This is a genomic window from Polaribacter uvawellassae, assembly GCF_039748955.1.
Lineage (GTDB): Bacteria > Bacteroidota > Bacteroidia > Flavobacteriales > Flavobacteriaceae > Polaribacter > Polaribacter uvawellassae.
Map to the genome: position 1 here is coordinate 1 of NZ_JBDIZN010000008.1, position 57671 is coordinate 57671.

Here is a 57671-nt window from a genome sequence, read left to right on the forward strand (position 1 = left end):
AATGCAATTAATTTATACAACCAAATAAGATTACACGTATCTTTAGACTATAAAACACCAAATATGGTATATAAATTATCAGCGTAAATTCAATTTTAACCTGTAGCCATATTTCAGGACTAGACATACCCAAACCCAATGGCTGAAGACAAAGAATTTAGAGTTGTAATACCAAAAGAACATTATCAGATTCTGAATTTTAAACAGGACGAACTACCAGGAATTGCAGTTGTGAATAAAAGTTTAGCGGAATTTGAGCCGAAAGAAGTTTTTGTTTGGCATTGTTCGGTAATGCTTCAATGTGAAAAGCTAATCGAAAACGGAATGCCATCACGAGAAGAAGTTGAAATATTAGACAAATTTGGCGACTTTCTTGATGACAAAATAAAAGGAGCTGATAAAGAAAAGCCAAACGGACTTTTTCTCGCAAGAATTACGTGGAATGAAACACGTGAATTGATTTGGAGAATTTTTGACCCAGAAATTACGAATGACTTTCTGACTGACCTAATTGAACGTGAAGACCATCCTCGGAATTTTGATTATCGAATTGACGAAGACGAAGATTGGAAATTGACCGAATGGCATCTGAAAAAAAGAGAATAAAGTACAGCAGGTAACAACGTATATAAAAAATTGCTATTTTGGGCTAAATTAAAAGGTCGTTGCACGTTTGCTACGTCTGATTTTCCTTCGGAAAATCCTCGCACGCAAACACGCAACTTTCCATATACGAACACGTTGGCAATAATTAAAAAGCGAAATGAAAAACGAATTCAAAACTGAAATTGTTGAAACTAAACAACCAATTAAAATATATAGTATAATATTTGGAATACTTTATTTATTAGCTAATTTTTATCTTTTTTTATATGACAAAGAAAATCAGAATATTTATTTAAAATATTTAAGTTTAATAATATTAATATTTGGAGCATATTTTATATTCGGAGAATCTTTTAAAAAACCGAAAGTAGTCGGAATATTTAAAATAAGTGAAAAATATATTTCAATCAATTTAGACGGAATTGAAAATAAAATTGAAATAAATGAAATAGAAAGTATTTTTCTAAAATATATGGGTTATGGAAGTTTGACAACTCACTCAATTTATGGAAATAAAAACTACCTGAAAATTTTAAAAAAGAATGGAGAAAATTATAATTTTGAAATACTTTTTAGAGACAAAAAAATGAAAAATGAATTTAAAAATGTTTTGAATAAAATTGAAATAAATGAAAAATTTAATTTCACGAAAATAAATAATTCGAAAACTGAATTTTAAAAAACTATTGCCAACACCGTGTATAAAAAATTGCTATATTTACCATAAACTAAAACTTGTTGCTTATTTGCAAACTTCTGAATTTCCGCTGGAAATTCCTCGTTCACAAAATCGCAACTTTCCATAACACAACAACGTTGTAAAAAACTGGTTAAAAGACCAAACTAAAAGCTAAAACATTCTTTAAAAGCATTTTACTTTTAAATCTAGAAACTAACAATAAGACGAAAATTCTATGAAAAATTGAAATTATCAAATTAAGTAAAAACTTTTTTTTTTGTAGAATTTTAAGTGAAATATAAATTTGAAAAGTTGAGAAATTCAAAATATTTAAAATTAGTTAAACGCTAAAAACTCAAAAAAAGAAATTAAAATATTTGCGAAATTTTTGGTAAGAAACAAAATTTTAGAAAACTAAAAAAACTGAAATGGTAAAATAAAACTCTAAATGAAGAATTATTTTTCTAACGAAAATTTTAATAAAAAATAAAAATTCCAGAAAATTAAGATAACAAGAAATGAAAAATTTTAACTAACATTTTAAGCTTTGAATATTAAACTAAAATTTTAGAAAACGCTATTCTTACTTTAAACTTTTATAAAACTCCGAAAATAAAATTATTGAATTTCATCAAAATATAAAACTAGATATAAAAAGACATAATTAAACACGCATTTTACAACAACGTGTATAAAAAATTGCTACTTTTAACTAAAACTAAAACTTGTTGCTCTTTTGCTAACTTCTGAATTTCCGTCGGAAATTCCTCGTTCACAAAATCGCAACTTTCCATAACACAACAACGTTGGCAGTAATTACAAGGAAATGAAAAAAAAACATAAATTCATTATAATTTTAATAGGAATTATTTTTAACGGATGTTATACATACAAATCTTATGTCCCTTTCAATTTAAAAGATGTAAATCTTGAGCTTCCTATTTCTATAACAAAAATTTTAATTGAAGATAGACGGACAGATATATCAAAAGAAGATGATATTAAACTTCCATTTCTTTCAGGCTTAAGAAGAAAGAAATGGAAACACTTTCCTCGAATATCAGATAAGCATGAAACCCTTATAAAAGAGACGGTAAATCAAAACTTTTATTCGTCATCAAAAATTAATGGAGATATAACCGTTTTAATAAATTATGCTTCTAAAGAATTTGAGCAAACAGGAGTTAGTGAAATTGAAAGAGTTTATTTAGATACAGAAATATTCTTAAAGACTAAAGAATTTGAATATCACTCTTTTGCAATAGATACCTTTCATTATACTTCTATAGACGCATCAAACAAACATTTTGAAAAATTTTATCAAACTTCTTTACAAAACAATTTAGTTAGAAATATCGCTCAATTAAAAAGTCAGTTCTATAAAAGTGATAACATTGAATCAGAATGTGATGATAAGACGTATAAAAAATCTCTTATCTTTAAAAGCGGTATTAAAATTATAGTTTCAGGAAAAAACGATATTGACTCAATTTTAATAGACGATTTAAATTCAGAAATCACACAAATTTGGAATTTCAAAATATCAACCAATCAAAAAGGAAGATTAATTTATATTGAATCACTAGATGAGTTAAAAGCTGAAAAGAAAGAAGAATTAAGAAAAATAATGAATTATCTATCTAGCATTCAAATATTTGAAAAGAATCAGACGGAAACATTTTATTGTAGAACCTTAATAATTAAAAGAAACGCACAATAACAAAGTGAATATTATTGTTTTACAGAATTTTGAATTAATAAATAAAAAACTACTGCCAACACCTTGTATAAAAAATTGCTATATTTAGCTTAATTTAAAACTTGTTGCTTTTTTGCTAACTTCTGAATTTCCGCTGGAAATTCCTCGTTCACAAAATCGCAACTTTCCATACAAAACAACGTTGTGGCTAATGCAAGAAAACCACGAAAATGAATTAAAAATATGACAATAAAAGAAGCCATTTTAAAAAGTCTTGATGACATAAACGGACTGACAAACTATATGGAAGTTCACGACCATATTATAGAAAATGGTTACTACGATTTTGGAAAAGCAAAAACACCACCAGCAACGATTTCAGCATTATTAGGAGATTTTATAAGAAATGGAGATACTCGTGTAAAAAGAATTAAGCAAGAAAATGGTTCTTATGCTTATTATTTGACAAAAAACGAGCAAGATATCGGAATTGAAATATTATCAGGCTCAACAGAAACGACTTCTGTAAAACTTCCAAAAGTAAAAGCTAAATCATATAACGAAAGAGATTTACATCGACTTTTGAGCAGTTATTTAAAGAATACTAAAATATATTCAAAAACAATATTTCACGAACATTCAAAAAACGGAAAAGACAACAACCAAATTTGGACACATCCAGATATGGTCGGAGTTAAATTTTTGAATTTACAGACCAAAGTGAGTCAAAATTTTTTAAAGTCAATTAATAGAGTTGATACATTTAAATTAAGCTCTTATGAATTAAAAAAGGAAATTAACTCGGACACGGAATTGAAAAAAGCCTATTTCCAAGCAGTTTCAAATTCAAGTTGGGCGAATTATGGATATTTAGTAGCATTTGAGTTTAGTGATAGCTTATCGGACGAAATGGAAAGACTAAATCAATCTTTCGGAATTGGAATAATTGAACTAAATGCCAATCCATATCAAAGTAAAATATTGTTTCCTGCAATTTACAAAGACCTTGATTTTAAGACAATCGACAAATTATGTAAAATCAATAAGGAATTTGAACAATTCATTGAGCAAACAGACAGATTAATGACAGCTCAAGAACGTTATTACAAATCGACTGAAAAAGAACTTGACGAATTTTGTGATGGCTATTTTGAGAACGATTCTGAAATTGAAAAATATTGTAAAGACAAAAACATTCCGAATGGAGAATAAAGCACTAGCCACAACACCGTATATAATTTATTGCTAGTTCTAGCCTACTTACGAAAATCCTCGCGGATTTTCTATTCGGTTTTTATTTGCTAAATTACGTGCTAAACCACGCAACAAACCATATACAAACACGTTGTAAAACATACACAAAAACACCTGAACTTCAAATAAAAATTTTGAAATATTTTGACGATAGTAACTTTTAAGTTACCTTTGTCAGAATGGAAAAAGTTAGGCAAGTAATACAATACAAAAATTATTTCGAGGAGTTTTTACTTGCTCAACCAAAAAAGGTTCAAGACAAAATATTTAAGGTCATTGAAATAATCGAAACTTATCAGCACGTGCCGAAAACATATTTGGCACCAATGAAAACTCATAAAGGATTATTTGAGGCTCGAATAAAATTAGGCTCGAACATTTGGCGAGTTTTTTGCTTCTTCGATAAAGGAAAGTTAGTTATACTTTTAAACGGATTTACTAAAAAAACGCAGAAAACACCGAAAAAAGAAATTGATAAAGCTGTTCGATTAATGAAAGAGTATTACGAAGAAAAAAATAAAGGAAAATAATTTTTTTTTAAACTAACCGTACACAAACCCGTTGGCAATAATTACTAAAAAATAGGAAATGGAAACTAAAAGTTGGAAAGATATAAAAGACACAGTTTACGGAAAAAAAGGAACTGAACGCAGAGACGAACTAGATAGAGATTTTGAATCGTTTAAAATCGGTTTGCTCTTACGAAATGCACGTGAGGAAAAAAATCTGACTCAAGAACAACTTGGAGAACTGATTGACAAAAAACGAACGTACATTTCTCGTGTGGAAAATAATGGCAGTAATCTGACTTTAAAAACATTATTTGACATCGTTGAAAAGGGACTTGGAGGAAAAGTAAATATTTCAATCGAAGTCTGACATAAAGTACGATTTTACAACACCGTGTATAATTCATTGCTAGTTAAAGCCTACTTACGAAAGTCCTCGCGGACTTTCTATCTGTGATTTATTTGCTAACTTTAGTACTTAAACACGCAACGAAATCATACACAAACACGTTACCTGCAAGTTAAACCGACATTCTGCAAATGAAAATCATCTTTCAAGTCATATTATTTCTATTCTCATTTAGCTTCTGCTTTGCTCAAGAAATGACAAAGCGTGAATTAAAAAATATGATAAAAGAATCGAAATTGGAATATCGGAAAAATGGATATTCTTACTTTTCTAAAATACTGACAAATAATAAAGACAGCCTGTTTTTTAAAGCTGACCGAATTGAAATTTACTCAAGTAGTGCTATAACATCTGAAAAAGAAATCTGCCGAACGGTTGAATTAAAATTCTTGAAAAACAAAAAAGTGAATTTTATTGATTGCCAAACTTGTACTGAACCATCTTCGTGTTACGTGAAAACTGATAAAAATGTTTACAAATACTATATTCAAGAAATTGAAAACGAATTATTTATTCTTTTCAAAAACAAATACTGCGAAATGAATTTTAAAATAATTTCCGCAAAAGAAAATGAACTGAATAACAGAAAATATCGTGAAATAAAATTAGAGCGAATTGAATAAAAACCAGCAGGTAACAATGTATAACCGCAATTACGGCGGATTCGACTGCGTCCGAATCCACTCGGAATTGCTAACGCCAGTACTTAACCGAAAATTATTAACTTTAAATCCGTAACTGACGGTTATACGAGACCGTTGCCAGTAATGCGGACGAAATTATCAAAAGTTTCCATATAATTCAACTTTTTTGTTATCTTTGCTAAAGTATAACGACAAATAAACTGAATGAAACCAAAATTTGAGGTGGTTTTTCTTGAACAAGCTATTGACTTTATGTCCAAATTGGATGCTAAAGCAAAAAAGAAAATCTATTACAATTTGGATAAAGCGAAACTAGAAAATGACCCTAAACTGTTTAAAAAACTAACAGACGACATTTGGGAATTTAGAACACTTTATCAAGGAATTCAATACAGACTCTTTGCCTTTTGGGACAAAACAGATAAAATCGAAACGCTTGTGCTATCGACACACGGAATGGTAAAAAAGGTTAGCAAAGTTCCAAAATCAGAAATTGAGAAAGCATTGAAAATTAGAGCTGAATATTTTGACGAATAAACTTGAAATTATGGCAACGAAAAATAAAAAAATGAAAATGATGACACTTGACCAAATGAAGGACAAGGACATTGGAAAAGTTGGAACACCAGAACGTGACAAATACGAATTTGACTTGCGAATGGAAGTGCTTGGAGATATGATAAAGTCTGTCCGAAAAGAACGGAATTTAACTCAAGAGCAACTCGGAGAATTAATCGGAGTTCAAAAATCACAAATCTCGAAATTGGAAAGAAACACTAAAAACGTAACTATCGAAACGATTTTAAAAGTGTTCAGAGCATTGAAAGCAAACGTTCGATTTAGTGTCGAAATGAATGAATCGGAATTTAAAGTAGCATAAGCACTACTGGCAACAACGTGTATAATTAATGGCTAGTTCTCGCCTACTTACGAAAATCCTAGCGGATTTTCTATTCGGTTTTTATTTGCTAAATTAGATGCGTGGAACACGCCACTAATCATACACAAAACCGTTGGCAACAAGCTAAACCAAAATTGTAACAAAATTCAAAATCCATAGTCTTTAGATGAAACACTAACCAATGAAAAATACATTTTTAATATTACTCATTACTCTCACACTTTTTGGGTGTGACAAAAAAACTGATAATTCCAATAAGAATATCATTACTTCAGATATTACCAATTTTTGGGAAGCATATGATAAAATAACTTCTACTCAAGATTCAATTTTACAATACAAATATCTTGACAGTTTATACTTTAGAAAAGGAACTAAAGGTTTAGAAGGAATAAGGCAAGCAAGAAATTATTCACCAAAAGATTATATAACATCAATTAACAATTATCCAAAATTTTGGGCTTCTATTAGAGATAACACCTTGCAAGCAGAAAAATTGGGTGCTGAATTGGAAAATGGAATAGAGAAATTAAAAACACTCTATCCTGAATTAAAACCAGCGAAAATATATTTTTCAATTGGTTCATTCAGAACACCAGGAACTACAATCGATAGTTTAGTCCTTATTGGTTCTGAACTGGCAATGGCGGATAGTAAAACAGTCACAACAGAATTCCCAGAAAATTTATCGCACTTAAAATCTTATTTTGAAACCAACCCAAACAAACATCTTGTGTTTTTAAATTTACACGAGTATGTTCATACCCAACAAAATCCGAGAGCATTTAATATTCTTTCTTTAGCTCTTTACGAAGGTGTAGCTGAATTTGTAGCAACAAAAGCACTTGAAGTCCAATCACCTAATCCTCAAATTAAGTTTGGAAAAGAAAATGCTCAAAGAATTAGAGAAGTATTTGAAAAAGAAATGTTCTATCCTAATAACCGATATAAATGGTTAGATGGTAATGACCCAAACGAATTTGGAATGAGAGATTTAGGCTATTCTGTAGGTTATCAAATTTGTGAAAATTATTATAATCAATCTGAAAACAAAACTAAAGCCATTAAAAAAATGGTTGAATTGGATTACACCAACGAAACCGAAATTGAAGAATTTATTAAAAAAGCGAATTATTTTTCTTCATCATTAGACAAACTTTACCAAACATTTGAGAGTAAACGCCCAGTCGTCATTAGAATTAAGCAGTTTGAAAATAAAAGCCAAAATGTAAGTCCGAAAACTAAAGAAATAACAATTGAATTTTCAGAGCCTTTAAACGGACAAAATACGAGTGTAGATTTTGGAGAACTAGGAAAAGACGCATTCCCAAAAGGCACATTAAATGGAAGGAATTGGGGAGAAGATAATACCTCTTGGACAATACCAGTAGAATTAGAACCAAATAAAAAATATCAAATTCTAATCGGAAACAATTTTAGGACAGAAGAAAGTATTCCGTTGAAACCATATTTGATAGAATTCAAAACATCAGAATAAAAAAGCCAGTTGCCAACACCGTATAAAATTAATGGCTAGTTCTCGCCTACTTACGAAAATACTCGCGGATTTGCTATTCGGTTTGTATTTGCTAAATTAAGTGCTTAAACACGCCACTAATCTTATACAAAACCGTTGATAGGCAATATGCCTTCGGCACGTACTTTTCCGCTTCAAAAAAGAAGCTCCACCAAGTACTATATTCCCTATCAACGCAAATGCCTACGTCATTAGTTTCAACCTTGTTATACGGCATACTGCCTACAACTACGGTTAAAACGAATGTCTAAAGGCTTACGTGCCTTTTGAGCAAGCTCAACGTCACTCGCCTTAACCATTTGCGTTGTAACCAATTAAAAAATGAGTCCACCAATAATAATAATTATCGTAATTTCAATAATAATTGGAATTTTAAGTTGGTTAAATAAAAATGAAAGGAAGGCTGGAGAATTAAAATCTGAATTAGAATTATCCCCTATTGATTTTAAACACAAATTTGAGAATTTGAAAATTAGTGGCGGAACTTTACAATTTTGGGGAAATTGGTTTGGAAGACCAATGGATAATTATCATCAAATTAAAAACGTAGAATATGACAGTGTGGCTAAAAAACTGATTTTAATTCTTGATGAAGGAGAAAAAATCAAAATATGGAAACCATCTGAATTGAAACTTGGAAAAACAGAATTGCGTATTGAAAAAGCTGATAAAATATTGTTTGAATGGCATTCTTATGGAGAAAACAAAATTGACAAAAATTTACGATTTGAATCCTACACTAATAATGGAATAAAAATTGAATTTGAAACAGATTTTAGAGATAAAAAACAGAAAGCTAATTGTAACTTGAAAGAACCTGCTTTTAGAATAATTGGAATGTAAAAACTGGTTACAACAACGTGTATAATTAATTCCTACATTTATAACATAAAACAAAACTATAGTTACGCTTTCAATCGGTTGATTTTCTATCGAAAATCTTCACTCACGAAACCGAAACTAATCATACACGAACACGTTACATGCAAGCTGAACAAACCAAAATGCTAACTATAGTCTGTGGCATAGACTGAATACTAAAGTTAGCTTTGTGCAGACTTTAGTTAGCAATGGAATCTAAACACGAAATACTAAATTTATTCGGAGAAAACGTTAGAAAATTCAGACGCTTACTCAATCTTTCACAAGAAGAATTGGCACATAAAGCTGATTTGCACCGAACCTATATAGGAATGATTGAACGAGCGGAAAAAAATATAACTCTCGTTAACATTGAGAAAATTGCTAATGCTTTAGAAGTCAAAATAGAAGACTTATTAAAGATTAGTGATGGCACAGAATAAAAAGTACAAACTTTCAGAAGAATTTTTCATTGCAGAAAAAACGAGTGACGTTTTCATGGAAGTTGAGTTTGAATATGAAACTCAAAAGTGGGTTGGATTACTTCCAAAATTTCTCAAATTTCAAGGATTAGACCTTACAGAAGAGGATTTTTTCAATTCTATTGAAAAATCATACAATATCCTAAATCCCTCGAATAGACAAAAGTGGATAACCGAGAGTGATTCTAAATGGAGTGAAAACAAGAAACAGACACAAACATATAAAGTTTTAAGAGCATTATATTCAGGTAATTGGGAATGTCGTGTTTGTGGCCCTGTGCCAGCAGAGAACCCACAGCCTGCTGCTCGTTTAGGTGCATTAAAAAAGTTAGGATATATTATTGGCTCTAAAAGAAGACACTGCCAAAGCTGTGGTAAAAAAACAATGCATGATATTTTGGTTATGCTTCCTAAAATTCAAACAAAATTTGAAGATGGCAATGAATTAAGAGCACCAATGTCCGAGAAACTAAAAGAAAGAATAAAAAAGGTTCTCGGTAAAAAAGAAGTTTGTTTTAATGTCAAAAGGTCTTCTGTTGAACTTATAGTTGACCACAAATTTCCTTCTCAAAGATGGATAACAAAAGAATCTGCCAATCCAGATAATATGCCAGAAGCTGAAATACGCAAGAAATTCCAGTTATTGAGTAATCAAACTAATATGTGGAAATCAAGATATTGTGATACCTGTGTTAAAACAGGAAAACGAGGAGATTTTATGGGAACAAAATGGTATTACCAAGGAGATGAAAATTGGAATGGAAAAACTGAAAATGATGAAAATGGTTGTGTTGGTTGTCCTTGGTACGATTTAGAACTTTGGAAAGAAAAATTAAATGAAAAACTATAATAAATCTGCATACTAAAGTTATCTTTTTTTTATAGCTTTGTATCAATAGAAAGAAATAATATGAATAATAATTTAACATTTGGTAGTGTATGTTCAGGAATTGAAGCTTCTCAATTAGCTTTTAATTCCTTTGGGTTTCAGCAAGTATGGAGTTCAGAAATTGCCGAATTTCCTTCAAAGGTTCTTGAGCACCATTTTCCTGACATTCCAAATGTTGGAGATATGATTAATATTCCGAATTCAATTTTAAATCGAGAATATGAAGCACCTGACCTTTTTTGTGGAGGTACGCCATGTCAGGCATTTTCATTAGCAGGATGGAAAAATGGACTTGCAGATGAAAGAGGACAACTAACCATGACTTTTATTGAAATTGCCAATGCAATTGATAAAATAAGATTAGAAGATGGGAAGAATAAAAGCATTGTTCTTTGGGAAAATGTAGAAGGAGTATTAAATGACAAAACAAATGCTTTTGGAAATTTCATTGCAGGTTTAGCAGGATTTGACGAAGAAATCAAAGTTAGTAAATGGACTAAATCAGGTTATTTAGAGGGCAAAGAAAGAAATGTTGCTTGGAGAGTAATTGATGCTAAATATTTTGGACTTCCACACCAAAGAAAAAGATTATATGTTCTCGCAGGTGGCAAAGATTTTAAACCTGACCAAGTACTTTTTGAATTCAACGACAAAGATATTGTAAAAGAATTAAAATTAAAAGCTAAAAACAGTTCTTTAAATGCACCTAATTTATTCTCAACAGAAATTAAAGAAAAGGAATCTGAATTAGTTTTTTACAAACAAGGAGTGAAATTTGAAGTGTTCAGAGAATATACAGATTGTTTATATGCAGCTTACGGAACTAAATGGAACGGAAATGCAGCTGCGTACAATGGCTCGTTATATGTATCAGAAAACGATAGAATTAGACGACTCACACCTTTGGAATGTGAACGACTAATGGGTTTTCCCGATAACTACACAAAAGTTAATGGAAATAGTCATACTAATAGATTTCAGGCAGTTGGTAATTCTTGGGCTGTTCCAGTTGTTAAATGGATTGGTAGTCAGATAAATTCAGTTGTGGATAAAAAAACTGAAAATGGATTTACTGAATGGCAAAAATATATTCAGCCAAAAGAAAACAAACTAAACGCAAAATTATATTTGCTTAATGGAACAAATAAAATTAGTCAAACTAAATTTTTAAACTCTTCAAACATTCCAAATAATCCAATTTTCGGAGATTTAAGAGACATTGTAGAACCAAACCATGCAATTGAGAAATTCTTTTTGAGTGCTAAAGCTTGTGCAGGAATTTTGAGACGAAAAAATGAACGCAATATGAATATGAATTCGGAATTGGAAGTTTTAATGACAAGAATAAGCAAAGGAGAGAAAACACAAACTAAAAAGAAAAGCCAGCATGTAACATTGTGTATAAGTAATAGCGGTTTAGGTGCTAAAAATGAAGATGTTGGTTTTAATCAAAGTTCCGTACTAACCTGAAAAGTTCGTACATAAAAATCCGCTACTACTCATACACGAAACCGTTAGGCAACATTAAAAATTATTTTTTCAATTCAAATTTTTTACTTACCTTTGACGTTAGTAACGTGAAAAGATATGATATTATCATTTGGTTCAAAAGAAACCGAAAAGATTTGGAATGGAATCAGAGTTAAGAAAATGCCGATTGAAATTCAGAATGTTGGACGTCGGAAATTGAGAATGCTGAATAACTCTCAGGACATTTCCGATTTGCGAATTCCACCATCAAATCGACTTGAAAAACTAACTGGAAAGTTAAGCGAATTTTATAGTATTCGGATTAATAAACAATGGAGAATTATCTTCATTTGGGAAAAGGGAAACGCAAGCGAGGTGGAAATAATAGATTATCATTAAAAAACAATAAAATGGAAAAGTTAGCAAATGTACATCCAGGAGAAATTTTAAATTTCGAATTTCTTGAGCCTCTTGAAATTACTGCATATAGACTTTCAAAAGATTTAAAAATTCCGCAAACCAGAATTTCGGAAATTATAAAAGGAAAACGTAGAATTACAGCAGACACAGCTTTGCGATTAAGCAAATATTTTGGAAATTCTGCCAAATTCTGGCTTGGAATCCAAGATGATTATGATATTGAGGAAGAAAAAGAAATGAAAGAATCGGAACTGAATGAAATAAAGCATTTCGAAAATAAAAACGTTGCCTAACATACGTATATAACAAATAGAATTTGTAATATTTTCATCATTTCAAGCTAGAAATTTCTGGCAGTAAAAAAGAAACACAGTATTTATTTTTAAAAATAATAATATTCATAATCGCTAATTAATTTTAGCGATATTTTTTTTGTTTATAGCCGTTTTATAAAATGCTTTTATTTTCTTTGTGTCTCATTTATGAAAATTCAACGAATTACATATTTATCATTAGGAAGCAACCAAGGCGACAAGCTAAAAAACCTACAAGAAGCAATTTATTTAATAGCTGAAAAAATTGGTCCTGTTTTAAAAATATCTTCAGTATATAAAACTCCAGCCGTTGGTTTTAATGGAAATGATTTTCTAAATATTTGTTTAAAAATATCAACTTATTTACCGCCAGAAACATTACTACAAAACAGTTTAGAAATAGAAAAAAAACTAGGAAGAATTAGGACTAATTCTGACGGTTATTCTGACAGAACTATAGATGTTGACATCCTTTTATTTGATGATGAAATAATTTTTTCTCAAGAATTAATTGTTCCACATCCAAGAATGTTAGATCGTAAGTTTGTGTTGGTTCCTTTAATAGATATTGCATCTGAAGTAATTCATCCTGTAACTAAAATTTATCTTAGAAAATGTTTAGATGGCTGTTCAGATAACACCGAAATAAACAAAATACCTGAAACGTTAATTCGTCCAATTCCGTTAACAGAAAAATACAATTATATTGCAATTGAAGGAAATATTGGCGCAGGAAAAACAAGTCTAGCAAAAATGATGTCTGATGAGTTTAATGCCAAAATTGTATTAGAACGTTTTGCTGATAATCCGTTTTTACCAAAATTCTATGAAGATAATGAACGCTATGCTTTTCCTCTAGAAATGAGTTTTTTAGCAGATCGCTATCAACAATTAAGTGATGATTTAGCTCAATTTGATTTATTTAAAAGCTTAATAGTTTCTGATTACTATATTTTTAAATCCTTAATTTTTGCGCAAGTTACGTTACAAAAAGAAGAATATTTACTCTATAGAAGGATGTTTGATTTGATGTATAAAGAAATTACAAAACCAGATTTATATGTATATTTATACCAAAATACAGAGAGATTAATTAAGAACATTAAAAAAAGAGGGAGAGAATATGAGCAAAATATTTCGCCCAATTATCTAAATAAAATACACAGCGGTTATAGTAATTTTATAAAGTCACAACATGATCTAAACATCTTAACTATAGATGTTTCAGAGTTAGATTTTGTCAACAATGCTGACAATTATCAATTAATCATTAAAAAAATCAATAATTATTAAATTTTTTGTAGTTTTGTTGACTAAATTATTTCCCCGATTTTCAAAATAAATGAATCGATATACATGAGGAAAATTATCTTTTTGCTGTTTACCCTAAGTACAGCATCTTTATTTAGTCAAAATAATCTTGAAGGAAAAAACCTAGAAAACAGAGTTAAAAGCATACAATTTAACAACAGTAATAGTTGGGCTGTTGGTGGAGGTGTAAGTAATTTTATTATGCATGGAGATTTACGTTCAATTGGAACTGGAAACCTAGGTAATTTTTGGAATTTTGGAGCTTATGCTTATGTAGATAAAATGTTCAACCCATTATTAGGATTGGAGTTTAAAGTGAATTATGCAAAGATTTCTGGAGGAGCACAATACTTCTCAAATGTATATGATATTCTTTATCTAAATCAAACACAGATATCTAACAATTTATTTTTTAAAGGAACTGCTTACGGAGCCGAATTAAACTTAATGTTAAGTTTTTCTAACTTATATATAACCAATACTAGAAAGTGGAATGCTATTGGTTATTTTGGAATTGGATATCATCAATATAATTCAGCACTTTATGAGAAACTACCAAATGGGGCAAATAATTTATTAGTAGATTTTGGTAAAAACCCTGCAAGAAATAGTGTTAATCAAGCAAGCTCAGTTTATTTATCTACACAATTAGGAATAAGATATAGAGTAAATAAAAGAGTAGATATTGAGTTTAGACCATCTTGGTATTTTAATTACGAAGATCACTTAGACGCTACAATTTCTAACAAACAAGATTGGGAAACTTTTTTTGTTAATCACCTAGGTGTTGTTATTAAATTAGGAAAAAAGAAAATATTTACCATTTGGGGTGATGAATCAAAAAACAAAGAAGAAAAATTCGAAATTATTGATACTGATGATGATGGTGTAATTGATCAGCTTGACAAAGACCCAAATACTCCTGTTGGTGTAATGGTTTATGGTAATGGTACTCCGGTTGATAGTGATGCTGATGGTGTTCCAGATTATTTAGATAAATGTGTATTTGTAAAAGGAAGAATAGATAACGATGGCTGTCCTTTTATTGGAGATAAAGATAGAGACGGAATTCCAGATAGAGAAGACAAGTGTCCGGAAGTAAAAGGATTAGAAATCCATCAAGGTTGTCCTGATGCAAATGCTTTAAGAGTTACAGAATTAGTAACTGTTATGAGTTATTCTAAAAATATCTATTTTAATACTGATAGTAATTCTATTAGAAGCGGATTCTACTATACCATGCTAGATGATGTTGCAGAAATTATGTTAAAAAACAAAGATGTAACATTCAGTGTCTTTGGCTATACAGATAATGTAGGTACAGAAGAATACAACCTTAAGCTTTCTGAAAGAAGAGCAAACGAGGCAAGAAAATATTTAATTGAAAGAGGCGTTGAACCAGATAGAATTACAGCAAAAGGTTTTGGAGAAGTAAACCCTGCTTACAGTAATGAAACTACTCAAGGTAGACAGCTAAACAGAAGAGTTGAAATTAAGTCTGTAGGTTATTACGAAAGTAAAACTAAGCTTAAAATGGAAGATATTAGAGAAGACTAAACCTTCTAACTCTAACACCAAATTATAAAAAGAGTGCAATTAGCTTTACTAATTGCACTCTTTTTATTTAAAATAATAACCCTTCTAATCATCCAGAAGTTATAATTATTGTTAACCCTTATTAGATTTAATTATTGGTGTTATTGCAATTATAAGTATATTGATTTCAATATATTGTAGTTTTATTAAAATAAATCTCTCATTTAAAGCCCAAAACTTAAAATAAAAAAACCAGAACATCTATAAATATTCTGGTCTAATTTAATTTTATAATAATATTGTCAATCTTTTTAGAACAACATAGTAGTTTAATTATTAATCTACAAAAGTACCCTTAGTAGTTAAAGAGAATTCAAGATCAAAGTTAAATAACTTATCAGAAACTGCATTGCTATAGTAAGAAATAACAACTTGTTTTTTTTGTAACAGTTTAGAAGAAATTGCTGAAAGAATTTCTTTATTATTTACCTTAAACTCTAAATTATTACTTAATATACTTAAAAAATCAAAGCTGATATCATTCTCAGATATTTTAATTTCATCAACAAAAACCTCAATATTAGAAATAGTTGCTGAAGGATTTAATCTAAAATTTTTTATTTTAAAACTCAAAGCTTCTACATCTATATCTTTAAGATATTCTATATTATCATCAAATACTTTAGAAGATTTTAAATTGACTATTGCGTTAGAATTAACAGAAATAGTATTTCCTTCTGTATTGTTAATCTGTATAGATAAGTCTTTTTTTAATTGATCTTTTGAGTAAAAAACAATTTGACCAGCTGCTTCTTTATCACAAGAAACACAAAGCAGAAAAGCTAATGTGAGGAGGCTAAATATTTTAAATATTCTCATTTTAGGGGGATTTATGATTTAGAGAACAATAAAGTTAATTAAAAAAAATTACAAAAACTATTTTATTTTAATCAAATATTACTTTTTTAACTCTAGTTTTTCAGCAAAATAATCACAAAAATCTCTCATGGTTGCACTCATTTTTTGATCATCTGTTGCGCGCTCAAAAGTATTTGCCATAGAAACTAATGTTTGATGAAAGAACTGTTTCATCTCATCTATAGGCATATCTTTTGTCCATAAATCCATTCTAAGTGTATCTTTTTGTAAATGATCCCAAACAGAAATCATAATAGCTTTAGACTCAGAATTATCTATTCCGCCATCTTCTGCAGTCCAAGAAATATTTTCTGGAATCTTATTTTCATCTAATCCTACTCTAAATTTTATTTCTGATGTGTGTTTTATTGCCATTATTTTTTAGGTTTATATTTAGAATTCTTATATACTTCTTCTGAAGGTGTTTTTAATAATTGCGACAAAGATACATCATTATATTGCATGTATGATTTTACAACTTGCCAACCAATCCAGCTACCAATTTTACCTGGAGAAAGATTGTCTTCTGATCTATAAAATTTAGAAAATGGAGCCAATTCTAAAAATCGTTGATTCAATTTTGTTTCAGTGCTAAACAATAATTTGTTTTCAATAAAGTATTTCCAAACTTGCTCTTCATTTTCAATTGCCCAATTGTATTTTTCTGCAGAATATCCTATTTTCTGAAAATCATTTACTGTTGGTAAATAGTTATCTAAAAGATATAATTGCTTCCCTTCAGTTATCATTTTACTAATAAATGTTCTATCGTTTACAGAATTTTGTTTTGGAATAATTTCTTTAGCAACATCTATTACAATATGGTTTTTTTCAAAATTTTGTTTGATATAACTTGGATAATCTGAATAGAATTCATGATTTCCTCCTAAATAAACATCTAAAGAAATCAATAAATAATCTCCTGAATACAAGATCTTATTTTGATAATCAATATTGCTTAAAAGCGTAACTACTTTTGGTGCTTTAAAATCTGGGTTGTAATATTTAATATGTTTAAATAATTGCGTTAAATCACTTTTAAGAAAATCAATATCATTATAAATTTTTTGTGTTTCTAAAAACAATTCTTGTTCGTCTTTATTTTTAATTTTAGCAACCCAAATAGAATCTGGTTCATTCTTAGAAAAGAAAAACGGGTACTTAGCTTTTGTTTGCTTTAACGTACTTTCTGTTGATGTATAAAAATCTACATCAAACCGATCTATCGAAAAATCTACCTCAACAGCACTTACATCAATTTGATTTTCTTGTTTGTTATCACAAGAAAACAAGATTGTGAAAAGTGTAAAAATGAAAATATATTTCCGCATTATCTTTGTATATTAGAGTTCTAATTTAAGAACGACAAAAGTACTAAAATAGTTTATAAATGAACGCAGAAAAAGTATCTGAACATATTGTTAATTGGTTAAAAAATTATGCAATTAATGCAAAAGTAAACGGATTTGTAATTGGAATTTCTGGCGGAATAGATTCTGCAGTAACTTCTGTACTTTGTGCAAAAACTGGCTTAAAAACAGTTTGTGTAGAAATGCCAATACACCAAGCAGAAAGTCAAGTTACTAGAGCTTTAGAACACATAAATTATCTTAAAAATAATTTTAGTAATGTTTCTTCTGTAAAAGTTGATTTAACAAGTACTTTTGAAGATTTTAAAAAGCAAGTTCCAAGTTCAGAAAGTTCTGATGTGTTAAATTTAGCTTTGGCAAATACACGAGCACGGTTAAGAATGACAACTTTATACTATTTAGCTGGTTTAGATGGATTGTTAGTTGTTGGAACTGGAAATAAAGTAGAAGATTTTGGTGTTGGATTTTACACAAAATATGGTGATGGTGGCGTAGATTTAAGTCCGATTGCTGATTTATTAAAATCTGAAGTGTATGAATTGGCAAAATACTTTAATGTTGCAGAATCTATCCAAAATGCACATCCAACTGATGGTTTATTTGGCGATAGTAGAACAGACGAAGACCAAATTGGCGCTTCTTATGATGAGTTAGAATGGGCAATGAAAATGTTAGAAAACGGAAAAACTGCTTCTGATTTTAACGGAAGAGAATTAGAAGTCTTTAAAATTTATACAAGATTAAATACTATCAATCAGCATAAAATGCTTCCAATACCGATTTGTAAAATTAGTGATAACTTATTAAAGTAGATTTGCAGCAATCATAGATCTTTTAATTCTACGATATGCCTTTTTCTTAGAACCATTTACAACAGAAAATGGTAAGAGTATAAAAAGTCTAATAATGTTTAAGATTTGTAGCATTTTTTTCATGTCTTTTTCTTTTTTAGCGGACACTAATATACAAAAAAAATCAAAAACACTACTAAGTAGAAATACGTACCATTAAAAATAAAATTAAATTACTCTATTTAATTTTTCAAACAATCGCTTTTTTAGTCCAGTATAATTAGTGATTAACTCTAAGTCTACGTTTACAGAATCGTTGTTTTTAGCTTCTTTCATTATCTCGTTAATCTTACGTTCTATCAATATTCTTCGTAGATTTAAAATAGCATCTGTTACTAGTTTTGGTAAAATTTTTATGGTTTCGGTTACAAAGATATTTTTACGCTCCCATTCGCTCAATGTATATTTTTCTTCATCCATCAAAATACTTGTTACTTCATCTGCAATTTCTTTATTTTCATGATGAATTAAACTACTAATTTCAATTTTTTCGTTCTGACTTATTTGATTTATCAATTCATAATACACCAATTGAAAAACAGCATTGGTAAACTCAATTTCGTCTTCCTGAAGATTTAAATACAGTTCTTTAAAAACCGGAGAACTATATTTTTCTATCTCTTTAACCAATTTACCGTGTTCATTTTCAGTTTCAACAATATTTGTAAAACTTACTTCTTCGTTTCCAAACAATAGTAAAATTCTAATAATTTCTTTCTCTAATAAATCTAACTGATTTACTTTCTGACCAGAAACCATTCCTCCTTTTACTGCTGTCATTCCAGCTTCTTGCTCTGCAAAATATTCTGGTGGTGGCTGATTTGGATCTACATTTCTTTGTTTACTTTTAGATGTAGCTTCTTTATTTAAAAGCTGTGCCAATTCACTAAACAATACACGTTCAGAAATTTCCATAATTCTAGAACACTCTTGCACATACACTTCTCGCTGAATTCCGTCTGGAATTTTAGAGATACTTGTTACAATATCTCTAATTAATCCAGCTTTTTTAACAGGATCATTCTTGGCTTCTTTCATTAATAAAGAAACCTTAAAGTTGATAAAATCTTGAGCAGAATTTTCTAAATACTCTTTTAATTCAGCATCAGAATGCGATTTTGCAAAACTATCTGGATCTTCTCCTTCAGGAAAAGTCACCACTTTCACATTCATTCCTTGCTCTAAAATCAAATCAATTCCACGAATTGATGCTCTTAAACCAGCAGCATCACCATCAAAAAGTACGGTAATGTTTTGCGTTAATCTTCTTACCAAACGTATTTGATCAGATGTTAATGCTGTTCCAGAAGAAGCAACTACATTTTCTATTCCAGATTGATGAAATGAGATTACATCTGTATATCCTTCAACCAAATAACAATTATCTTGTTTTGCAATTTCCTTTTTTGCTTGATAAACTCCATATAAAATTTTACTCTTGTGGTAAATATCACTTTCTGGTGAATTTAAATATTTTGCTGCTTTTTTATCCGCAGTTAAAATTCTTCCACCAAAACCTAAAACTCTTCCAGACATTGAGTGTATCGGAAACAAAACACGTCCTTTAAAACGGTCAAATTGTTTGTTCTCTTTTACAATAGTTAAACCGGTTGATGCCAAATATTTGATGTCGTAACCTTTTTTTAAAGCCGATTTTGTAAAATTATCCCATTCGTCTTTACAATAACCTAAATCAAATTTTTCTATAATATCATCTCTAAAACCACGTTCTTTAAAATACGAAAGTCCAATTGCTTTTCCTTGTTGTGTATTGAGCATTAAATCATGAAAATATTCTGCTGCAAATTTAGATACCAAAAACATACTTTCACGTTCGTTTAATTGTTGTTTTTGCTCATCTGATTGCTCAGTTTCTTCAATTTCTATATTATATTTATTAGCTAAGTATTTAATGGCTTCTGGATACGAATAATGTTCGTGTTCCATTAAAAAGGAAACAGAAGTTCCTCCTTTTCCTGTACTAAAACATTTCCAGATTTGTTTAACAGGCGACACCATAAAAGAAGGCGATTTTTCGTCTGTAAACGGACTTAATCCTTTAAAGTTACTTCCTGCTTTTTTTAATTGTACAAACTCACCTATGACTTCTTCTACTCTTGCAGTTTCAAAAACACGATCTATGGTTTGTTTGGATATCATAAAACAAAAATATAAAAAAAGACCTCACAAAGTTATCTTTTATGAGGTCTTAATTAATTTTAAATATTCTTAAGAAGCAACACTTAATTTCTTTAATGCTGTCTTTGTTAATTTATTTTCGGCATATTCTTTTGTTACTTTAAATTCTTTATCATCAGAACTTGGTAAGTCGAACATGGCATCTGTAAAAATTGCTTCACATAAAGATCGTAAACCTCTTGCGCCCAATTTGTATTCTACAGCTTTATCTACAATATACATTAATGCTTCTTCGTCTATTTCGAATGTAATATCATCCATAGAGAATAGCTTTGTATATTGTTTGATAATTGAATTTTTAGGTTCTGTTAAAATTGCTCTTAACGTTTTTGCATCTAACGGATTCATATAACTCAACACTGGCAAACGACCAATAATTTCTGGAATCAATCCAAAAGCTTTTAAATCTGAAGGAATAATATATTGCAATAAATTCTCTTCATCAATTCTATCTTCTGCAACAGAAGCAGAATATCCAACAGCCTGCATATTTAAACGCTTGCTAATCATTCTATCGATTCCTGAAAATGCGCCACCAGCAATAAATAAAATATCTTTGGTGTTAACTTCAATAAATTTTTGATCTGGATGTTTTCTTCCTCCTTTTGGAGCAACATTTACAACCGAACCTTCTAATAATTTTAATAATGCTTGCTGAACGCCTTCTCCAGAAACATCTCTGGTAATTGAAGGATTGTCTCCTTTACGAGCAATTTTATCAATTTCGTCAATAAAAACAATTCCTCTTTCTGCCTTTGTAACGTCGTAATCTGCAACTTGTAATAAGCGACTTAAAATACTTTCTACATCTTCTCCAACATAACCAGCTTGTGTTAAAACAGTAGCATCTACAATAGAAAAAGGCACGTTTAACATTTTAGCTATCGTTTTTGCTACCAATGTTTTTCCTGTTCCTGTTTCCCCGACTAAAATGATATTACTCTTCTCAATTTCTACTTCGTCTTCTTCATTAGATTTTGACTGTAATAGTCTTTTATAATGATTATAAACAGCAACCGACATAGATCTTTTAGTTTCTGTTTGCCCAATTATATATTGATCTAAAAAATCTTTAATTTCTTTTGGCTTTTTCAGCATTAAATCTTTAGACAATCCGCTTGTTTGCTTATCAGTAATTTCTTCATCTAAAATACCGGTTGCTTGCTCAATACATTTATCACAAATGTGTGCATCGATACCAGCAATTAACAAATTAGTTTCTGCTTTTTTACGTCCACAAAACGAACATTCTAAATTTTCTTCTTTCGACATATTCTTTGCTTTAGGCTTTAGGCTTTAGGCAGTTGCTTTAAAAAGCTTACCGCATTTTGCTTAAAGCAATTTATTTTCTTGTTAAAATTTCATCAATCATCCCATATTCTTTAGCTTCTGATGCAATCATCCAATAATCTCTATCAGAATCGGCATTTACTTTTTCTATGGTTTGCCCAGAATGATCAGCAATAATTTCATACAATTCATCCTTTAATTTTAAAATTTCTCTTGTTGTAATTTCAATGTCTGATGCTTGTCCTTGTGCGCCACCTAAAGGTTGGTGAATCATAATTCTAGAATGTGGCAAGGCAGAACGTTTTCCTTTTTCTCCGGCACACATTAAAACTGCTCCCATAGAAGCTGCCATTCCTGTACAAATTGTTGCTACATCTGGTTTTATAAATTGCATGGTATCATAAATTCCCAATCCAGCATAAACTCCACCTCCAGGAGAATTGATGTAAATAGAAATATCTTTTGATGCATCTACACTTTCTAAGAATAATAATTGTGCTTGAATTACATTAGCAACTTGGTCGTTAATTCCTGTTCCTAAAAAGATAATTCTATCCATCATTAAACGAGAAAAAACATCCATTTGAGTAATGTTCATTTGACGTTCTTCCATAATATATGGCGTTAAACTACTTGTAATTTTGCCAATATGTGTACTACTAATTCCGTGATGCTTTGTTGCGTATTTTTCGAACTCTTTTCCGTAATCCATTTCCTGATTATATTTTTAATGTTTGAACTGTAAATATAAGAACTATTTTGGTACTATATTGTTACAGTTGATGGCTAAAAAAACTCCTTTAATTAGTAAAGGAGTTTTTGATATTCTTGATTTTTTTATTTAAAAATGAGATTTCTCGACTCCGCTCGAAATGACATTCTTTTTATAAACTGTTACTTGTAAACCTCTTTGATAAAGTTTTCGTAAGTAACTTCTTTTGTTTTAAATGTGATGTTTTCTTTATAGAAAGTCAATAATTTATGTGAAATTAATTGCTCTTGTAAACGTTTTGCTTCGTCTTGGTTTCCTAAGATTCTTGCAGCAATATCGTCCAATTCTTTTTCTTCTGGATTCATATTACCAAATTGTGCCATTTGCGTTCTGATAAATCCTTTTGCATAATCAACCAATTCAGCATAATCTAATTTGATGTCGTTATCTTTCATAATCTTACCTTCGATTAATTGATAACGCAATCCTTTTTCTGATTTTGCATATTCTTCAGCAGCTTCTTCAGCAGTCATTTCTCTTTCTCCTGCTGTAGCCAACCATTTTTGTAAAAATTCTGCTGGTAAATCGAACTTTGTATTTTCTACTAAATATTCTGTTACTGCATTTAATAATTGTTGATCACCTTGCGCTAAGAATTGCTTTTCTGCGTCTTCTTTAATTCTGTTTCTTAACTCTGTTACAGACTTTACGCTTCCATCAGAAAATAATTTATCAAACAATTCTTGATCTAAATCTGCTAATTCTGTTACAGTAATTTCTTCAATAGTAAAAGAAACTTTAATATCTAAGCCGTGAATTTCATCGTGAGATAAACCTAATGCACCTTCTAATTTATGATCATCAGAAAACAATCCTTTTGTTTTCAACTCTAAAACATCACCAACTTTAGCACCGACAAACTTTTTTAAGTTTGTTTTTCCTTTAATATCAGCTAAAGAAATCGTAGTTTTTTTATTGATTTCTTTTTCTTCGTTTACAAAAGTTCCGGTTACGTTTGCATTTTCTGTTACTGCATCAACAGCGTTCATTTTTCCGTAACGAGATTGTAAATTTTCTACTTCTTTATCAATTAAAGCATCGTCTGCAACAATATTATATTGCGTTATTTTCTTTTTTGCTGATAAATCTACTGTAAATTCTGGAGCTAATCCTAATTCGAATTCAAAAGTAAAAGTTTCTGTATCCCAAGAAAAATCATCTTGAACTCTTGGTAGTGGATTTCCTAATATATCTAGTTTCTCTTCTGTTAAGAATTTATTTAAAGATTCTTGTAGTAATTTGTTAACTTCATCTATCATGATAGATTTTCCGTATTGTTTTTTTACCATTCCCATTGGCACATGCCCTTTTCTAAATCCAGGAATGTCTGCTTTTTTACGGTAATCTTGTAATACTTCTGTTACTTTAGTTTGATAGTCTTCTGCAACAATATCAACTTTAACAACTGCATTTAATGCATCTACGTTTTCTTTGGTAATATTCATAATATAAAATTATAATCTTAAAAAATTGGCTGCAAAATTAGTGATTTTTAGCAACTCTGCAAAGGTTTAAACACTTCAATTTCAGTTATATTCTTTATTCTCTTTTTTCCTCTTTTATCAATTTAAATAATGCTGATCTAAATATAGAAAGTAAAATACTAAACAATAATGCAGAGAAAAAACTCGACACTAAAAATCCGCCAACCAAATTAGCAGCTAGCAGAATAATGATTGCATTTATTACAAATAGAAACAAACCAAGTGTTACTATGGTTGCTGGCAATGTAAAAAAGATTAAAAGCGGACGAACAAACATGTTTAAAACTGCTATTGCAAATGCAACCCAAATTGCAGTCACATAATTTGCAACTTCAACTCCAGGTAAAATTGCCGCTAAAACAAAAACAGCAACTGCTGTTAATAGCACTTTAATAAGAAAATTCATTTTTAACTGTTTTAATTTAAATGAGTTGTACGAAAAGTAAGCCAAAGTTATTTTACTGATAAAACGGCAGATAACCTTGTGCTAAGTTATTAAAATGAAACATTTTGTCAGTTTTTTAACGATAAGGTTGTACTTTGCACTAAACTAATATTATGAAAAAAATAGTTAAGATTACACTTATTTGCTTTTTAGCTTTGTCTATGACAGGTTGCGCAACACTTCTTGGCGGACCAGTTACTGAATATCAAAAAACAAAACCTGCGCCAGGAGAACCTCAAAGAGAAGTTAGAGTTATTGCTTTAATTGCAGACATTATTTTATTTTTACCAGGTACAATTGTTGATTTTGCTACTGGAGCAATTTACAGACCAAAGCAATAATATTTTTGCTTTTATAGTTTCAGAAAACTTTCAACAGCATTTAAAAAATCTGTAGGGTTTTCGGCATGTAGCCAATGTCCTGCATTTTTTATGGTTACAATTTTATGATTCGGAAAATGCGCGTTAATTATTGGCTCTTCTCTAGAAGAAATATAACCAGAATTTTCTCCTTTTAAAAACAAAGTTTCTCCATCAAAAAGGGTAAAAGAAGGTAAAGCTGCACCTATTTCATCATTATTTTCTGTTAAAGATTTGAGATTAAAACGGAAATCTAATTTTCCTTTTTCTTTCCAATAAATATTTTGTGCTAAAAATTGACGAACTCCAACTTCTGAGATTTTTTCTGCAAGTTTTTCATCCACCAAAGCTCTTGAAGTTTGCTTTGTAAAATCAATAGAATTTAAAGCATCTAAAATATCTTGATGATGTGGCTTGTACATTCTTGGCGAAATGTCTGCAACCATTAATTTATCTACCAATTCTGGATATTCAACTGCAAAAAGCATTACAGTTTTTCCGCCCATAGAATGTCCTAAAAGATGTGCTTTTTCTAATTGATGATGCTCTATATAATGGTATAAATCTTCTACCATTAATTCGTAATCAAATGCATCTGCATGAAAACTACGACCGTGATTTCTTTGATCTATTAAATGAACCTGAAAAGTATCTGACAATTTATTTCCTATTGATTTCCAATTATCGCCATTGCCAAAATAACCGTGTAAAATTAATATGGGTTTTCCTTCTCCAAGAATTCTAGAATGTAATATTTGTTTTTTTGACATTTCTTTTGTTATTTGTCAGGTCGAGCAGAGTCGAGACCTAAATCAACCTCTCGACTCTGCTCGACCAAAAAATTATCCTTTCTACTTTAGCCATTAGACTTTAATCTCTGTAAATACATATTTACCACATTTTCTAATCCTAAATACAACGATTCAGAAATTAGCGCATGACCAATAGAAACTTCAGCTAAATTTGGAATGTTTTCTTTAAAAAACTGAATGTTTTCTAAACTTAAATCGTGTCCAGCATTAATTCCTAAACCTAAATTGTGCGCCAAAATTGCTGCTTCTGTATATGGTTTTATGGCATTTTTATTTCCTAAATCAAACTGAGTTGCAAATTCTTCTGTGTACAATTCTATTCGGTCTGCACCTGTTTTTGCAGCTGCTTCAATCAGTTTTAAATCTGTATCAATAAAAATTGAAGTTCTAATTCCGGCATTTTTAAACTCAGAAATTACTTCTTGCAAAAAAGATTGATTTGTAATGGTATCCCAACCTGCATTTGAAGTCAACGTATCAACACTATCAGGAACTAACGTTACTTGTGTTGGTTTAATTGCCAAAACCATTTCCATAAATTTCGGAATCGGATTTCCTTCAATATTGAATTCTGTTTTAACAATTTCTTTTAAATCATACGCGTCTTGATAACGAATATGACGCTCATCTGGTCTTGGATGAATGGTAATTCCTTCTGCACCAAAAGACTCAATATCCGAAGCAACTTTTAACAAATTTGGAACATCGCCGCCACGAGAATTACGTAACGTTGCTATTTTATTTACATTTACACTTAACTTTGCCATAATATAAAACTAAAGCACAAAAGTACAGTTTTCATCAAAAATTATTAGCCTTTTTATCTTATATTCGTAACGAATGAATATTACAGAATACATATTAAATGATTTTACGCCTTTAACAACGCAAAGCACTGTTAAAGAGGCGCTAAAACTTTGCGAAACCTATCCGATTACGCATATTCCTGTTGTAGAAAATACACATTATGTTGGTTGTATTTCTCAAGCTGATGTTTTAACGATAGATAATAAGGAAGAGATTTTGAAAGAATCTGTAGATATATTTGAACACTTTCAAACAAACAACAACGAATCTTTACTAGAAGTATTAAAGATTTTTGCGGATAATGAAACTAACATTCTTCCGGTAATTACAAATCAAGAATATCTTGGCTACCTTGATCTTAATGATGTTTTAGATGAATTTTCTCAAACACCTTTTTTAAATACTGAAGGTGTTGTTTTGGTGATTGAAAAAAGCACAAAAGATTATACGATGAGCGAAGTATCTCAAATAATTGAGTCAAACAACGGAATTGTTTTAGGAGCTTACGAATCGAAAAGATCTAGCGATAAAGTAGAAGTTACGCTTAAAATTTCATCACAAGAAATTAATGAAATTATTCAAACTTTTAGACGTTATGATTATACTATTATTAGCGAACATAAAGATGATTTTTACTTGGAAGAATTAAAAAATAGATCAGATTATCTACAAAAATTCTTAAATACCTAATCAATGAAAAAAGTAGCAATCTACGGTCAATCATACAACACAAACTCAATTAATGAAGTATTGTTATTGATTGACGTTTTGCAAGAAAAAAAAATCGTTATTTTCTTTGAAAAAGAATTTTATACTCTTTTTCAGAAAGAAAATTTATTGCCAAAAAAATATCCAACATTTTCTCATTTTAATGATTTAAATAATTCGTTTGATTTATTTTTTACAATCGGTGGAGACGGAACTATATTAAGATCTATAACATATATCAGAAATTTAAACATCCCTGTATTGGGTATTAATACAGGAAGACTTGGTTTTTTGGCAATCATCCAAAAAGAAGAGATTAAGCAAGTTGTAGAATTGTTATTACAAAAAGAATATAAAATTCAAGAAAGAACTCTTTTAAGCGTAAAAACAACACCGAAAATAGAAGAACTTTCTGAAATTAATTTTGCTCTAAACGAAGTTACAGTTGCTAGAAAAAACACCACTTCTATGATTGGAGTAAAAACATTTTTAGATGATGAATATCTAACAAACTATTGGGCAGATGGGCTAATTATTTCTACTCCAACTGGCTCTACAGGATATTCATTAAGTTGCAACGGCCCAGTTGTTTTACCAGATTCTAAAAGTTTAGTAATTACACCAATCGCACCGCATAACCTAAATGCTAGACCTTTAGTTATTTCAGAAAACACAAAAATTAAACTAGAAGTAAGTGGTAGAGAAGACACATTTTTAATGTCTTTAGATTCTAGAATTGCAACAATAAATGAGAATACTCAAATTTTTATCGAAAAAGCTAGTTTCACTATTAAAACAATTGCACTTACCAATCAATCTTTTTTAAATACTTTAAGAAGTAAATTATTGTGGGGAGAAGATACTAGAAACAACCTTAAACATTAATAACACACTACAATATTTCCCTAAAATAATAGTTATTCAAAAAAGACAAGTTATTAACTTTATAAAGCAAATTGAATTAACTATATTTGCACGCTATTTTTTAAGATGAAGAAACAATTTTTAGCAATAGTATTTATTTGTGTTACAAGTATATCATGGAGCCAAATAAATGAAATTGGGGTGTTTATTGGGGGTAGTAATTATGTTGGAGATGTAGGAAGATCAACTTATATTTATCCAAACAACTTTGCTGCAAGCCTTATTTATAAACACAATTTAAACCCAAGAGTTGCTTTAAGAGGTACTTTAAGTTATTTACCAATAAATGGTGACGATTCAGAATCATCAAATTTAGTAAGAGTAAATAGAAACTTTAAGTTTAATAATTCAATAAAAGAAGTAGCTATTGGAGTTGAATATAATTTTTTTGAATATGATATGACTTCAGAAGATAAGATATACACACCGTATATTTTATTAGAAGTTGCAGCATTTGGTTATGATAGTGTTGAGTCTGAAATTATTCCAGGACAATACAATTTAAAAACAAAAATCTCATATGCAATACCGTTTGGATTAGGATTTAAAGGAAAATTAGGAGATAATGTTGGATTTTCATTAGAAACAAGAATAAGATATACGTTTACAGATGATTTAGATTATACAACAAGTAACATACCTTCATTAAATTTCGGAGGAAACTCTAACGATTGGTATATGTTTACTGGAATTTCTTTAGTATATGCTTTTGGAAGACCAGCTTGTTATGTAGATTTAAGATAATATATGGATAAAAAACTACACATTAATTTACAAAAAGTACCACAACATGTTGCCATTATTATGGATGGCAATGGGCGTTGGGCTAAAGGTAAAGGTATGGAACGTGTTTTTGGACATAGAAATGCCTTAACAGCAGTAAGAGAATCTATAGAAGCTGCAGCTGAAATTAATGTAAAAGTTATTACACTTTATGCATTTTCTACAGAAAATTGGAAGCGACCAAAAATGGAAGTAAATGCTTTAATGAACTTACTAGTTACTTCATTAAAAAAAGAACTATCCAGTTTTCAAGAAAACGGAGTTAAAGTAATTTCAATTGGAAGTGTTAATAGTTTACCTACTAAAGCCCAAAAAGCGTTATCCGAAGTTATTGAAGCAACAAAAAACAATTCTAAAATAACTTTAACTATGGCCTTAAGTTATGGTTCAAGAGAAGAAATTGTTAATACTATCAAAAACATATCTAAAAAAGTTGTTAATAACGAACTTCAAATAGAAGAAATTGACGAAAAAGTTATTAATAATCATTTATATACATTTAATTTGCCCGATGTTGATTTAATGATTCGCACTAGTGGCGAACAACGCATCAGTAACTTTTTATTGTGGCAAATGGCTTATGCCGAGTTATATTTTACAAATATACTTTGGCCAGATTTTAGAAAAAGCGATTTTTTTGACGCAATAATTGAATATCAAAATAGAGAACGACGCTTTGGTAAAACAAGCGAACAAATTGAAACACCAAATGAGTAAGTATACTATTGTAGTACTATTATTATTAAGTTTTTTAACTGTAAATGTTAACGGACAAACCAATAATACATCATCTAAGGACACAATTCCTACAAATATACCTTATGTAAAAGGACAAGAATATATTTTAGGAGGAATTACAGTTACTGGTTTAAAAAAGTTTAGCGAAGAAACAGTAAAAATATTTACTGGTTTAAGAAATGGACAAATGATTAAACTCCCAGGAGATAAATTAACGAGCGCCATTAAAAAATTATACGACAGTAAGCAATTTAGCGATGTTGATGTATACCTAGCAAAAATTGATGGTAATACCGTGTATTTACAATTTAATGTAACAGAATTACCACAGTTAAATCAAGTTACTTTTTCGGGGATTAAAAAATCAAAAAGAAAAGAATTAACAAAAGAAACTGACCTTAAAACTGGTGCAATGGTAACAGACAATTTAATTGTTACCTCTACCAATTACTTTAAAAAGAAATTTACAGATAAAGGGTTTTTAAAAACCAAAGTTTCTATAAACACATCAAAAGACACTTCTGATATTAATGTTGTTAATATGGATGTTCATATAGATAGAGGAACTCGTATTAAAATAAAAAACATTTCTTTTACTGGAAATAAAGAGTTTTCTGACAGAAAACTTAGAAAAGCAATGAGCAATACCAAAGAAAAAATGTTTGGTAGATTTTGGAAATCTTCAAAATATATAGAAGATAATTACAGAGAAGACTTAGAGAGTATCTTAGAAAAATACAGCCGAAAAGGATATAGAGATGCACGTATTTTAGGCGATAAACTTGTTTGGAATGACGACAATACAATTAGCTTAGAAATTGAAGTTGAAGAAGGTAGACAATACTACTTTAGTGATATTAACTATGTTGGTAACAAAAATTTTACTGTAGATCAATTATCAAGAATACTTGGTATTGATAAAGGTGACATTTATAATGGAACTGTTTTAAAAGAACGAGTAAGTGGCGATAACACACCTAATTCTCAAGATTTACAAACATTATATCATAATAACGGTTTTTTGTTTGCTTCTGTAAACGCTGTTGAAACAAAAGTTGTAAACGATTCTATTACTGTAGAAATTAGAATTCGTGAAGACGAAAAAGCAACGATTAAAAAAGTAACAGTTATTGGTAACGAAAAAACAAATGACCACGTTATTTATAGAGAATTAAGAGTTAAGCCAGGAGATTTATTTAACCGTGCTCAAATTATTAGATCTATTAGAGAAATTGGTCAATTAGGATTTTTTGACACAAATGTAACTCCAGAAGTAAAACCAGATTGGCAAAATAAGACTGCTGATATTGATTTTACAGTTACAGAAAAAGGCGGTAGCCAAATTGAATTACAAGGTGGTTATGGTGGTGGTGCATTTATTGGAACGTTAGGTTTATCGTTTAATAATTTTGCAATCAGAAACATGTTTAAAAAAGAAGCTTACAAGCCTTTACCAACTGGTGATGGTCAAAAACTATCTTTACGTTTACAAGCAAGTAGAACATATAGTACGTATAGTTTTTCATTTACAGAGCCTTGGTTAGGTGGTAAAAAACCACAATCTTTTTCATTCTCAATTTATAACTCAAATCAATATCAATACGATTATAGAACTGGAGTTGTAGATAAAGATCAAAATTTAAGTATTGTTGGGGTTACTTTAGGTTTAGGAAAAAGATTACAATGGCCAGACGATTATTTTCAACTTTCACAATCTATCAGTTATCAAAACTTTAGCCTAAACAATTATGGTTTTAGAGTTGGAACAGATATTTTAAGCAACGCTAATTTAAATAATTTATCATACAACATTCAGCTAATTAGAAATTCTGCAGGACCATCATTAATTTTCCCAACTTATGGGTCAGAATTTAGTATTGGTGCAAAATTAACATTTCCTTATTCATTAGTTAACGGAAAAGATTATTCCAACATTAGTTTAGCTGAAAAGTATAAATGGATGGAATATTACAAGTTAAGTTTTAAAGGTAAATGGTACACAGCATTTACAGATAAGCTTGTTTTAATGATGAATGCTGAAGGTGGATTCTTAGGAAACTACAGCAGTAAAGTTGGTGCAACACCATTCGAAAGGTTTTTTGTTGGTGGTGATGGATTAGCGGCTTATCAATTAGATGGTAGAGAAACTATTGGATTAAGAGGATACGAAAACAGCCAGTTATCTTCAATTCAAGGAGGAACAATATATAATAAATTTCAATTAGAGCTACGTTATTCTATAACAGACAAACCTTCTGCTTCTATTTATACTTTAGGGTTTTTAGAAGCTGGAAATTCTTATGACAATTTTAATAGTTATAATCCGTTTGAATTAAAAAGGTCTGCCGGTCTTGGGATACGTATTTTTATGCCAGCATTTGGGTTGTTAGGAATTGATTTTGCTCATGGTTATGATGCATTACCAATATACAACAACTCGCCAAATGCTCCAATATCTGGTTGGCAAACACATTTTATTATTGGAAGACAGTTCTAAAAATTAGATACTAATTGGCAATGTATTCTATTTTTGGCATGGTTTTTTCAAAACAAAAACTATTAAAGATGAAAAAAATATTCGTATTAATCGTTCTTTTGTTTACAATACAAAATAGCATTGCACAAAAAGGTCAAAATTTAGCTTATATAGATATGGAATATATCTTAGAGAATGTTCCAGAATATGTAAAAGCACAGAATAATTTGAATGTTAAAGTAGAAGAATGGAAAGGTAAACTGTCAAAATTAGAGAGACATATTGAAGTTTTAAAAACAGATTTAGCAAACGAAAAAGCGATCTTAACAAAAGATTTAATTGAAGAAAGAGAAGAAGACATTACAATAAAGAAAGAAGAACTAGCAAGATTAGAATCTTTATATTTTGGACCGCAAGGAGATTTATTCTTATTAAGAAAGCAATTGGTTAAGCCAATTCAAGATTTGGTATATAATTCTGTTCAAAGTATTGCAAAAAGAAAAAAATATGACTTTGTTTTAGATAAATCTAGCGAATTAGTCATGTTATATTCAAATAAAAAATACGATATTAGCGAACTCGTTTTAGCAAGCATTGTTAAAGATCGAAAAATTAAAACGACAAAAGACAATATTACTGCTAAGAAAACAGCAGTACAAGAAAAATTAGAAGCGATAAAACAAGCTAGGCTTAAGAAAATTGAAGAGCAAAAAAAAGCAATTCAAGCTAAAAGAGACGCTAAAATAAAAGAAAGAGACGCTAAGAGAAAATTACTTTTAGATAAAAAGAATGCCGCAAAAAAGAAGAAAGAAAAGAATAAATAACAACGAATAAATAAATTAAAATTAAAACAAGGAGAAATGAAACAATTTAAAAAGTTATTATTAATAGCTGTATTTATGTTAGGTGTAGTAGGAGTTGCCAATGCACAGAAAATCGGTCATATAGACACTGCAAAGTTAGTGCAAAACATGCCTGACACTAAAAAAGCAAACTCTGAGCTAGAGAAGATTCAAAAAACATATAAAGATGATATTGAAGCTAATATAAAAGCTTATCAAACTAAAGCACAAAGATATGCTGCTGAAGAGAATGCTCAAACTCCAGAAACAAACGCTAGAAGAAAAGCAGAATTACAAAGTGATGCTGCAAAAATTCAACAAGCAGAACAAATAGCTACTCAAGAATTAAGAAAAAAAGAAATTGAGTTGAAAAACCCAATTTACGAAAAAGCTCAAAAAGCAATTGCAGATGTTGCTGCTGCAAAAGGATTGGTTTATGTATTTAATTCTGCTCCAGGTGGAGGTTTAATTATCTTTGAAAAAGGGACAGATATTTATGATGCTGTAAAAGCTAAATTAGGATTCTAAAGAAATATACTTAATTATAAATCAAAAAAACCTACTTTACTAAGTAGGTTTTTTTATTTTTGTTAGGATATGAATACAGCTTCTGCACAACCTATTGGCGTTTTTGATTCTGGTATTGGTGGTACATCAATTTGGAAAGAAATACAACAACTTTTACCAAATGAAAACACCATCTATTTAGCAGACAGTAAAAATGCGCCTTATGGTCAAAAATCTGAAGAAAAAATACTAGAATTATCTATAAAAAACACAGAACTCTTACTCAAAAAAAACTGCAAGTTAATTGTTGTTGCTTGTAACACAGCTACAACAAATGCTATTGAATATTTAAGAACTAATTATACTATTCCATTTATAGGAATTGAACCTGCAATTAAACCTGCATCCATAAATACCAAAACAAAAAACATTGGCATTTTAGCAACAAAAGGAACTTTAAATAGTAGCTTATTCGCAACAACATCAAACAAAATAAGTCAAGAAGTTTCTATAATAGAACAAGTTGGTGAAGGTTTGGTAGAACTGATTGAAAATGGACAATTAGTTTCTAAAGAAATGACTCTGTTATTAACCAATCATTTACAAAAATTACTAAAACATAATATAGATTATCTGGTTTTAGGTTGTACTCATTATCCGTATTTAATACCTCAAATACAAGAAATAATTGGAACTGATATAACGATAATCGATTCTGGTCAAGCAGTTGCAAAACAGACTAAAAGAGTTTTAGAAGAATATAATTTATTAAATATTCAGAACTTAAAAACCAATCACATATTTTACACTAACACAACCACAAAAGTGTTGGAATTAGTTTTAGGAAACAATCAAAATTATAGTGTTGAAAAATTAGACTTCTAGCTTAGAATGAACCATTAATATTAGGACAAGCTGCTGCTCTTTGTCTTTTTTGGAAAACATTTATTCCTAAAGTAATTTGATGATAACCAGTATCAGAAAATACAATATCGCCTAGTTGTTTTGTAAAAGTATAAGAAATCATCATTTGATTGTAGTTTACACCAACAATTGGAGAAAGATAATTTAAGTTTTCTATTGCTCCATTATCAAAACTTCTTCTGTAAGATAATGCTGCCCAAAGTTGAGCTTTATTAAAGTTTTTGTACGCTTTAATATTAAAATCTGCAATTGCTTCACCTGTTCCTTCTCGTAATTGCAACATAAAAGAAGGCTCTAAGTTTACAACATCTCTATACTCAAAATAATACCCTGCACTAAAAATATAATTTCTTAAGTCTAACGGTTCTAAGCTATTATTTAAATTGTTTTTAGCAGAAAGCAATAAATTTTTTACAGTAAAATAAGATGAAAAACCAGCTTTATGATATGAAACACTAAAATCGGCATTAAAATAACTTGTGCTTTCTATAAGTTGCTGAACAGTTCTGTCTCCAAAAAAAGTTCTTTGATCAGATTGGTTTTGAACCGCTGTTGCAGACAAACCAAACGATAATTGCTCAAATACACTTCCGTTACCAATATTTAAGTGATACGCATAACTAGCTTGAATTCCTTTTTGAGAATGATATCCATTTTTATCATTAAAAACAACAAATCCTAAAGCTGCTTTTTCTCCGAATCTATTGTGAAAACTTAAGGTTTGTAATTCTGGAGCATTATCTACACCTTGCCATTGTTTTCTTCCGGTTAACCTAATTTTTCCAGTATTTCCAATTCCTGCTGCCGATGGATGAATTAAAAAAACATTATCAGACAAATAATCAGAATATATAGGCAATGTTTCTTGACCTAGAAGAGATAAAGAACTAAAAAAGGAAAAAAGAAAAATTAGTACTCTTTGCAAAGTGTTGTATTTTATTATTTTTTAAGCTTTCAAATATAACATATTCAGTTAACGATTCCATTTTTTAACTAAAAAAATACTCCCAAAACCAATTCTATTTAAAAATGTTGACTTTAATTTCTATTATTCTTTATCTTTATCCTTTAATCAACCACAAAACTGTTTATCACATGAAAATTAAAGCTGCTTTTTTCGCCCTAATATTTACACTTCTTTTTGTTGGATGTAAATCTAACGAACCAAAACTACCAAATCAATTAAATACTATTTCTACATCAAACAATATTAAAATTGATGAAGCGCAATTACTAAATAACATAAAAATATTAGCAAGCGATTCTTTAGAAGGAAGAGGTTTTACTAAACCAGGTAATTATAAAGCACAACAATTAATTGCGAACGAATTTAAAAGATTGCAATTAGAAACCGTTTTAGAAAGTGGATATATTCAAGAATTTACAACTACTTATAAAGGCGCAAGAAGACAACGTATGTTTCCTGTAAAAGGCAAAGAAAGAAACGATGCAAATGTGCCTGACACCACAGTTGTCGGTGGAAATGTTATTAGCATGATAAAAGGAAAATCTGACAAAGTAATTGTAATTACTGGACATCATGATCATTTAGGAATCAGAAACGGAAAAATATATAACGGCGCAGATGATGATGCTTCTGGAACTGCAGCAGTAATTACAATTGCAGATTATTTTAAAGATAAAACTCCAAATCATACCTTAGTTTTTGCAACAGTTGATGCTGAAGAAGCAGGAATGCATGGTTCTGCTTATTTGGTGAAAAACTTTCCTTTAGGAAAAGAGAATATCGTCTTAAATATTAATATGGATATGATTTCTCGAAACGATAAAAACGAATTATATGCCTGTGGTATATTTCATTATCCGCATTTAAAAGAGCCTTTAACAAAGGTAAAATCTTCAATTACTTTATTATCTGGACATGATGATCCAGATGATAAAACAAAACAAAACTGGACAAATTCTTCAGATCATAGATCTTTTCACAAAGAGAAAATTCCGTTTATTTATTTTGGTGTAGAAGATCATAAAGATTATCATAAAGACACAGATACTTTTGAAAATATAAATCAAGCGTTTTATGTAGAAGCCGTGAAATTAATTATTCAATCCATAGAAAATTACGACACATTTTTGAAATAAACAAAAAAAGAAAAAGCCTTCACTAATTTAATGAAGGTTTTTTTTGTAGCGAGTATTAGACTCACTTCGTCTACGCTCAGTATAAATTTCTCGTCCAATCTGCTTTAAACGATAAAAAGTCAAAACAATTAAGTTTTGACTTTTTTTTACTAGTAGCGGGAATTGGACTCGAACCAATGACCTTCGGGTTATGAGCCCGACGAGCTACCTACTGCTCTATCCCGCGATTTGGACTGCAAAGATACAACCATTTTCTATTTCTTTCAAAAAAAAATCAACTTTTATTTTAAATAATCTTAATCTACTCAACTACAATATCCTATCTTTTAAAGGTCGATAAATTAAAAAACAAACTATCTTTGCAACATGACACATAAAGCAGGTTTTGTAAATATTATTGGAAATCCTAATGTTGGTAAATCAACATTAATGAATGCCTTGGTTGGTGAGAAATTATCTATTATAACCTCTAAAGCACAAACCACAAGACACCGTATTTTAGGAATTGTAAATGATGAAAATTATCAAATAATTTTTTCTGATACTCCAGGGATAATTCAACCTGCATATCAATTACAAGAATCTATGATGGATTTTGTAAAGTCTGCTTTTGATGATGCAGATGTGCTAGTGTATATGGTAGAAATGGGCGAAAAAGAGTTAAAAAACGAAGCCTTTTTTAATAGAATTATCAATAGTAAAATTCCTGTTATTTTATTATTAAATAAGATTGATACTTCTAATCAAGATGAAGTTGAAGAAAAACTTTTGTATTGGACAGAAAAAGTATCAAATGCATCAGTATTTATTATTTCTGCATTAGAGAAGTTTAATATTGATGTTGTTCTAAATAAAATTATTGAGCTTTTACCTGAAAGCCCAGCTTTTTATCCAAAAGATCAATTAACAGACAAACCTGAACGCTTTTTTGTAAATGAAAAGATTAGAGAAAAAATTCTGATGCATTACAAAAAGGAAATTCCATATTCGGTAGAAGTAGAAACAGAAGAGTTTGTTGAGGAAGAAAAAATTATTAGAATTAGATCTGTAATAATGGTTGAACGTGATACTCAAAAAGGAATTATCATTGGTCATAAAGGAGCTGCAATAAAACGTGTTGGTACAGAAGCTAGAAAAGATTTAGAATTGTTTTTTGAGAAAAAAGTTTTTATGGAGTTATATGTAAAGGTCAATAAAAACTGGAGAAACGACAAAAATCAATTAAAGCGTTTTGGCTATAAAGAATAACTTTAGCTTTCTAAAATAACAGTCATTAAATTGTGCAAATCATCCATTTGTTTATGACCAGTACTTTTACCTATTCTTCCTAAAAAATATAAAACTAACCAAAGTAACGGTAAAAAAATTACCATCATAAGTGGCATTATAAACGCTTCTTCTAAACTCCATTTTACATATAGCATTACTGTAAAAAGTAAAAATGCAATTCCAACTACAAAATGGATAAACATAAACAAGGTCCAAACTTGTGCTTTTGGTCCAAAAAGTCCTTTAAGCATACTTTTGTTTTCTGCTATTTCAACAATTTCTAGATTTAATTGAGGCGACCAAAAATGTTCTTCTTCTTTAGGAACATCAATAATAATATGTCCGTCAGAAAAACGACTAGGATGTTTGCATTCTTTTTCTTTTAAAATAGTTGTAAATTTTTGAATTATCTTTTCGGGATTTTCTTCTAAGTCGATTGTAAATCTTGGCCTTAAAAAAACTTCGCTGCTTGTTTTTTCTTTCATAAATTTAGTCAGCTTTATACGTTAACTTCATCGTAATAGAAGCTGTTTTTAATTTTGAAGTTGTGTTAAAAGTTCCGCCCCAAGAATAATCTTCTTTAGAGTTTTGACCTGTAATTTGAAAGATTCCCATTTTTGCAGAGATTAGGTTTCCTAGTTTTCCACCAGAATTTGTAGCAATATTATCGGCTCTTAATTTAGCATCTGATGTTGCTTTAGAAATCATTTCTAATTTTAAATCTGCTAATTTCGTATAATAATATCTTGGTGGTTGCGAGTAAAACTCGATTCCTTTGTTTAATAATTCTGTAATTTCTCTTGAAATTTTCTCCACTCTTTCTACATCGTTAGAATCTACTTGTAACGATTGCGTTAAAATATAACCCAAAAACTGTTCTCCAATATATTTTCCTTCTTTATTGTAATTTGCTTTTGTGTTTTTTCTGCTTGTTACAGCTTTAAAAACCAATTCGTTTGCTTTAATTCCTTTAGACATCAAATAATCAGAAATTATTTTCTTTGATTTTTCTAAATTGTTATACGCCAATTTAAGGTTTGTACTTTCGTTAGAAAAAGAACCTTCCCAAACAATTAAATCTGATTTAAAATCAGCTTTTCCAAGTCCGGTAACAGAAATAATTCCGTCTGTATTATTTCTATTTACAATAGAATTTCCTAATAAAAATGCCGCAATAACAATAGCAATTGAAAAAATGATGGCTGTAAAATTGTTTTTCATAATAGTAAAATTTATAACTCTCTAAAATTAAACAAATATCATTCCCTAATTAGTATCTTTGCAAAAATATTTTTTTTAGATGAATAATAGTATTGTTGCCATTGTAGGAAGACCAAATGTAGGGAAATCGACTTTATTTAATCGATTGGTTCAACGTAGAGAAGCAATTGTAGATTCTGTTAGTGGTGTAACTAGAGATAGACATTACGGAAAATCTGACTGGAACGGAAAAGAATTTTCTGTAATTGATACCGGTGGATATGTTGTTGGTTCTGATGATATTTTTGAAGATGAAATCCGTAAGCAAGTTCAATTAGCTTTAGACGAAGCAGATATTATTATTTTTGTGGTGGATGTTGAGCAAGGAATTACGCCGATGGATTCTGAAGTTGCAAAATTGTTGAGAAAAGTAAAAAAACCAATTTTTACTGCAGTTAATAAAGTTGATAACGCAATGCGTGATGCAGATGCTGTTGAATTTTACAATTTAGGATTAGGAGATTATCATACCATTTCATCGATAAACGGAAGTGGAACTGGAGAATTATTAGACGCATTAGTCGAAAAAATGCCAGAACCAGAAGAAGTTGATTTAGAAAAAGAAGAATTGCCAAGATTTGCTGTTGTTGGACGACCAAATGCAGGAAAATCATCATTTATAAATGCTTTAATTGGAGAAGAAAGAAATATTGTAACCGATATTGCTGGAACTACAAGAGATTCTATCGACACAAAATACAATCGTTTTGGTTTTGATTTTAATTTGGTTGATACAGCCGGAATTAGAAAAAAATCGAAAGTAAAAGAAGATTTAGAATTTTACTCTGTAATGAGAGCCGTTAGAACTATTGAATATTCTGACGTTATTATTTTAATGATTGATGCAACTCGTGGTTTTGAAGGTCAAGATCAAAATATTTTTTGGTTGGCAGAAAAAAACAAAAAAGGTATTGTAATCCTAGTAAATAAATGGGATTTAGTAGATAAAGAAACCAATACTGTAAGAGATTACGAAGCTGCAATTAGAAAAGAAATTGCTCCGTTTACAGATGTGCCAATTATCTTTGTTTCTGTACTTACCAAGCAACGTATTTTTAAAGCAATAGAATCTGCTGTACAAGTATTTCAGAATAGAAAAAACAGAATTCCTACTAGCAAACTAAATGAAACAATGCTAGAAGTAATTAAAAACTACGGACCACCAGCAATAAAAGGGAAGTTTGTAAAAATTAAATACTGTATGCAATTGCCAACTCCAACGCCGCAATTTGCCTTTTTTGCGAATCTACCTCAGTATGTAAAAGATCCGTATAGAAGGTTTCTAGAAAATAAAATGAGAGAAATTTACGATTTTTCTGGAGTTCCAATTATCATTTACTTTAGGCAAAAGTAAACTTCAATAATTTTTTTTAGTAATTATTTTTTTAGATTTTAAGTTTAAACTTAAAATAAAGGCATGTTTTTTGAGACACAATCACTTTTGTTTCGTCTTTAAGATAACATGAAATTAACAATTCATAATAAATAAACGTTAAAAAGAGTCTAGATTTATGAATCTAGACTACAGTAACTTGTTTATTAATTTGTATTGATGTTATATTTGATTTAATAACTATTACTAAATTCAAAAAATTACTATGAAAAAAATACTCTCACTAATTGTAATGCTTTGTATTACAAGCATCATGTATTCTCAATCTGTTACTTATCAAATTACAGGGACAATTAAAGCCGAAAAAGGCAAATCTCCATTAGAATCTGCAACCATCCATTTAGAAAAAATTAAAGATAGCTCTGTTGTTTCTTATACAATTTCTAATGATAAAGGATTCTTTTCTTTAGAAGGAAAATCTTTTCAAAAAGAACTTAAATTATACGTTTCATTTATTGGATTAAAAACTTATTCAAAGAAAATAATCCTCAACAATAAGTCTTTAAACTTAGGTGATATTATTATGAAACCTCAAGATAATTTGTTAGATGAAGTTGTTGTTAAATCAAGATCTCCAATTACAATTAAAAAAGACACATTAGAGTTTAATGTAAAATCTTTTAAAACAAAAAAGGATGCTTCTGTAGAAGATTTATTAAAAAAACTGCCTGGCGTAGAAGTTGACGAAGAAGGTAAAATTACCGTAAACGGAAAACCTGTAAATAAAATTCTTGTAAACGGAAAACCTTTCTTTGGAAATGATCCAACAATAGCGACAAGAAATTTAACCAAAGAAATTATTGAAAAAGTTCAAATTACAGATACAAAAACGAAGTCTGAAGCTTTTACTGATCAAAAAGGAGATCAAAATAATAAAACGATAAACCTTACTATTAAAGAAGAAAATAATAAAGGTTGGTTTGGTAGATTAGCTGCCGGTAAAGGCACAAATGACCATTACGAATACGCCGCAATTGTAAATCGATTTGATAACGATAGGCGTTTTAGTGTTCTTTTAGGAGGAAATAATATCAATTCTCCAGGATTTAGTTTTGGTGAAATACAAAAAATGTTTGGAAATAGTGGAGGCATGAGCGTTTCTGTAACTTCTGGAGGAGGTTTTAACTTTAGTGTTGGCGGAAGATCTTTTGGTGGTGGAGAAGGAATTGTAAAATCTAAAAACTCTGGTTTTACTTTTGCTGATCAATTGACTAAAAAAATTGAAGTGAATGCAGATTATTTTCATTCTGGAAGTAATTCAAGTAACATCACAAAAAGTAATAGAGAAAATATTTTATCAAACGGGAGTTATTTTTCTAATTCTAATGCTACAAGTAATAATGATTATGCATCACATAGTTTTAATACCGAAGTAGACATTAAAGTGGATTCTACTTTTATGATAAATATAAAGCCTTCTTTTACGTTAAATAAAAATGAAGGAATTAATACAAATTACGAAGAAACGCTTGATGACAATAAACAGCTAACAAATAAATCTACGAGTAGTAATTCAACTAAATCTAGAGTTAATCAATTCAAAAATAAAATTAGTTTTTCAAAAAAGTTTGGAAAGAAAGGAGCTTTTATTGGTTTAACAATTGACAATCAAATTGACAAAACTGATGGAGAAGATTTTAATAATTCAGAAATTGAAATTATAAACTCTTCTACTCAAAAGAGAAATCAGTTTAGTGATAACAACTCAGAATATTCGAGCATTGATACTAGATTAACATATAGAAAACCATTAATTGCTAAAAAACTATTTTTAGATTTTGCTTATCTATACTCAACAGACAAACGCGAAAATGTAAGAAGTACTTTTGATTTTGATAATAACACACAAGATTACACAAGCTTTAACACATTATTAAGTACAGATTTTACATATAAAACCACCAAAAGTTCGCCTTCTCTACAGTTATCTTTCCGAGAAAAAAAATGGACACTAAATCTTAAAGGAGGTTATGTAAGTCGAAATATAGAAAGTGAAGACAAGTTACGCACAAATTCAAATTTAAGTAGAGATTTTAATGCTATAGAAGCACAATCTTGGTTTAGTTATCGATTTGATTCTAAAGCTCAATTGTATACAAATTATTCTATTACAAATAGTATTCCTTCAGCAACACAAATTCAGCCTTTTGTAAATGAAAACAATCCATTAAATATCATAACTGGTAATCCGAATTTAAAGCCAACCAACAATCATAGATACTCAATAAGTTTAAACAAGTTTAATTTTCAAGCAGGAACAGGTTTTTATATGAATGCAGGTCTAACTAAAGCAGAAAATAAAATAGTTACAAAAAGCATTATTGACCCAGTTACTTTGGTAAGAAATACGACATATGAAAATGTAAATGGAGATTACAGAATTAATTTAGGTGCAAATTATAATAAGAAGATTAAACTTGATTCAATAAATAACACCTTAACTATAAGAGTTGGCGGTTATTTTGCTGAAACCAAAAATGTCTATTTTTTTAATGGAGTAAAAAGCAATTCAAAAACAAAAATTATATCTCCTAATTTAGGAGTTACATTAGACTTAAGAAACATCATACAAATTGCTCCAAGATATAGCGCTTCATTTACCAAAACTTCTTTCGATTCAAACAGTCTTAGAAACCAAGATTATGTTAGTCATAATTTAAGTATTACCACAAAAACACTATCAAATAAAAAACTAGAATGGCAAAATAATGTTAGATATAATTACAACCCAAATGTTGCTGATGGATTTAACAAAAGTGCTTGGTTTTGGAATTCTTCACTAGCGTATTCTGTTCTAAAAGATAAAGGAACAATTACTTTAAAAGTGTATGATTTATTAAATCAAAATACCAATGCTAGAAGAATTGCAACTTCAAACTATATTGAAGATAGACAAAGCACCGTTTTACAACAATATTTTATGTTGAGTTTTAGTTGGAAGTTTAATAGCTTAGGCAAAAAAGGTGAAGCTGGTAAGGATCCGTTTTTTATGTTTTAACTTCTAAATGCAAGGTTTTTATAATTACTCGACTACAAGTTAACATTTCGTACTTTTGTTAATCCAAAGTAAGTATCATTTATGAAAATTAAGCGTACAAATAATAATGAATCTATAGAGTTGCCTTTACAGATTTCTGTGAGTTTTGAAAAGGTGTTTTTGATGTATAAAAAATATTCAAAAGACGAATATAAAGAGCATCCAAATCATTTAGCGGCAAAAAACATGGTTGCTGAAATTGCAAAAACTCCAGCTTTAATTGATGGTTTTTCTGATTTTACTTTATTTGATACTCATAAAAAAAATATTGATTTATTACTAAATCCGCTTTTTCCAGAACCACTTTTATTGAACGAAATTAAATCGGCAACAATACCATTCACTTTTACTTCTTTTAAGTTTACAACTCGTTTTGACAACATTATAAAAAATGCAGGAACTGATTTTGAAGTTAAGATTCGAAATTTTGAAGACGATTTATTATACATTTATGCATGTACCATGATTTTAGGATCAGTTTATGGATATCATGTAGATTTAAAAAGACCATTTATTTTTGACATTCCAGATTTAAAATCTGGATGTTTAAAACATTACAGAGCTGCTTTTAATAATGATTTTGGTGAAGTAATTGCTACTGAAAATGCACCAAAAATTACTGAAGAAGACTACATAATTTTAATAAATAATTTTGACAATATTGATATTTGGAAAGAGAAATTTCCTCTAAATAGTTATATCTACAAAGGTTTTGGAATTATGAATCTGTTTGATGTTACAACAGATGAAGTGATCTCTAACATTAGAACAAATTTATTAAAAAGTGGACATAATTTAATTTCAGAATTACAAAAAGACCTTCGTAAATTTTATACTATTCCAGATTTAAAATTAGGCTATTCAATATTTGACAATGTAAATGTTAAAATTTGTGAAACGACTATTAACAGATCTAATAGTATTATTTTAAATAGTTCTGAAGAAGTTATTTGCGATTCGTATTTCTGTGATGGAATTATGCAAACGGTTTTTAAAAATCAAGAATCGCTTAGTATTTCTGATGTAGAAAAATATGGCAGACAAACTAATAAGAATCCATTTTATCAAAATTTAAAAAAACAAGGCATTCAAAGTATTACTTTAATACCAATTAAAGCAACAGAAAACAATGATTTGGCTTTGTTAGAAATTGCTTCGCCAAGACCTTTTGAATTAAATTCTGTAAACTTAAACAAGTTAAAAGACATTATTCCTGTTTTTGAAGTTGCTGTAAAAAGAGCTTCAGATGAATATCAAAATACAGTTGAAGCATTAATTCAAGAACATTATACAACTATTCATCCAACAGTAAAATGGAGGTTTAAAGCTGCAGCTGATAAGTATATTTTACAAACTACAAGACAAGAAAAAAATATTAAACTTGACGAAATTATCTTTAAAGATGTTTATCCGTTATTTGGTCAAAGTGATATAAAAGGTTCGTCAATTGCTAGAAATATTGCCATTAAAGAAGATTTAACATTACAGTTATCTTTGGCTATAAATGTTTTAAATGAAGCATACAAAGTAGAAAGATTACCTATTTACGAAGAACTTATTTTTAGAGTAAAAGAGTACTTACAAAACATCAACAAAGGTTTAAAAGCTGGAGATGAAATTGCAATTATCGATTTTTTAAAGCGAGATATTTATCCTGTTTTCAACCATATTAAAAAATTAAATATCACATTAAACGATCATGTTTCTGTGTATATGAACAGGTTGGATAAAGATTTACATGTAGTTTATGAAAAACGTAAAGATTACGAAGGCAGTGTTACACTTTTAAACAACAAACTTGCTGCTTTTTTAGATCAAAAACAAGAAGAAGCACAACTGATGTTTCCTCATTATTTTGAGCGTTACAAAACTGATGGAGTAGAATACAACATGTACATTGGTGGTTCTTTGACAGATAAAAAACCGTTTGATAATTTGTATTTATACAACTTGCGTTTATGGCAATTACAAACCATGTTTGAGCTAGAAAATATTGCTTTTAAAGCTCGTGAAGAAATGAATCACGATTTAAGAGTTGCTTCTTTAATTTTAGTACATAGCAATCCGCTATCTATTAAATTTAGAATGGATGAAAAACAATTTGATGTAGATGGCGCTTACAATATTAGATATGAAATTATTAAGAAAAGAATTGATAAAGCGCATATAAAAAATACTACGGAACGCATCACAGTTCCTGGAAAAATAGCCATCGTTTATTCTCAAGAAAGCGATGCTAAAGAGTATTTAAAATACATCCACTTTTTACAATCTAAAAAGTATTTAGGTAAATTAGAGAAATTAGAAATTGAGGATTTACAAGGTGTTTCTGGCTTAAAAGCATTACGAGCAGAAGTAATTTACAATCCTAATAAAGAAGTTATTTCTTTAAATGACTTAATAGAGGAATTAAGAAGTTAATTCTAAAACAAAACTCCTGTTTCTTTAATTTTAAAAGCAATTCCGAAACACAAAACAGAAACAATTATACCAACCATAAAAACCATATAAGTTACTCTTAACAACTTATATTTTCTATCAAGTACTTTTCCTAAAAAGTATAAATCTTTGGTCATAGAATTGTATAAATAATCTTTGTCTTTCATCAATTCTCCCATTGCCCACTCAAAATCTTTTAAGCTCATTTTATGAAAGTTTCCAAAGAACAATAAGTTTACCTTTTTGTCTTCAACATCTTTTTTAGAAAACTTACCTTCAGTAACATTTGGCCTAGTTGCTAAAACAGATAAAATGATAGAAGTAATTGTAAAAATTACAAAAACAATGGTCGGAGCAATTAAATATTGATTTGATGGATTGTCTAACTTTGGTAACAAACTAGAAAGTGCTAATGAAATAATAATAGCATTTACAGAAAGTAAAATATTTGCTTTTGTATCTGCGATATCGCTAAGCGTAATATGGTTTCTTAACGTAACTCTAAACATGGTTTCGATTCCGCGTTCTGGAGTTTTAGCTTTTTGTTTTTTAATTTTTAATGCTTCTTTTTTAATGGAATTCTTTTGATCTACTTGTACTACTTTTCTTTGATTTTTAAAAAGTTGTGCTAAATTTTTATCTTTTCCTTCTTGCCAATTTTGTTGCGCATAATTGGTCAAGTAATAATGTTTACTTGTTAAAAAAGTAATATTTTCTTGAATCCATTCGGAGTCAGAAAAGCTTTTATTACAAACTTTATTTAACTCCTCTTTTAGTAAATCGCTAATATCAGAAAAACTCTTTTTACCTAAATGCACACAATCAGCATCTTTAATAATTTTTTCTAAAATATCATCTGCTTCAGCATCAATTTTAGTTGCTCTAATTAATCGATTTACATCATTAATTATGCTATCATCAATATTATATTCTTGCAAAAAATTAGTTGCAATTCTAACACTTGATTCTTCATGATTTTCGGTTCCTTTTATATAACCAACATCGTGAAACCAAGCGGCTAACAACAAAAGATTTGCATCAACTTCTGAAATGTTTTCTGCTACAAGTAATTCTTTAGTTGCATTTACGACTCTTTGAGTGTGATTTAAATTATGGTAAAAATAATCACTACTTAACTCTTTCGTTAATAATGAAAAAACATATTTTTCGGCATTCAGCAATAAAGTCTCCATAAAAGAATTATTTTTACTAATGTAAAAAAAATTAGATGAACAGTCCAAAGTATTATAGCTTAATTATTTGTTTACTTCTACTAAGTAATTGTGCAACATACCTTCCACAATATAAAAAATCAAATCCAACTTCAACTAATTTTTCTAAAGAAGACGTAGTACATTCTTTTTACTTACTTGGCGATGGAGGAAATTCTCCAATTGGTTCAGAAACAACTACTTTAAAAAGGTTAAAAACTGAGTTACAAACTGCATCAAAAAACAGTACGTTATTGTTCTTGGGAGATAATATTTATCCGGCAGGAATGCCAAAAAAAGAACATAAACAAAGAGTTTTTGCTGAGCATCAATTAAACATACAAACCAATGTTGCTAACGATTTCAGAGGAAATACAATTTTTATTCCAGGGAATCACGATTGGTATTCTAACGGATTAAAAGGATTAGAAAGACAAGAAAAATATATAGAAAAAAAATTAGGAAAAGATTCATTTTTACCTAAAAATGGTTGTCCGATTGACAAAGTAAATATCTCTGATGACATCGTTTTAATTACCATTGATAGCGAATGGTTTTTAACTAATTGGGATAATCATCCAACAATAAATGACAATTGCGAAATAAAAACAAGAACAAGATTTTTTGATGAATTTGAAAGTTTAATTAAAAAAGCACGAGGAAAAACTACAATTGTTGCCATGCATCATCCAATGTTTACAAATGGTCCACATGGCGGTCAATTCTCATTAAAACAACAACTATTTCCGATTGGTGGTTCTATTCCTATACCAATCTTTGGTACACTTATCAACTTAGTTAGAAAAACAAGCGGAGTTAGTAATACAGACTTACAAAATAAAAGATATTTAGAGTTTAAAAACAGAATTGTAACACTATCTCAAGAAAACGAAAAAGTAATTTTAGTTGCTGGGCACGAACATACTTTACAGTATTTAAAACAAGATAATTTACCACAAATTATAAGTGGTTCTGGTTCTAAAATTTCAGCAACAAGAAATGTTGGCAAAGGATTATTCTCTTACGGAGCGCCAGGTTATGCAAAATTAGATATCTTAAAAGACGGTTCTTCTTATATTACATTTATTGCTTCAGAAAAGAATAAAATTGTGTATCAAACACAAGTATTAAAACCAAACAATCCTAAAACCGATTTTACTTTTACTAAAAATCAGAATCAATATACTTCTGCATCAATTTATACAGAAAAAGAAGTTACAAAAGGAAAATTCTACACAGCTGTTTGGGGAGAACGCTACAGAAAGTATTACGGAACAAAAGTTGCTGCTAAAAATGTAAATCTAGACACACTTTTTGGCGGTTTAAAACCTGTTAGAAAAGGTGGCGGACATCAATCTAAATCTTTGCGATTAGAAGATAAAGACGGAAAAGAATATGTAATGCGAGCGTTAAGAAAAAGTGCTACTCAATATTTACAAGCTGTTGCTTTTAAAAACCAATATGTAGAAAGTCAGTTTGATGATACACTTTCAGAAGAGTTGTTATTAGATGTTTTTACTGGATCTCATCCTTATGCTCCTTTTACCGTTGGCACAATGGCAAAAGCTATTGATGTTTTACATTCAAAACCTCAACTTTTCTATGTTCCAAAACAAAATGCTTTGGGTCATTTTAATAATGAATTTGGTGATGAATTGTACATGATTGAAGAACGAGCAGCTTCTGGACATGGAGAAAAACCAAATTTTGGATTCTCAAATAAAGTAATTAGTACAAACGATTTATTAAAAAAAATTACCAAAAACACCAATTCTAAAATTGATGAAGACGCGTATATAAAAGCGCGTTTGTTTGATATGCTGTTAGGCGATTGGGACAGGCACGAAGATCAATGGCGTTGGGCTGAATTTGAGGATGGAGAAACCACTTTGTACAAACCTTTTCCAAGAGATAGAGATCAAGTTTTTTCTATTATGGCAGATGGTTTTCTGTTAAATATTGTTACTAAAACGATTCCTGCTTTGCGCTTAATGCAATCTTTCGATGATGAAATAGCAAATACAAAATGGTTTAATTTAGAACCATATCCTTTGGATATTGCATTGATAAATCAAGCAACAAAAAGTTCTTGGGATAATCAAGTTGCTTATATTCAAAAAAACATAACAGATGCTGTTATCGAAGAAGCTTTTACTTATTTCCCAAAAGAGGTAACAGATCAAACAATTACAGATATTAAAAGAAAACTAAAAGGAAGAATTCAAAATCTCCAAAAAATTTCTGACGAATATTTTAAATACATCAATATGTTTTCGATAATTAAAGGAACCGATAAAGACGATTTATTTGAAGTTGAAAGATTCAAAAATGGTAGTACAGAAGTTAGAACTTACAGGATTATAGGCGGCAAAAAAGGAGAACTTTTCCATCAGAAAAAATACAGAAAAAAATTAACCAAAGAAATCTGGATTTATGGTTTAGATGATGAAGATGAGTTTCATGTATTTGGAGAAAAATCAAATGCGATAAAAGTGCGAATTATAGGCGGACAAAACAATGATATTTACAATATTACAAACGGAAATAAACTCACAATTTACGATTACAAATCGAAGAAAAACACCTTTAAAACCAATAAAGGGATTCGAAAATTAACGGACAAGTACAACATTAATGTGTACGATTATAAAAAGTTAAAATACAATACAACAGAAATGTTTCCTACAGTTGGCATGAACCCAGATGATGGAGTTAATATTGGTTTGGCTACCACTTTTACCAATTTTGGTTTTGAAAGAAATCCGTTTACTTCTCAACACACCATTGCTGGTTCTTATTTTTTTGCAACAAATGGATTTGATATTACACTAAAAAGTGAGTTTGCAAATGTGATTAAAAATTGGAATCTCGGTTTAGAAGCTACATTTACAAGTCCAAATTACAGTGTCAATTTCTTTGGGTTTGGAAACGAAACTACCAATCCATATTTTATAGATGAAAATACTTTTGATGAAGATTATAACAGAGTAAAAATTAGAAAAGCACAATTTTCTCCTTACTTAATTTGGCGTGGAGAATTAGGTGGTAATTTTAGAATTGGATTGAATTATAAATCTATTAGTGTAGAAAAAACTGCTGGAAGATTTATTGCCACAACTGCTTTAGCAAATAAGAATACTTTTTGGGGCGCGGAAGCACATTACAATTTTGAAAATCAAGATAACAAAGCGTTTCCTACTTTAGGAATGAAAGCTGATTTCACTATTGGTTATACTTCTAACACAACTACAAAAGCTAACTTTAGTTATTTTATTCCGTCGTTGAGTTTTGATTATAAATTAATTCCTAGCGGACAATTAGTTTTTGCAACAAAAGTAAAAAGTCATTTAAATTTTGGCAACGGATTTGAGTTTTATCAAGCAGCATCAATTGGTGCTAATGATGGTTTACGAGGTTACAGAAATCAACGTTTTACTGGTAAAAACTCTTTTTATCAAAATTCTGATATTCGCTTAAATTTACGCAAAATAAAAACAGGTTTATTACCTTTACATATTGGAATATATTCTGGTTTTGACTATGGAAGAGTTTGGTTAGAAAATGATGTTTCTGCAATTTGGAATACTAATTTTGGTGGTGGAATTTTCTTAAATGGCGCGGATATGATTTCTGCTAATATTGGTGTATTTAAAGGAACAGAAAATGCAAGAATTGCATTCTCTTTAGGGTTTAATTTTTAAACTGTATAAATTTCCTCCAATTTTTTTAACTCTTTCATCAGTAATAAACAAAGTGTTTTCATCTTTAAAGTTAATTCCTTCTTTTTGAGAAGTATGTTCTAGTGGAATTTCTTTTAGTTCACCAGAGAAAAAATCATCTCCATTAAAAGTGGTTATTATAAAAACTGATGCGTGATTTAATAAAGCTACCTGTTTTCCGTTTTTAGAAATATCTGCAGCAGTAATTCTACATTCTGAAGCATTACAAAATTCATATTTAGAAATAAATTCTGCAATGTGTTTTCCTTTTTTATTAGGAACTTTAAACAATAATGTGCTTCCTAAGTTTTTCTTTTTTCTGCTTTTTGTGAAAATGTAAAAATAGTTTTGAAAGTAAAAAAAAGCTTCTGCATCAAAAGAATTTTTCTTTTTTTCAACTTGTGGATATTCAAATTCGATGCTTTCAACAGCTGCATTTTCACCATTTAACAAATCTTGATTTGTAATTTTTAAAATACGTAGATTTTCTCTTTTTAGGTTGTTATTTCCAAAGTCACCAATATATAGGTTTCCTTTTTCATCAGAAGTTAAATCCTCCCAATCATTATTTACAGCTTCTATTTTTATAACTTTAGTGAGTTTTCCTTGCTGATTTACACCAAAAATTTCTGAGGTATTTCCAGAATCATTTAGCATCCAAATCAAATTAGAATTCACAATCATTTCGTTCCCAGAAACTTCTTTTAACGAAGATGATAATTGAGAAACTAAGGTTAATTGCCCATAATTAGTACAAGAATAAAAAAGAAAAAGAATACTATATAGAATTGTTTTTTTCATCTTTTGTAAGTTTACCAACCTCCAGAAGAACCTCCACCGCCAAATCCGCCACCGCCGAATCCACCACCAAAACCTCCGCCAAAGCTTCCGCCCGATGAACCTCCAAAACTTCCTCCGCCACCACCAAAACCTCTTCCAGCACTGCTTAAAATGATAGCATCTAAAACAGAGAAACCACTTTTACGCTTTCCTCCTTTTCCGCCACCACGATTGTTTTTATTAGAAAGGATGATGAATAAAATAATGAAAAAGATAATCGGTATCATTCTAAAGAAACTTGAATCTGTTTTCTTTTTAGATTTTCTACTTCCTTTAAACTCTCCTTTTAAAACTTTAAAAATTGCATCAGATCCTTTGTCTAAACCAGCATAATAATTGCCTTTTTTAAACTCTGGAGTAATAATGTTTACTCGAATATCTGTTGTAATATAATCAGTCATTAAATGTTCAACACCGTAACCTGTTTGAATACTTAATCTTCTATCGTCTTTTGCAACTAAAATAAATATTCCGTTATCCTTACCTTTTTGTCCAATTCCCCATTTATGAGCCCAGTTTGTTGCTAAAAACCCAACATCTTCTCCTTCTGTTTTTGAAATAATTGCAACAACAATTTGTGTTGAAGTTGAATCTGAATATCGAATTAATTTATGTTCAAGATTGGTTTTTTGACTTGGAGAAAGCAACTCAATATAATCATAAACACTGGTTTGTAATTTTGGTTTCTCCGGAATTTTATATTGTCCAAACGCAGATTGAATCAATAAAAATCCAACAAAAAACAAATATTTAGTAATTGTTAATTGTTTACTGCCAACTGAAAACTGTTTTCCAATCATCCTTTAGAAATTTCGTTAGACAATTCGTTTTCATCATCAGTTTGCCAAGGGAAAAATTGTTTTAATTGAATTCCAGCACTTAAAATCCCTGCAACAATTCCGTTTTTAAAATTTCCTTTTTTAAAATGTTCAGCAATAGTATCTCTTGTACAATCCCAAAAATCATCAGCAACAACATTATTTATTCCTTCATCGCCATAAATCACAAATTTTTGATCTTCTGTTGCTACATAAATCAACACACCATTTCTTTGTTCTGTTTGATGCATTTTTAATTCGTTAAAAACCTCTAAAGCTCTTTCGTAAGTATCTTTAGTCGCTTTTCCTTCTATGTGGATTCTAATCTCTCCAGAAGTGTTCAATTCTGCTTTTTGTATGGCGTTTATGACTTCCTTCTCGTCAAATTCAGATAAAAATAAGTGTGCTTTTGGCATTATTGTTTTTTGTTAAAATCAAAATTTACATCTGGCGCATTTTCTGCTCCTTTATCTGAAGCATATAAACTCATTGCTTCAAAACCTGCAATGTTTGCAATTATATTACGTGGAATTTTTTTAATATAGATATTGTAAGCTCCCGCAGAAGTATTAAACCTGTTTCTTTCTACATTAATTCTGTTTTCTGTTCCTTCTAACTGATTTTGTAATTGTAAAAAGTTTTGATTTGCTTTTAAATCTGGGTAACGCTCTACAACAACCATTAACTTAGACAACGCGCTACTTAAACCTGCTTGTGCTTGTTGAAAAGCAGCCATTTTTTCTGGCGTTAAATTCCCTGCATCAATTGTAGTAGAAGTTGCTTTTGCTCTTGCATTAATTACTTCTGTTAGCGTGTTCTTTTCAAAATCTGCTGCACCTTGAACGGTTTTAACTAAATTTCCGATTAAATCATTTCTACGTTGATAAGAACTCTCAACATTTGCCCAAGATATTTCAGCTTTCCCTTTCATATCTATCATTGTATTGTTCATTCCAATTCCCCATCTAACTAATGCGAAAATTAAAACTCCAATAATTATAAGTGGTAACCATTTTTTCATAATTGTATTTTTTAATATTTATAATTGACTTTTTATCTTGTTTAATTCTGCTTTTACTTTTTCTAATCTGCTGATAATTTCATGGTTATTTATGGTGCTTTCTGGATTGTTTTTTAATTTTTGTTTTGCACCTTCTAATGTAAAACCACGTTCTTTTACTAAATTAAAAATAAGTTTAAAATTGGCAATATCTTCTTGAGTAAATAACCGATTTCCTTTTGCGTTTTTTTTAGGTTTGATCACATCAAACTCTTTTTCCCAAAAACGAATTAAGGATGTATTTACTTCAAAGGCTTTGGCAACTTCGCCAATTTTATAATACCTTTTTTCTGGTAAATTGATGTGCATTAATCTAAAGATTGATTTTCTCTTGAAGCTAATTCTAACATTCTGTCGTATTCTTCTGGAGTTAAATCATTAAAGTAATAGTAAACAGGATTCATTTTTCTATTTCCTTTATGAACTTCGTAGTGTAAATGCGGAGCTGTAGAAATTCCTGAAGTACCAACATACCCAATTAAATCTCCTCTTTTTACTTTTTGATTTTTACGAACAACATATCTTTCCATATGTCCGTATACAGTTACATATCCAAAACCATGATCTACTTTAACATAATTTCCTAAAGCACTTCTAGTTCTAACAGCTTTTTGCACAACACCATTTCCGGTTGCATAAACTGGTGTTCCTTTTGGAGCGGAAAAATCCATTCCCCAATGAAATTTTCTGGTTTTATAAATTGGATGTACTCGATATCCATAACCTGAAGCCATCCTTTTTAAATCTTTATTTGCTAAAGGTTGAATTGCCGGAATTGACGCCAACATTTCTTCTTTGTTTTTAGCCAATCTTACAATTTCATCTAACGATTTAGATTGCACAACTAATTGTTTAGATAAAATATCCAACTCTTTTGTTGCTCTTTTAATCATTGAAGAGTTATCGAATCCGTCTAAATATTGATATCTATTTACACCACCAAAACCAGCTTTTCGTTGTTCTTCTGGAATTGGATTTGCTTCAAAATAAACTCTATAAATTGTATTATCTCTTTCTTGTAACTCCGATAACACTTTACTACTTTCTTCTATTCGTTTACTAAGCAGCTCGTAATGTAATTGTAAGTTTTCAAACTCTCTTTTCTGGGCTCTTTCATTTGGTGACATTAAAAACTGACTAAAGCCAATAAACCCAAAAAATGCTACCAAAACAACAGCTAACATAATAAAGCTAATCTTCTTATAGATGCTTTTTTTATCTCGCTCAATCTTTCTGTACGATAAAGTATCTGCGTCGTAATAATATTTTACCTTTGCCATAATCTTAAATGTACTATTTTTGTGTTCTCTTTAATTGTAAAATTTATAGTTAGAAAACATGCAAATTTACAAAATGTTTTACAACTGCCTTTTTTATAGTTTTTATTTAAAGGTAAATTAACTTTTAAGAGCAAAACATTATGCATTAGTATCTATTAGTAGGTAAACTTTACAAAATGTTACATAATTATTATTGATTGAAATTATTATAGATGAAATCGCAAGACGTTAGAGCTACTTTTTTAAATTTTTTTAAAGAAAAAAACCACAGCATTGTGCCTTCTGCACCAATGGTTTTAAAAGACGACCCAACATTGATGTTTACCAATTCTGGCATGGCGCCATTTAAAGAATATTTCTTAGGAAATGCAATACCAAAAAACAATCGTATTTCTGATTCTCAAAAATGTTTACGTGTTTCTGGAAAACACAACGATTTAGAAGAAGTTGGTTATGACACCTATCATCATACCATGTTTGAAATGCTTGGAAACTGGAGTTTTGGTGATTACTTTAAAAAAGAAGCTATTGCTTGGGCTTGGGAATTGTTAACCGAAGTTTACAAAATTGATAAAAGCATCTTATATGTAACTGTTTTTGAAGGAAGTGAAGATGCAGACAAATTAGATTTAGATCAAGAAGCATACGATTACTGGAAAGAAATTATTCCAGAAGATCGTATTTTGATGGGAAATAAAAAAGATAATTTCTGGGAAATGGGAGAACAAGGTCCGTGCGGTCCGTGTTCAGAGATTCACGTAGATATTAGATCTCCAGAAGAAAAAGCTAAAGTTGACGGTAAAACGTTGATCAACATGGATCATCCGCAGGTTGTAGAAATCTGGAACTTGGTTTTTATGCAATACAATCGTAAAGCAAACGGAACTTTAGAAGAATTACCATCAAAACATATTGATACAGGAATGGGTTTTGAGCGTTTGTGTATGGTTTTACAAGATGTAAAATCTAATTACGACACAGATGTTTTTACACCATTAATTAGAGAAGTAGAAGCAATTACAAGTGCTGATTACGGAAATGACGAAAAAACTGACATTGCAATTCGTGTTATTATAGATCATGTAAGAGCTGTTGCTTTTTCTATTGCCGACGGTCAATTACCAAGTAATACCGGAGCTGGTTATGTGATTCGAAGGATTTTAAGAAGAGCTGTTCGTTATGGATTTACTTTTTTAGATAAAAAAGAGCCTTTTATTTATAGATTGGTTGACGTTTTATCTAAAAGAATGGGAACTGCTTTCCCAGAATTAATTTCGCAAAAACAATTAATCGAAAATGTAATTAAAGAAGAAGAAGCTTCTTTTTTAAGAACTTTAGATCAAGGTTTGGTTTTATTAGACGGAATTATTTCAGCATCAAAAACATCAACAATTTCTGGAGAGAAAGCTTTTGAATTGTACGATACTTTTGGGTTTCCAGTAGATTTAACTGCTTTAATTTTATCAGAAAAAGGATATTCTTTAGACGAGAAAGGCTTTAATGAAGAATTACAAAAACAAAAAAATAGATCAAGAGCAGCAAGTGAAACTTCTACAGAAGATTGGACAATTATATTAGAAGATGCACCCGAAGAATTTGTTGGTTATGATACTTTAGAAGCATCCGTAAAACTAACAAGATATAGAAAAGTAGTTTCTAAAAAAGACGGAGAAATGTATCAATTGGTTTTTGATAAAACTCCATTTTACCCAGAAGGCGGTGGACAAGTTGGTGATAAAGGTTATTTAGAAGATTCTTACGGAGATGTTGTCTATATTTTGGATACAAAAAAAGAAAGCAATGTAATTATTCATTTTTCTAAAAACTTACCAAAGCATTTAAACGAAACTTTAAAAGCTGTTGTAGATAAAAAACAACGTTATAGAACAGAATGTAATCATACGGCAACACATTTATTACATCAAGCGTTAAGAGAGGTTTTAGGAACACACGTAGAACAAAAAGGTTCTGCTGTTCACTCAAAATATTTACGTTTCGATTTTTCTCATTTCTCAAAATTAACAGCAGAGCAATTAACAGATGTAGAAAACTTTGTAAACAGAAGAATTGCAGGTAAATTACCTTTACAAGAAAAAAGAAATATACCAATGCAACAAGCAATTGACGAAGGCGCAATGGCGTTGTTTGGAGAAAAATATGGCGATGAAGTTAGAGCAATTCGGTTTGGTCAATCTATAGAGTTATGTGGAGGAACGCATGTAAAAAATACGTCAGATATTTGGCATTTTAAAATTAAATCTGAAAGCGCAGTTGCTGCTGGAATCAGGAGAATTGAAGCCATTACAAATGATGCAGTAAAAGATTTCTATTCTGAAAATAACAAAGCGTATTTTGAGATGAAAGACTTATTAAATAATGCAAAAGAACCTGTAAAAGCATTGCAAAGTTTACAAGAAGAAAATGCTGTTTTAAAGAAAGAAATAGAGCTTTTATTAAAAGACAAAGCGAAGAATTTAATTGGCGATTTAGAAAATCAATTAGAAGAAATAAA

The 57671-nt window shown here is 29.7% G+C and carries 56 protein-coding genes and 1 tRNA gene (1 of these 57 running past the window's edge); 35 read left to right on the plus strand and 22 right to left on the minus strand.

Going from position 1 to position 57671, the window contains the following annotated elements; translation table 11 throughout:
- The first annotated feature begins 138 nt into the window (after positions 1-138).
- The 18 genes from ABDX67_RS12815 to ABDX67_RS12900 all read left to right on the plus strand — a co-directional run bounded on the left by ABDX67_RS12815 (position 139) and on the right by ABDX67_RS12900 (position 15542).
- On the plus strand, positions 139-606 hold the full coding sequence (locus tag ABDX67_RS12815) for a DUF695 domain-containing protein (protein ID WP_347175436.1): 468 nt from the start codon (positions 139-141) through the stop codon (positions 604-606).
- Positions 607-763: 157 nt separating this feature from the next.
- Positions 764-1285: a hypothetical protein gene (locus ABDX67_RS12820; protein ID WP_347175437.1), complete on the plus strand. Its 522-nt coding sequence runs from the start codon at positions 764-766 to the stop codon at positions 1283-1285.
- An 826-nt stretch (positions 1286-2111) separates the two neighbouring features.
- On the plus strand, positions 2112-3005 hold the full coding sequence (locus ABDX67_RS12825; RefSeq protein ID WP_347175438.1) for a hypothetical protein: 894 nt from the start codon (positions 2112-2114) through the stop codon (positions 3003-3005).
- 222 nt (positions 3006-3227) lie between these two features.
- Positions 3228-4196 (plus strand): hypothetical protein, encoded by a 969-nt coding sequence (locus ABDX67_RS12830; RefSeq protein ID WP_347175439.1) that lies wholly within the window; start codon positions 3228-3230, stop codon positions 4194-4196.
- Between the two features lie 221 nt (positions 4197-4417).
- On the plus strand, positions 4418-4768 hold the full coding sequence (locus tag ABDX67_RS12835; protein WP_347175440.1) for a type II toxin-antitoxin system RelE/ParE family toxin: 351 nt from the start codon (positions 4418-4420) through the stop codon (positions 4766-4768).
- Positions 4769-4826: 58 nt separating this feature from the next.
- The gene (locus tag ABDX67_RS12840) at positions 4827-5117 is read left to right on the plus strand and encodes a helix-turn-helix domain-containing protein (RefSeq protein WP_042247315.1); all 291 of its coding nucleotides are present in this window, start codon (positions 4827-4829) and stop codon (positions 5115-5117) included.
- 170 nt (positions 5118-5287) lie between these two features.
- Positions 5288-5779, plus strand: coding sequence for a hypothetical protein (locus ABDX67_RS12845; protein WP_347175442.1), 492 nt, complete (start codon positions 5288-5290; stop codon positions 5777-5779).
- A 225-nt stretch (positions 5780-6004) separates the two neighbouring features.
- Positions 6005-6337, plus strand: coding sequence for a type II toxin-antitoxin system RelE/ParE family toxin (locus ABDX67_RS12850; protein ID WP_092210205.1), 333 nt, complete (start codon positions 6005-6007; stop codon positions 6335-6337).
- A gap of 10 nt (positions 6338-6347) precedes the next feature.
- Positions 6348-6680, plus strand: coding sequence for a helix-turn-helix domain-containing protein (locus tag ABDX67_RS12855; RefSeq protein ID WP_092210206.1), 333 nt, complete (start codon positions 6348-6350; stop codon positions 6678-6680).
- 202 nt (positions 6681-6882) lie between these two features.
- The gene (locus ABDX67_RS12860) at positions 6883-8199 is read left to right on the plus strand and encodes a DUF2268 domain-containing putative Zn-dependent protease (protein ID WP_347175443.1); all 1317 of its coding nucleotides are present in this window, start codon (positions 6883-6885) and stop codon (positions 8197-8199) included.
- A 360-nt stretch (positions 8200-8559) separates the two neighbouring features.
- Positions 8560-9081: a hypothetical protein gene (locus ABDX67_RS12865; RefSeq protein WP_347175444.1), complete on the plus strand. Its 522-nt coding sequence runs from the start codon at positions 8560-8562 to the stop codon at positions 9079-9081.
- A 227-nt stretch (positions 9082-9308) separates the two neighbouring features.
- Entirely contained in the window at positions 9309-9542 is a 234-nt protein-coding gene (locus tag ABDX67_RS12870; RefSeq protein WP_347175445.1) for a helix-turn-helix domain-containing protein, read from the plus strand.
- Positions 9529-10431: a hypothetical protein gene (locus ABDX67_RS12875; RefSeq protein WP_347175446.1), complete on the plus strand. Its 903-nt coding sequence runs from the start codon at positions 9529-9531 to the stop codon at positions 10429-10431. The genes ABDX67_RS12870 and ABDX67_RS12875 overlap by 14 nt, the downstream gene beginning before the upstream one ends.
- Before the next feature lie 60 nt (positions 10432-10491).
- The gene (locus tag ABDX67_RS12880) at positions 10492-11940 is read left to right on the plus strand and encodes a DNA cytosine methyltransferase (RefSeq protein WP_347175447.1); all 1449 of its coding nucleotides are present in this window, start codon (positions 10492-10494) and stop codon (positions 11938-11940) included.
- A gap of 117 nt (positions 11941-12057) precedes the next feature.
- Positions 12058-12339, plus strand: coding sequence for a type II toxin-antitoxin system RelE/ParE family toxin (locus ABDX67_RS12885; protein WP_347175448.1), 282 nt, complete (start codon positions 12058-12060; stop codon positions 12337-12339).
- 11 nt (positions 12340-12350) lie between these two features.
- Positions 12351-12653, plus strand: coding sequence for a HigA family addiction module antitoxin (locus ABDX67_RS12890; protein ID WP_347175449.1), 303 nt, complete (start codon positions 12351-12353; stop codon positions 12651-12653).
- Between the two features lie 189 nt (positions 12654-12842).
- Entirely contained in the window at positions 12843-13967 is a 1125-nt protein-coding gene (folK, locus tag ABDX67_RS12895) for a 2-amino-4-hydroxy-6-hydroxymethyldihydropteridine diphosphokinase (protein ID WP_347175450.1), read from the plus strand.
- A gap of 63 nt (positions 13968-14030) precedes the next feature.
- Positions 14031-15542 (plus strand): OmpA family protein, encoded by a 1512-nt coding sequence (locus ABDX67_RS12900; RefSeq protein ID WP_347175452.1) that lies wholly within the window; start codon positions 14031-14033, stop codon positions 15540-15542.
- Between the two features lie 315 nt (positions 15543-15857).
- Here the strand turns inward: ABDX67_RS12900 and ABDX67_RS12905 are convergent, their stop codons facing one another.
- The 3 genes from ABDX67_RS12905 to gldB form a co-directional block, all read right to left on the minus strand.
- A complete protein-coding gene (locus tag ABDX67_RS12905; protein ID WP_347175453.1) occupies positions 15858-16400 on the minus strand; it encodes a hypothetical protein in 543 nt (180 codons plus the stop codon).
- Between the two features lie 78 nt (positions 16401-16478).
- Positions 16479-16814: a gliding motility protein GldC gene (gene gldC, locus ABDX67_RS12910; RefSeq protein ID WP_347175454.1), complete on the minus strand. Its 336-nt coding sequence runs from the start codon at positions 16812-16814 to the stop codon at positions 16479-16481.
- The gene (gldB, locus tag ABDX67_RS12915; RefSeq protein WP_347175455.1) at positions 16814-17770 is read right to left on the minus strand and encodes a gliding motility lipoprotein GldB; all 957 of its coding nucleotides are present in this window, start codon (positions 17768-17770) and stop codon (positions 16814-16816) included. The genes gldC and gldB overlap by 1 nt, the downstream gene beginning before the upstream one ends.
- 59 nt (positions 17771-17829) lie before the next feature.
- Here gldB and nadE point away from each other — a divergent pair, with 59 nt between their 5' ends.
- Positions 17830-18621 (plus strand): NAD(+) synthase, encoded by a 792-nt coding sequence (nadE, locus tag ABDX67_RS12920; RefSeq protein WP_347175456.1) that lies wholly within the window; start codon positions 17830-17832, stop codon positions 18619-18621.
- On the opposite strand, the gene ABDX67_RS12925 is transcribed toward nadE, so the two are convergent.
- From ABDX67_RS12925 to ABDX67_RS12950, 6 genes are all read right to left on the minus strand, one after another.
- Positions 18613-18744, minus strand: a complete 132-nt coding sequence (locus ABDX67_RS12925; RefSeq protein WP_347175457.1) for a hypothetical protein — start codon at positions 18742-18744, stop codon at positions 18613-18615. The two genes, nadE and ABDX67_RS12925, sit on opposite strands and share 9 nt — an antisense overlap.
- Positions 18745-18828: 84 nt before the next feature.
- Entirely contained in the window at positions 18829-20820 is a 1992-nt protein-coding gene (gene dnaG, locus ABDX67_RS12930; protein ID WP_347175458.1) for a DNA primase, read from the minus strand.
- A gap of 69 nt (positions 20821-20889) precedes the next feature.
- Entirely contained in the window at positions 20890-22131 is a 1242-nt protein-coding gene (gene clpX / locus ABDX67_RS12935; RefSeq protein ID WP_347175459.1) for an ATP-dependent Clp protease ATP-binding subunit ClpX, read from the minus strand.
- Positions 22132-22201: 70 nt separating this feature from the next.
- Positions 22202-22861 (minus strand): ATP-dependent Clp endopeptidase proteolytic subunit ClpP, encoded by a 660-nt coding sequence (gene clpP, locus ABDX67_RS12940; protein ID WP_347175460.1) that lies wholly within the window; start codon positions 22859-22861, stop codon positions 22202-22204.
- A 182-nt stretch (positions 22862-23043) separates the two neighbouring features.
- Complete coding sequence (gene tig / locus ABDX67_RS12945) at positions 23044-24366, minus strand: trigger factor (RefSeq protein ID WP_347175461.1); 1323 nt, start codon at positions 24364-24366, stop codon at positions 23044-23046.
- A 94-nt stretch (positions 24367-24460) separates the two neighbouring features.
- Positions 24461-24811, minus strand: coding sequence for a phage holin family protein (locus ABDX67_RS12950; protein ID WP_347175462.1), 351 nt, complete (start codon positions 24809-24811; stop codon positions 24461-24463).
- A gap of 152 nt (positions 24812-24963) precedes the next feature.
- On the opposite strand from ABDX67_RS12950, the gene ABDX67_RS12955 reads away from it, so the two are divergent.
- Positions 24964-25191 carry a hypothetical protein gene (locus ABDX67_RS12955; RefSeq protein WP_347175463.1) on the plus strand — a complete coding sequence of 76 codons (228 nt, stop codon included), beginning with the start codon at positions 24964-24966 and terminating at the stop codon, positions 25189-25191.
- Positions 25192-25202: 11 nt separating this feature from the next.
- Here the strand turns inward: ABDX67_RS12955 and ABDX67_RS12960 are convergent, their stop codons facing one another.
- On the minus strand, positions 25203-25979 hold the full coding sequence (locus tag ABDX67_RS12960) for an alpha/beta fold hydrolase (protein ID WP_347175464.1): 777 nt from the start codon (positions 25977-25979) through the stop codon (positions 25203-25205).
- 86 nt (positions 25980-26065) lie between these two features.
- Positions 26066-26788, minus strand: coding sequence for a pyridoxine 5'-phosphate synthase (locus ABDX67_RS12965; protein WP_347175465.1), 723 nt, complete (start codon positions 26786-26788; stop codon positions 26066-26068).
- Positions 26789-26861: 73 nt separating this feature from the next.
- Between ABDX67_RS12965 and ABDX67_RS12970 the strand changes: the two genes are divergently transcribed.
- The 8 genes from ABDX67_RS12970 (at position 26862) to murI (ending at position 34691) form a co-directional block, all read left to right on the plus strand.
- On the plus strand, positions 26862-27518 hold the full coding sequence (locus ABDX67_RS12970; RefSeq protein ID WP_347175466.1) for a CBS domain-containing protein: 657 nt from the start codon (positions 26862-26864) through the stop codon (positions 27516-27518).
- Between the two features lie 3 nt (positions 27519-27521).
- Complete coding sequence (locus ABDX67_RS12975) at positions 27522-28421, plus strand: NAD kinase (protein ID WP_347175467.1); 900 nt, start codon at positions 27522-27524, stop codon at positions 28419-28421.
- Positions 28422-28526: 105 nt separating this feature from the next.
- The gene (porG, locus tag ABDX67_RS12980; RefSeq protein ID WP_347175468.1) at positions 28527-29204 is read left to right on the plus strand and encodes a type IX secretion system protein PorG; all 678 of its coding nucleotides are present in this window, start codon (positions 28527-28529) and stop codon (positions 29202-29204) included.
- A gap of 3 nt (positions 29205-29207) precedes the next feature.
- Complete coding sequence (uppS, locus tag ABDX67_RS12985) at positions 29208-29960, plus strand: undecaprenyl pyrophosphate synthase (protein WP_347175469.1); 753 nt, start codon at positions 29208-29210, stop codon at positions 29958-29960.
- On the plus strand, positions 29953-32478 hold the full coding sequence (bamA, locus tag ABDX67_RS12990; protein WP_347175470.1) for an outer membrane protein assembly factor BamA: 2526 nt from the start codon (positions 29953-29955) through the stop codon (positions 32476-32478). The genes uppS and bamA overlap by 8 nt, the downstream gene beginning before the upstream one ends.
- A 68-nt stretch (positions 32479-32546) precedes the next feature.
- Positions 32547-33281: an OmpH/Skp family outer membrane protein gene (locus tag ABDX67_RS12995; RefSeq protein ID WP_347175471.1), complete on the plus strand. Its 735-nt coding sequence runs from the start codon at positions 32547-32549 to the stop codon at positions 33279-33281.
- Between the two features lie 36 nt (positions 33282-33317).
- Complete coding sequence (locus ABDX67_RS13000) at positions 33318-33827, plus strand: OmpH/Skp family outer membrane protein (protein WP_347175472.1); 510 nt, start codon at positions 33318-33320, stop codon at positions 33825-33827.
- A gap of 69 nt (positions 33828-33896) precedes the next feature.
- Entirely contained in the window at positions 33897-34691 is a 795-nt protein-coding gene (gene murI, locus ABDX67_RS13005; RefSeq protein ID WP_347175473.1) for a glutamate racemase, read from the plus strand.
- A gap of 1 nt (position 34692) precedes the next feature.
- On the opposite strand, the gene ABDX67_RS13010 is transcribed toward murI, so the two are convergent.
- Positions 34693-35655, minus strand: a complete 963-nt coding sequence (locus ABDX67_RS13010; protein WP_347175474.1) for a PorP/SprF family type IX secretion system membrane protein — start codon at positions 35653-35655, stop codon at positions 34693-34695.
- A gap of 170 nt (positions 35656-35825) precedes the next feature.
- Between ABDX67_RS13010 and ABDX67_RS13015 the strand changes: the two genes are divergently transcribed.
- Positions 35826-36833, plus strand: a complete 1008-nt coding sequence (locus ABDX67_RS13015) for a M20/M25/M40 family metallo-hydrolase (RefSeq protein ID WP_347175475.1) — start codon at positions 35826-35828, stop codon at positions 36831-36833.
- 153 nt (positions 36834-36986) lie between these two features.
- Here the strand turns inward: ABDX67_RS13015 and ABDX67_RS13020 are convergent.
- Positions 36987-37059: transfer RNA gene (locus tag ABDX67_RS13020), tRNA-Met, on the minus strand.
- A gap of 140 nt (positions 37060-37199) precedes the next feature.
- Between ABDX67_RS13020 and era the strand changes: the two genes are divergently transcribed.
- A complete protein-coding gene (era, locus tag ABDX67_RS13025) occupies positions 37200-38081 on the plus strand; it encodes a GTPase Era (protein WP_347175477.1) in 882 nt (293 codons plus the stop codon).
- 2 nt (positions 38082-38083) lie between these two features.
- Here era and ABDX67_RS13030 read toward each other — a convergent pair whose 3' ends face one another.
- Both ABDX67_RS13030 and ABDX67_RS13035 read right to left on the minus strand, forming a co-directional pair.
- Positions 38084-38587: a GTP-binding protein gene (locus ABDX67_RS13030; protein WP_347175478.1), complete on the minus strand. Its 504-nt coding sequence runs from the start codon at positions 38585-38587 to the stop codon at positions 38084-38086.
- 4 nt (positions 38588-38591) lie between these two features.
- Positions 38592-39323: an SIMPL domain-containing protein gene (locus ABDX67_RS13035; protein ID WP_347175479.1), complete on the minus strand. Its 732-nt coding sequence runs from the start codon at positions 39321-39323 to the stop codon at positions 38592-38594.
- Between the two features lie 79 nt (positions 39324-39402).
- On the opposite strand from ABDX67_RS13035, the gene der reads away from it, so the two are divergent.
- The 3 genes from der (at position 39403) to ABDX67_RS13050 (ending at position 46213) form a co-directional block, all read left to right on the plus strand.
- Positions 39403-40716: a ribosome biogenesis GTPase Der gene (gene der / locus ABDX67_RS13040; protein ID WP_347175480.1), complete on the plus strand. Its 1314-nt coding sequence runs from the start codon at positions 39403-39405 to the stop codon at positions 40714-40716.
- A 244-nt stretch (positions 40717-40960) separates the two neighbouring features.
- Positions 40961-43753 (plus strand): outer membrane beta-barrel protein, encoded by a 2793-nt coding sequence (locus tag ABDX67_RS13045; protein WP_347175482.1) that lies wholly within the window; start codon positions 40961-40963, stop codon positions 43751-43753.
- A gap of 81 nt (positions 43754-43834) precedes the next feature.
- A complete protein-coding gene (locus ABDX67_RS13050; RefSeq protein WP_347175483.1) occupies positions 43835-46213 on the plus strand; it encodes a GAF domain-containing protein in 2379 nt (792 codons plus the stop codon).
- Positions 46214-46215: 2 nt separating this feature from the next.
- On the opposite strand, the gene ABDX67_RS13055 is transcribed toward ABDX67_RS13050, so the two are convergent.
- Positions 46216-47424, minus strand: coding sequence for a Pycsar system effector family protein (locus tag ABDX67_RS13055; protein WP_347175484.1), 1209 nt, complete (start codon positions 47422-47424; stop codon positions 46216-46218).
- 35 nt (positions 47425-47459) lie between these two features.
- Between ABDX67_RS13055 and ABDX67_RS13060 the strand changes: the two genes are divergently transcribed.
- A complete protein-coding gene (locus tag ABDX67_RS13060; protein ID WP_347175485.1) occupies positions 47460-51143 on the plus strand; it encodes a metallophosphoesterase in 3684 nt (1227 codons plus the stop codon).
- Here ABDX67_RS13060 and ABDX67_RS13065 read toward each other — a convergent pair.
- Genes ABDX67_RS13065 through ABDX67_RS13090 form a run of 6 tightly spaced genes read right to left on the minus strand, consistent with a single transcriptional unit; the run spans position 51126 to position 55159 of the window.
- The gene (locus ABDX67_RS13065) at positions 51126-51962 is read right to left on the minus strand and encodes a hypothetical protein (protein ID WP_347175486.1); all 837 of its coding nucleotides are present in this window, start codon (positions 51960-51962) and stop codon (positions 51126-51128) included. The two genes, ABDX67_RS13060 and ABDX67_RS13065, sit on opposite strands and share 18 nt — an antisense overlap.
- Before the next feature lie 11 nt (positions 51963-51973).
- Positions 51974-52801 (minus strand): TPM domain-containing protein, encoded by an 828-nt coding sequence (locus tag ABDX67_RS13070; RefSeq protein WP_347175487.1) that lies wholly within the window; start codon positions 52799-52801, stop codon positions 51974-51976.
- Positions 52798-53235, minus strand: coding sequence for a TPM domain-containing protein (locus ABDX67_RS13075; RefSeq protein ID WP_347175488.1), 438 nt, complete (start codon positions 53233-53235; stop codon positions 52798-52800). Before ABDX67_RS13075 ends, ABDX67_RS13070 begins: the two co-directional genes overlap by 4 nt.
- Positions 53235-53840: a LemA family protein gene (locus ABDX67_RS13080; RefSeq protein WP_347175489.1), complete on the minus strand. Its 606-nt coding sequence runs from the start codon at positions 53838-53840 to the stop codon at positions 53235-53237. Before ABDX67_RS13080 ends, ABDX67_RS13075 begins: the two co-directional genes overlap by 1 nt.
- An 18-nt stretch (positions 53841-53858) precedes the next feature.
- Complete coding sequence (locus ABDX67_RS13085) at positions 53859-54188, minus strand: MerR family transcriptional regulator (RefSeq protein ID WP_347175490.1); 330 nt, start codon at positions 54186-54188, stop codon at positions 53859-53861.
- Positions 54188-55159 carry a M23 family metallopeptidase gene (locus ABDX67_RS13090; protein ID WP_347175491.1) on the minus strand — a complete coding sequence of 324 codons (972 nt, stop codon included), beginning with the start codon at positions 55157-55159 and terminating at the stop codon, positions 54188-54190. Before ABDX67_RS13090 ends, ABDX67_RS13085 begins: the two co-directional genes overlap by 1 nt.
- A gap of 212 nt (positions 55160-55371) precedes the next feature.
- Between ABDX67_RS13090 and alaS the strand changes: the two genes are divergently transcribed.
- Positions 55372-57671: the 5' portion of an alanine--tRNA ligase gene (gene alaS / locus ABDX67_RS13095; protein ID WP_347175492.1), read on the plus strand. Its footprint extends 316 nt past the window's final position; the window shows 2300 of its 2616 coding nt (coding positions 1-2300); its start codon is at positions 55372-55374; the stop codon falls past the right edge of the window.

What these genes read in the sequence shown, in the direction of transcription:
- ABDX67_RS12815 (WP_347175436.1), top strand. Translation starts at nt 139, where the DNA reads ATGGCTGAAGACAAAGAATTTAGAGTTGTAATACCAAAAGAACATTAT.
- ABDX67_RS12820 (WP_347175437.1), top strand. Translation starts at nt 764, where the DNA reads ATGAAAAACGAATTCAAAACTGAAATTGTTGAAACTAAACAACCAATT.
- ABDX67_RS12825 (WP_347175438.1), top strand. Translation starts at nt 2,112, where the DNA reads ATGAAAAAAAAACATAAATTCATTATAATTTTAATAGGAATTATTTTT.
- ABDX67_RS12830 (WP_347175439.1), top strand. Translation starts at nt 3,228, where the DNA reads ATGACAATAAAAGAAGCCATTTTAAAAAGTCTTGATGACATAAACGGA.
- ABDX67_RS12835 (WP_347175440.1), top strand. Translation starts at nt 4,418, where the DNA reads ATGGAAAAAGTTAGGCAAGTAATACAATACAAAAATTATTTCGAGGAG.
- ABDX67_RS12840 (WP_042247315.1), top strand. Translation starts at nt 4,827, where the DNA reads ATGGAAACTAAAAGTTGGAAAGATATAAAAGACACAGTTTACGGAAAA.
- ABDX67_RS12845 (WP_347175442.1), top strand. Translation starts at nt 5,288, where the DNA reads ATGAAAATCATCTTTCAAGTCATATTATTTCTATTCTCATTTAGCTTC.
- ABDX67_RS12850 (WP_092210205.1), top strand. Translation starts at nt 6,005, where the DNA reads ATGAAACCAAAATTTGAGGTGGTTTTTCTTGAACAAGCTATTGACTTT.
- ABDX67_RS12855 (WP_092210206.1), top strand. Translation starts at nt 6,348, where the DNA reads ATGGCAACGAAAAATAAAAAAATGAAAATGATGACACTTGACCAAATG.
- ABDX67_RS12860 (WP_347175443.1), top strand. Translation starts at nt 6,883, where the DNA reads ATGAAAAATACATTTTTAATATTACTCATTACTCTCACACTTTTTGGG.
- ABDX67_RS12865 (WP_347175444.1), top strand. Translation starts at nt 8,560, where the DNA reads ATGAGTCCACCAATAATAATAATTATCGTAATTTCAATAATAATTGGA.
- ABDX67_RS12870 (WP_347175445.1), top strand. Translation starts at nt 9,309, where the DNA reads ATGGAATCTAAACACGAAATACTAAATTTATTCGGAGAAAACGTTAGA.
- ABDX67_RS12875 (WP_347175446.1), top strand. Translation starts at nt 9,529, where the DNA reads ATGGCACAGAATAAAAAGTACAAACTTTCAGAAGAATTTTTCATTGCA.
- ABDX67_RS12880 (WP_347175447.1), top strand. Translation starts at nt 10,492, where the DNA reads ATGAATAATAATTTAACATTTGGTAGTGTATGTTCAGGAATTGAAGCT.
- ABDX67_RS12885 (WP_347175448.1), top strand. Translation starts at nt 12,058, where the DNA reads ATGATATTATCATTTGGTTCAAAAGAAACCGAAAAGATTTGGAATGGA.
- ABDX67_RS12890 (WP_347175449.1), top strand. Translation starts at nt 12,351, where the DNA reads ATGGAAAAGTTAGCAAATGTACATCCAGGAGAAATTTTAAATTTCGAA.
- folK (WP_347175450.1), top strand. Translation starts at nt 12,843, where the DNA reads ATGAAAATTCAACGAATTACATATTTATCATTAGGAAGCAACCAAGGC.
- ABDX67_RS12900 (WP_347175452.1), top strand. Translation starts at nt 14,031, where the DNA reads ATGAGGAAAATTATCTTTTTGCTGTTTACCCTAAGTACAGCATCTTTA.
- ABDX67_RS12905 (WP_347175453.1), bottom strand. Translation starts at nt 16,400, where the DNA reads ATGAGAATATTTAAAATATTTAGCCTCCTCACATTAGCTTTTCTGCTT.
- gldC (WP_347175454.1), bottom strand. Translation starts at nt 16,814, where the DNA reads ATGGCAATAAAACACACATCAGAAATAAAATTTAGAGTAGGATTAGAT.
- gldB (WP_347175455.1), bottom strand. Translation starts at nt 17,770, where the DNA reads ATGCGGAAATATATTTTCATTTTTACACTTTTCACAATCTTGTTTTCT.
- nadE (WP_347175456.1), top strand. Translation starts at nt 17,830, where the DNA reads ATGAACGCAGAAAAAGTATCTGAACATATTGTTAATTGGTTAAAAAAT.
- ABDX67_RS12925 (WP_347175457.1), bottom strand. Translation starts at nt 18,744, where the DNA reads ATGAAAAAAATGCTACAAATCTTAAACATTATTAGACTTTTTATACTC.
- dnaG (WP_347175458.1), bottom strand. Translation starts at nt 20,820, where the DNA reads ATGATATCCAAACAAACCATAGATCGTGTTTTTGAAACTGCAAGAGTA.
- clpX (WP_347175459.1), bottom strand. Translation starts at nt 22,131, where the DNA reads ATGTCGAAAGAAGAAAATTTAGAATGTTCGTTTTGTGGACGTAAAAAA.
- clpP (WP_347175460.1), bottom strand. Translation starts at nt 22,861, where the DNA reads ATGGATTACGGAAAAGAGTTCGAAAAATACGCAACAAAGCATCACGGA.
- tig (WP_347175461.1), bottom strand. Translation starts at nt 24,366, where the DNA reads ATGAATATTACCAAAGAAAACGTAGATGCATTAAATGCAGTTGTTAAA.
- ABDX67_RS12950 (WP_347175462.1), bottom strand. Translation starts at nt 24,811, where the DNA reads ATGAATTTTCTTATTAAAGTGCTATTAACAGCAGTTGCTGTTTTTGTT.
- ABDX67_RS12955 (WP_347175463.1), top strand. Translation starts at nt 24,964, where the DNA reads ATGAAAAAAATAGTTAAGATTACACTTATTTGCTTTTTAGCTTTGTCT.
- ABDX67_RS12960 (WP_347175464.1), bottom strand. Translation starts at nt 25,979, where the DNA reads ATGTCAAAAAAACAAATATTACATTCTAGAATTCTTGGAGAAGGAAAA.
- ABDX67_RS12965 (WP_347175465.1), bottom strand. Translation starts at nt 26,788, where the DNA reads ATGGCAAAGTTAAGTGTAAATGTAAATAAAATAGCAACGTTACGTAAT.
- ABDX67_RS12970 (WP_347175466.1), top strand. Translation starts at nt 26,862, where the DNA reads ATGAATATTACAGAATACATATTAAATGATTTTACGCCTTTAACAACG.
- ABDX67_RS12975 (WP_347175467.1), top strand. Translation starts at nt 27,522, where the DNA reads ATGAAAAAAGTAGCAATCTACGGTCAATCATACAACACAAACTCAATT.
- porG (WP_347175468.1), top strand. Translation starts at nt 28,527, where the DNA reads ATGAAGAAACAATTTTTAGCAATAGTATTTATTTGTGTTACAAGTATA.
- uppS (WP_347175469.1), top strand. Translation starts at nt 29,208, where the DNA reads ATGGATAAAAAACTACACATTAATTTACAAAAAGTACCACAACATGTT.
- bamA (WP_347175470.1), top strand. Translation starts at nt 29,953, where the DNA reads ATGAGTAAGTATACTATTGTAGTACTATTATTATTAAGTTTTTTAACT.
- ABDX67_RS12995 (WP_347175471.1), top strand. Translation starts at nt 32,547, where the DNA reads ATGAAAAAAATATTCGTATTAATCGTTCTTTTGTTTACAATACAAAAT.
- ABDX67_RS13000 (WP_347175472.1), top strand. Translation starts at nt 33,318, where the DNA reads ATGAAACAATTTAAAAAGTTATTATTAATAGCTGTATTTATGTTAGGT.
- murI (WP_347175473.1), top strand. Translation starts at nt 33,897, where the DNA reads ATGAATACAGCTTCTGCACAACCTATTGGCGTTTTTGATTCTGGTATT.
- ABDX67_RS13015 (WP_347175475.1), top strand. Translation starts at nt 35,826, where the DNA reads ATGAAAATTAAAGCTGCTTTTTTCGCCCTAATATTTACACTTCTTTTT.
- era (WP_347175477.1), top strand. Translation starts at nt 37,200, where the DNA reads ATGACACATAAAGCAGGTTTTGTAAATATTATTGGAAATCCTAATGTT.
- ABDX67_RS13030 (WP_347175478.1), bottom strand. Translation starts at nt 38,587, where the DNA reads ATGAAAGAAAAAACAAGCAGCGAAGTTTTTTTAAGGCCAAGATTTACA.
- ABDX67_RS13035 (WP_347175479.1), bottom strand. Translation starts at nt 39,323, where the DNA reads ATGAAAAACAATTTTACAGCCATCATTTTTTCAATTGCTATTGTTATT.
- der (WP_347175480.1), top strand. Translation starts at nt 39,403, where the DNA reads ATGAATAATAGTATTGTTGCCATTGTAGGAAGACCAAATGTAGGGAAA.
- ABDX67_RS13045 (WP_347175482.1), top strand. Translation starts at nt 40,961, where the DNA reads ATGAAAAAAATACTCTCACTAATTGTAATGCTTTGTATTACAAGCATC.
- ABDX67_RS13050 (WP_347175483.1), top strand. Translation starts at nt 43,835, where the DNA reads ATGAAAATTAAGCGTACAAATAATAATGAATCTATAGAGTTGCCTTTA.
- ABDX67_RS13055 (WP_347175484.1), bottom strand. Translation starts at nt 47,424, where the DNA reads ATGGAGACTTTATTGCTGAATGCCGAAAAATATGTTTTTTCATTATTA.
- ABDX67_RS13060 (WP_347175485.1), top strand. Translation starts at nt 47,460, where the DNA reads ATGAACAGTCCAAAGTATTATAGCTTAATTATTTGTTTACTTCTACTA.
- ABDX67_RS13065 (WP_347175486.1), bottom strand. Translation starts at nt 51,962, where the DNA reads ATGAAAAAAACAATTCTATATAGTATTCTTTTTCTTTTTTATTCTTGT.
- ABDX67_RS13070 (WP_347175487.1), bottom strand. Translation starts at nt 52,801, where the DNA reads ATGATTGGAAAACAGTTTTCAGTTGGCAGTAAACAATTAACAATTACT.
- ABDX67_RS13075 (WP_347175488.1), bottom strand. Translation starts at nt 53,235, where the DNA reads ATGCCAAAAGCACACTTATTTTTATCTGAATTTGACGAGAAGGAAGTC.
- ABDX67_RS13080 (WP_347175489.1), bottom strand. Translation starts at nt 53,840, where the DNA reads ATGAAAAAATGGTTACCACTTATAATTATTGGAGTTTTAATTTTCGCA.
- ABDX67_RS13085 (WP_347175490.1), bottom strand. Translation starts at nt 54,188, where the DNA reads ATGCACATCAATTTACCAGAAAAAAGGTATTATAAAATTGGCGAAGTT.
- ABDX67_RS13090 (WP_347175491.1), bottom strand. Translation starts at nt 55,159, where the DNA reads ATGGCAAAGGTAAAATATTATTACGACGCAGATACTTTATCGTACAGA.